Origin of the sequence: Candidatus Avedoeria danica (genome assembly GCA_016703025.1) — a bacterium.
Lineage (GTDB): Bacteria > Chloroflexota > Anaerolineae > Epilineales > Epilineaceae > Avedoeria > Avedoeria danica.
On sequence record JADJCV010000004.1, the window covers coordinates 1268775 to 1326445 of the forward strand.

A 57671-nucleotide genomic window follows, 5' to 3' on the forward strand; every position below is an offset into this window, starting at 1 on the left:
TACGTCGGTGCCGGCGAGGTTTCGCCCTCTGTGACGCGGCTCGGGACGGCGGACTGGGAGCGCGCCAAGGCACGCGCCCGTCGCGAGGTCGAGGACATCGCCGAAGAGCTGTTGGCGCTGTACGCACGCCGTGAAGTGGCCCATCGCGCCGCGTTCGCACCCGACACCGCGTGGCAGGCCGAAATGGAAGCATCGTTCCCGTTCCTCGAGACGGACGATCAGATGAAGGCGATCGACGACGTCAAGCGCGACATGGAGAGCGCACGACCGATGGATCGGCTGGTTGTGGGCGACGTCGGCTTCGGCAAGACCGAAGTGGCGCTCCGGGCGGCGTTCAAGGCCGTGATGGCAGGCTGCCAGGTGGCCATCCTTGCGCCGACGACGGTCCTCGCCCAACAGCACTTCGAGACGTTTCGCGAGCGCCTCTCGGCCTTTCCGGTGCGGATCGACGTCCTGTCGCGCTTCCGACGCCGCAAGGACCTCGCCGAAGCGATCGAGCGCCTCGGCCGGGGCGAGATCGACATCATCATCGGCACGCACCGCCTGCTCGGCCAGGACGTGAAGTTCAAGCGCCTCGGGCTGTTGGTCGTCGACGAGGAGCATCGGTTCGGGGTCAAGCACAAGGAGCGGCTGCGCCAGATCGCCGAGGGCGTCGACACGCTCACGCTGACGGCAACGCCGATCCCGCGGACGATGCACCTCGCCCTGACCGGGCTGCGAGACCTGACGACGATCGACACGCCGCCCGCCGAGCGCCTGCCGGTATCCACCCACGTCGGCCCGTACGAGGCGCAGCAGGTGCGGCACGCGATCCAGCGCGAGCTGTCCCGCGGCGGGCAGGTGTTCTACGTCTACAACCGCGTGCGCGGCATCGACGGCGTCGTCGAAAGCGTCCGACGGCTCGTGCCCGAGGCGCGCGTGACGGTGGCCCACGGCCAGATGCCCGAGGACCAGCTGGCCGGCGCGATGCTCGACTTCGTCGGCCACCTCGTCGATGTCCTGGTCTGCACGAGCATCATCGAGAGCGGTCTCGACATCCCGAACGCCAACACGCTGATCGTCGAACGGGCCGATCGCTTCGGGATTGCCCAGCTTCACCAACTGCGGGGCCGCGTCGGTCGGTCTGAGGTGCGGGCGTACGCCTACCTCCTCCTCCCGCCGGGCGGCGAGGCCTCCGAGGACGCGCGCGAGCGGCTGCAGGCGCTGGCGGACTACGCCGACCTCGGTGCCGGCTTCCGCCTGGCGATGCGCGACCTCGAGATCCGCGGTGCCGGCGAGATCCTCGGCGCTCGCCAGCACGGCCACGTGGCGTCCATCGGCCTCGACCTGTACACCAAGCTGTTGGCCGCCGCGATCAAACGCGTGCGGGCCGACGATCGCGATCCGGTCGAGGTGCCCGTCACCGTGGCCGCCGAGCTTGATGCGATCGATCCGGGGACGCTGCCGACCGTCGACCTGCCCGTGGACGCCTACCTTCCGGAGACGTACGTCGCCGAGACGGCGGAGCGGACGCGGCTCTACCGCCAGATGGCGGCGGCCGATACGCTGCCGGCCGTTGGCGAGATCGAGCACGAGCTCATCGACCGCTTCGGCCGGCCGCCGACCGAGGTGCGCCACCTCTTGGTCGTGCTCCGGTTGCGCGTGCTGGCCCACCAGGCCGGCGCGCAGAGCGTCGGCCTCGAGGGCGAGGACGTGGCGATTCGGTTCGCGCCCCATCATCACCTCGACCGGGCTCGCCTCGCCGCGGCGCTGCCGGCCGAAGCGCGCATCGGCCACCACCGGGTCGGGCTGCCCGTCAGCGGCGCCACCGCGATGTGGTTGGCGCGCGCCCTGTGGCTGGTGCAGACCGTTGCGGACATCGAGGGGACGTCGGCGGCGGCGTGAGCCACCGGCGACTGTAACCCCGCGGCGTCTGCCCGATCGTGGCCACCCACTCCCTTCTCCAGGATGCACAGGCGATCTCGCCGCGCCGCAGCGCTGCGCGCGACGCGGCGGATCACCCCACCGCCGGCCGCGACACGGACGGCGCCGCCGACTCCGACGAGTCCCTCGTTCGGCGTGCGCAATCCGGCGATCGCGACGCGATCGTGGCCGTCTATCGTCGTTATGTCAATGAGATTTTCGGCTACGCCTACCATCAGCTCGGCAACGCCCAGGACGCCGAGGATGTAACGAGCGAGACGTTCCTCCGGCTCGTGAGCGCACTCGACGGCTTCGACCACCGCGCTTCGTTCCGGACGTGGCTGTACACCGTCGCCCGCAACCAGCTGCGCGACCGCTGGCGACAGCGCGGCCGGCAGCCGGCGATCACGGACTGGGACGAGGCCGATAACGCAGATCGATCCGTCGCGGCCGACGACGCACGCCGCTCCGACGCCGCGGCGCTGAGTGAGGGCGACCACGCGCCGGGCCACTCACCGTGGGCCGAGCTGGGCCGCCAGGTGATGGCCGCACTGCCCGAAAGCTACCGCACCGTGCTCACGCTCCGCGTCGCCGACGGTCGTTCCATCCGCGACGTGGCCGAGGCGATGAACACGACACCCGGCAACGTCAAGGTGCTCCAGCACCGCGCCCTCAAGCGCGCCGCCGCCGTGGCGGCCGCCCTCGAGGCTTCCGGCGCGCCCGTACGCGCGCCCGCACGGAGGTGACGATGCACCCGCCCACCGTCCGCCCGGACCGCCGGCCGAGCGCTTTCACGCACGCCGCGTTGTTGGCCGACGGCGACCGGGTCGACGGCCGTGCCGAGGCGCTGGATATGGCGATGGCGGCGCGCGCCGCCGACGTTCCGGACGACGTCGTCGCGGCCGCGTTCGGCCTTGAAGCGGCCCATCTTGCCCGCTTTGCCGCCGCGCTCGACGGCCTCGCTCCGCCGCCTCCGGCGCCGGCTGCGCCGTTCGTCGCCGACCTGGAGTCGCGTCTCGAGCGCGCGTTCGACTCGCGGCCGATCGCGTCGCACCGTGCGATCCAGCGGCGCGGGCCATCCGTCCACCATCTCGGCCTGATCGCTCGGCTGCCCGGCGTCTCGGAGCTCGTGATGGCCGCCGCCGTGGTCCTCGCGCTCGGATCCGCGACCGTACATGACGGCTGGCGCCCGGCGCCCGCGCGGTCCGCAACGCCGACGACGACGGTCCATCGCACCCAAACGCCCCTCGGCCCGACCGGCACAGCCACGGGCGGCGCACCGGCGGCGAGGGCGACGGTGGAGCCGGTGGCGATGGCGGGGGGCGCCGGGCGGGTCGGCTGGTAGGGTCGGACGGCTGCGATCGGCGGTCGGCCTTTCGACGTCGACAGCCCATCGACTACGGCCGCGGCGCGTCCCGGTCCGTGATCGGCGTGCCGAGCGCGTCAAGCCAGGCCTCCCGGGCATCGGCGGCCACGAAGATCGAGCCCGTGGCGACCGCCACCCCGCCGGGTCCGGCCGCGGCGATCGCGGCCTCCAGCGCCTGGCCCATCGTTGCGCACGGTGTCACCGAGCGATCGTCCAGCCGCGACCCCGCCCCGATCGCCGCCTGCGCCCGCGCCAGCACGCGCGCCGCGACGGCATCGGCCGCCAGCGCCTTGGGATGATCCGCGCGCACCGTGAAGACCGCCGCGGCGCACGGCACGAGGACGTCCAGCATCCCGTCGACGTCCTTGCCGCCGCCGAAGCCGAGGACGAACGCGTAGCCGTCGGACGGGTCGTCGTGACGGAGGGCCGCGATCAGCGCCGCGGCCCCGTGCGGGTTGTGGGCGCCGTCGACGACGAGCGTTGCGCCGCTCGCCAACGACCAACGGTCATAGCGGCCGGGCCAGGTGGTGCGCGAGAGGCCGTCGCCGATGTGCGCCGCTGTGATCGCCCAGCCCGCCTGCCGCAGCACGGCCAGCGCGGTGGCGGCGACGGCGGCATTCACGTGCTGGTGCGGTCCGGCCAGACGGAGTTCGGCGGCGATGTGAAGCGGTTCGCTTGCGGGCCCACCGTCATCGGCGACGGCCGAGATCGGCGGTACGGGGTCGGTCGAGGGGTCGCGCCGGGATGCGTCGCCGGACGGCGGGTGGACGACGAAGTCGAGCGTCGGCGGACGGCTGTCCCGGACGGTCCACGTCGTGTCGCGGCCGACGAGCGAGAGCGGGCAGCCGAGGCGATGGGCTTCAGCGGTGATGACCGCCAGTGCCTCCGGCGCCTGCGGTGCGCTGACGACGGGCACGCCCGGTCTGAGGATGCCCACCTTGTCGGATGCGATCTGGCGGAGCGTGTCGCCGAGGATCTCGCGGTGGTCTAGGCCGATCGGGGTCAGGACGCTGACGACGCTCCGGACGACGCGCGTCGTGTCCAGCCGGCCGCCGAGGCCAACCTCGATGACGGCGATGTCAACGCCGGCGCGGGCGAAGTGATCGAAAGCGAGCGCGGTCAACACTTCGAACGTCGTGAGTCCGGTCAGGCTGTCCAACAGGGCGGCGTGCTCGTCCAGCCAAGCGATGACCTCGGTCTCGGCGATCAGCGTCCGGCCGACGCGGATTCGCTCCCGGACGGTGTGCATGTGCGGCGACGTGTACAGCCCGACCCGATACCCTGCGCAGCCCAGCGTCTCGGCCACGAACGCGCTCGTCGATCCCTTGCCGTTCGTCCCGCCGATGTGGACCGCCGGCCAGCTGTGGTGCGGTCGGCCGAGGGCGTCGAGGAGTCGCTCGATCCGGTCGAGGGCAAACTCGTGGGGCGTGCCCGGCGGGCGGGTCTCCCAGTTGGCGAAGCCGTACAGCCGGTCGAGGGCCGCCTGCCAATCGTCGGACATGTGCGCGTTCATCACGGGCGATTGTACCGCCTCAGAGCGGTTTGCTACACTCGCGGCCATGCTCCGCCGGCCAGCACTCGACGTGCGCTCGACAAACCGCAGCGGCATGGCGGCGGCGCTCGTCGCGCTGTCGCTTGCCGGCTGCGCCGGCGCTCCGCTCGTGGAACTCGTTTCGTTCGAACCGACGACGATCACGCCGGACCGGGACGGCCACGACGACGTCGCCCGTATGACGTACCGCATCGGACGGCAAGCGCACGTCACGGTCACGCTCACCGCGGCGGACGGCGCCGTGCACGTCGTCCGCGCCGACGCCCTCCGCCAGCCGACCCGCGAGGCGTACGAGCTCCTGTTCGGCGGCGTGATCGACGGTCGGATGCTCGCGGACGGCCGGTACCGGCTCGGTATCGAGGCCGTTGGGTCGGATGGCGGCGCGGCGATCACCGTCGACGGCGGCGAGCTGACCGTGACGAACGCCGACGCGCGGCCGCCGCAGGTCCGCGGCCTGACCGTCCTGCCGCCGCGCTTCACGCCCAACCAGGACGGCATCGACGACCGAGTGGCGATCAGCTACGCCTTGGACGAGCCGGCCGAAGTGCGACTCCGGATCGAGACGGCCGATGGCGCTTACGTCACGGATATCCTGGCGGACACGGACACCGCCAACTCACCCGGCGACGCCGGCCCGCACGTCTACGACTACGACGCCGGTGTCGACGCCGATGCGCCGCCGCCGCCGAACGGCCGGTATCAGGTCGTCGTCGAGGCCCGCGACCCCTCGGGCAACACGATCGTCGAGCGCCGGCCCTTCGAGATCGCACAAGCGGGCCTGCCGAACGCCGCCTTCATCGACGACGTCCGCTGGAGCGCGACGCGTCTCAGCCTGGGTCAGACGCTCGTCTTCACGGCGACCGTCAGGAACATGGGCGGCACGCCCATCCGCACGCGCGGTCCGGCGCCGGGCTATGTGTACGACAACACCCGCACGTTCAACCAGTTGGCGGACCGCGCCTTCGTCCTGCTGGCGCGCAAGGGGCCGCTGCGCGGTTCGGCGCGCGTGTCAGCCGACACGCCCCCCGATGTCGACATCCAGTTGGCGACGGAAGCGCCGCTCATCGACCCGCCGATCACGGGGGCCGAGGTCGGCCCGGCAACGCTGGACACGGCCGCCGGCGACGGCCGCGCCGTGCAACCGGTCCAGGTCTGCGGCACCGTCCGCGGCCCGGACGATGCGCCGTTGGCCGAGGCGGACGTGTACGCATTCGAGGCGGACGGCGACAATGGGCGCCATGTCGCCAGCGGCGCCGACGGTCGATTCTGTTTCGACGACCTCGTCCTTTCGCCCGACTACGAGCGCACGTTCGCCCGCAGCCCCGGCGCGCTGCGGGTCGGGTTCACGTACGATGACCGCCGCTCCGACCTGGACTACCCGTTCCGGTTCCAGGTCGGTTCGACCGCGGCACTCGACGCATGCCCGACCGGCCCGGACGGCGACCTCTACTACCTGTGCCTCATGCCGAACGAGACGGTGCGCGTTCAGGGCGCCGTGCGCTTCGTCGAGGCGCCGTACCGCCGCGACACGAACGGCTACCTGGCGCTCCTGCACGAGGATGTCGGGGTCATGCACGGTCCTTACGGCGTCCAGTCCATCCACGTCGAATACGACACGCCGCGCGAATAGCGCCGGCGCCGGATGATCTCGACGAAGTGGATGCGACCGTGAGCCCATCGGCAAAGCCGCCGCGCCTGGGTGTCGTGATCGTCAGCTTCAACACCGCGGCCCTCCTGGATGCCTGCCTGACGTCCGTTCGCGCCGCAGTGGACGAGGTCGGATGGCGGGACGCAGCGGACGTCGTCGTCGTCGACAACGGCTCGGTGGACGAGACGGTCGCGTTCGTGACGCAGCATCATCCGTGGGTGCGGCTCATCGCCGAAGGGCGCAACCGCGGCTTCACGGCGGCGAACAACGTCGCGCTCGCCCCGTGGTCGGCCCGTGACGCCGATGCTCCCTCGTTCATCCTGCTGCTCAACCCGGACGCCGCGCTCACCCCTGGCGCGCTGCCGACGATGGTGGCCGCGCTCGAAGCCGACGAACGCGCCGCTGTCGTCGGGCCGTCGTTGATCTATCCCGACGGAAGGTTCCAGCACGCGGCGTTCCGGTTTCCGGGACTCGTGCAGACCGCACTCGATCTCTGGCCGGTCCCCCGCCTGGCCGATACGCCGTTGAACGGTCGTTACGCGCGCCGCCGCTACCGGGCGGGCCGCCCTTTCGCCGTCGACGCCGTCCTCGGGGCATGCATGCTGGTCCGCGGCACGGCGCTGCAAGCCGTCGGGCCGCTCGATCCCGGCTTCTTCATGTACTGCGAGGAACTCGACTGGTGCCGCCGGTTCCGCAACGCGGGCTGGCGCGTGCTGTGCGCACCGGCCGCCATCGTCATCCACCACGGTGGGGCGAGCGCGGGCCAGTTTCGTTTTGCGGCATTCGTCCAGTTGTGGCGCAGCCGGCTGCGGTACTTCCGGCTGCACGCGCGGTTCTGCAGCCCAGTGTTGAATCTCCTCATTCGCACCGGCTTTGCCTGCCACGAGCAGGCCGACGCCGCCGCGGTGCGCCGCGGACGGATGTCCGCCGCCACGCACCATGCTCGGCGCGACGCGCGTGCCGCCGTCTTCGCCGCGCCGACCGGCAGCGAGACCATCGGATGACGGATGCGGCCGCACGCGGGTCCGGGATCGACGCGGCCGTCACGGCCATCGTCCTGACGCTCGACGAGGAAGCACACCTGCCGGACTGCCTCCGGTCGCTGCGCTGGGCCGATCGGGTCGTCGTCGTCGATTCCGGCAGCCGGGACGGCACGGTCGCGATCGCACGGGCGGCCGGCGCGGACGTCGTGCACCACCCATTCGTGAACTACGCCCGGCAGCGCCAGTTCGCCCTCGGCCTGGCGGACACGCGCTGGGTGCTCTTCGTCGACGCCGACGAGCGGGTGTCCGAGGCACTGGCGGCCGAGGTGCGCGCCGCCCTGTCCGAGGCGGCGCACGGCGCGTTGAGCGATCACGCCGCGGCGCCGTTTGCCGGGCCGCCCCGGTCGATGTCGCCGGCCGGCTTCTGGATCCCGCGGGCGAACGAGTTCTGGGGCCGCACGCTGCGCGGCGGCGGATGGTGGCCCGATCGGCAACTGCGGCTCCTCGACGCACGTCGGGCCCGCTACGACCCCGACCACGGTGTGCATGAGGTCGCGGATCTCGACGGACCCGCCGGCGTGCTCGAGCACCCGCTGCGCCACCTGAACTATGCTTCGTGGTCGGAATTCGACGCCAAGCAGCGCGCGTACGCCCGCCTCGAGGTTGAGCGGCGGCGCGCGACGGCGTGGCGGTGGCGACCGCATCAGCTGATCACGCAGCCGGCACGGGCGATGTGGCGCCGTTATGTCACGCTGGGCGGGTGGCGAGACGGCTGGCTCGGCGCGCGGCTTGCCCTGCGCATGGCGTGGTACGAGGCCGTCACGGTCATTGGGCTGCGTGATCCGTAGCGGGTCCGGTCGGGCCTGGAACGGGAGACTCGTCGGGGCGGAGCTTCACCTCACCGCCCGCCGACGGCGGCCGGCCCCGCCATGCCCCGTCGACGAGGATGGCCAGCTCGTCCGCCGTTCGCCGATAGTCCGACAACTCACCGCCGAGCGGGTCGGCGACGTCGCCGCGGCGGCCGGCGGCCTCGCTGAGCAGCCGAACCTCGACGCCCGCTGCGTCAGGCCATCGACGGGCGATCGTCGTTCGGTGGCGGGCGGTCATGACCCAGACGTCGGTCGCCCAGGCCAGCAGCGCTGCGTCGAGGCGCGCGGCACGATGGGGGGCAACGTCGAGTCCGCGCGCAGCCATGACGGTCAGCGCATGGGGCGACGCCGGGGCGCCTCGACGGGCGTTCGTTCCGGCAGTCCGAACCTCGACAGGCGTCCCGTCCTCGGCCGCCCGAGCGACGAGCAGCGCCGCGGCGATGGGCGAGCGGCACGTGTTGCCGCCGCACACGACGAGGACATGCCGCACGGCCGGCGACCGCGCGGCGGCCGGGGGCTCGTTCAGCACGCCGCTCCTGGCGTCCACACCGGGCGCACGATCAGGCCAGGAACGTCTCGAGAAGGCCGAGGTCGCCGCCCTTGCGGTGGTAGAGCACGTTCACTTCGCCGGAACGGGCATTGCGAAACACGAAGAAGGCATGGCCGAGGAGCTCGATCTGCTCTGCGGCCTCGTCCTCGGTCATGCTGTAGAGTTCGAACATCTTCCGGCGACTGATCCGCGGCAGCCGCGGGATGTCCGCGTCGTCGGCGTCCGCTGCTTCGATCCGTGTCTCGTCCACGGACGGGCCGGACTTTCGCTGGCCATGCCAGCGGTCGACGCGGCGGTCTTTGAAGCGCCGCATCTGCCGGTGCATCTTGTCGGCCGCCAAGTCGATCGCTGCAAACAGGTCGGCGTGCATCTCTTCCGCGCGGAGAACCCGCTTGTCCACCCACGACGTGATCTGGGCGGTGAACACCTCGCCCTGGTTGTGGCTGACGCCGTGCGACAGTTCGACGCGCATCGAGTGGATGTCCTGAAGGAACCGCTGCAGCTTGGCCATCCGCTTCTGGACGTGATCGCGAACCCCATCGGTCAGGTCGACGCTGCGGGCCAGCAACTCCAGCTCCACGTGATTCGTCCTCCATTCGGGGTGTGCGGTGGATGACGGCCGGCGAGCGCGGCACCCAAGGTTGGCCACCGATTATACCGGCGCCGGGTCGCGCGCGCGAAGCGCACCTGCGCACCACCACCGGACACGCCCGGGGCGCCACCAGAGTGCGGAACCCGGCGATTCTGCCGGGTTGGTGTACCGGGGCTCCGCGACGCGTCAGGATGCAGCGCTGATCGCGGCGCGGTCACGCGTGCCCACCGCGCGTCGACCGGGCCAGCGTCACGACGACGACGCGCTGGGCACCGGCCGCTTTCAGCGCTCGCGCGCACGCCTCGCCCGTCGCACCCGTCGTCAGGACGTCGTCGACGACGACCACGTGCTCGACGCACACGGGCCGGCGCGCCTCGATTGCGTCCAGCAAGTTGGCGAGCCGCGCGGCGCGCGACGAACTGACTTGGGGCGGTGTCGCACGAACGCGCTCGAGCGCATCGACGTCGGCGGGCACCCCGAGCGACGCCGCCACCACCGCTGCCAGCCGCGCCGGCACGTCGATTCCACGTTCTGCGCGCCGCGCGGCATGGGTCGGGACCGGGACGACGACCGTCCGATCGAGGTCCGGGCCGAGGTGCGGTCGCACGACAGCGGCGGCGTATTGACCCGCCAAGTCGGCGACGCGGCGGCGGCGATCGTACTTGAGGGCATGGATCCAGTGCGTGACCGGCGGCGCATGCAGCCAGGGCGCCACGGCGAGATCGAAGGCAGGCGGGCGGACAAGGCAGCGCCGGCAACGAGGCGAAGCGCTGCCGGCGCATGCACGGGCGGCCAGGACGGCATCGCCGCAGATCGCGCAGCGGCGGTCAGGCAAAGGCGGTGCGCCGGCCAGGCACGGCGCACACACCCACGCCCCGCGGCGCGAACAGCCCGGCGACAGGCAGCGCGGCGGGAAGAGACAGTCGAGCCCGATCTCGGCAAGCGCGCGCACGTGGACGGCCATGAGTCGCTCCATGGCAGCCGGCGCAAGGGTCGAGGAAGCGTAGCACGCCGCACGGGCGTCGGCGATCGACCGGCTACGGGTTGGCGCCGCTGCGACTCCTGGGATCCGCGTCGCCGGCGGCATGTCGCGCCGCATCGGCCACCATCCCGTCGATCGGACGCAGCGCGGCGATGAGGCCGAGGACGATCCGGACGGCGGTTGGGGTCATTCCTCGCGCAGCCTCCGCCAGTCGGCGGGCGGCCGGATCGTGCAGCAGCGCCGCAACGAGCGCAGCATCGCGCTGGGCGTCCTCGGCGTCGTTGTCCAGGCTGAAGAAGAATTCAGGCGGCACATGGAAGAATTCGGCCAGCGCCTCGATCACGTCTAGGCTTGGGTTCTGGCTCCGGCCGTTGCGCAGCTTCCAGACATAGGACCGCGACACCCGGCCGTGCGTCCCGCGCTCGATCTCATCGTACGTGTATTCGCGCCCATCCGGTCGACGCACGGTATTGAACAGGTACTCGATCTTGGCAGCGATCGCATCCGCGGCGCGCGTCACGAACGGTCTCGATTCATCGTGTCGTCTCGTCTTCGTGTCGCGTTGCCCAGACGGATCGCGCAGCGCTCAGCGCCAATCATGCCATGACACAGCCGCGGCCGGTCGTCCACAACCCGACACAGATGCGACGACCCCGGTCGGCCGGACCGCCTCGAAGCGGCACTGCATTGCCAACCTTAAGACGCGCCGATACAATCCGACCCCTGCCGCCACGGAGCCACGGAGCCACGGACGCGCAACCGCCATGTCTCGAACGAAGCCATTGCACGACCTACAGGTGCTCGACCAACAGCGCGACACCGCGCTCGACCGACTGACGCGCATCGAGCACGCCATGGGCCGTGCGCCGGCCGTGGTGGCGGCGCAGACCGCGCTGGCCGCGTGCGAGGCGGCGCTGGCACGCGTCGAGGAGTCGCTGGCGGCGTGCCAGGCACGGCGTCAGACGTTGAAGGCGCGCCTGGCCGCCGAGGAGGCGCAGCTCTACGGCGGCCGAACGGCCAGCGCGCGTGAGATCGAAGGCCAGAAGGCGAACCTGGACGCGCACCAGCGACAGCTGTCCGATCTGGACGATGCGGCCCTGGCGCTCATGCTCGAGCGGGATGCGGCGGCGGACGCGGCGGCTGGGGCACGGCGCTCCGTCGACGAGGCCATGGCCGCCGCCGAGGGCACCGACGCGCAGCTGCGTGCCGCGCGCACGCGCCTGACCGATGGGCTCGCGGTCCTTGGCCCGCGCCTCGAGCAGGCACGGTCCCAAGTGGCGGCGGCCGACCTGGCGCTCTATGACCGGCTCAGGGCCGATACGAAGCGCGGCGGCGTGTCCGTTGCCAAGGTGACGGGTGAGGCGTGCGGCGGCTGCGGGCGGGCGCTCACGTCGGCCGAGACGCAGCGGGCGGCCGCCGCGTTGACGCAGTGTCCGGCGTGCGGCCGCATCCTACACGCATAGCGACAGCTCGGAACCCGTCGTGGCCAGCGATGCCAAGTCGTACGTCCTCCGATCAGGCGACCTCGTGCTCGACGTCGGCGCGCGGACGCTTCTCCGACTCGGCCACCTCCACCACCTCACCCCCAAAGAGTGCCGGCTGCTCGAGACGTTTCTGACCCATCAGGGCCAGGTGCTGACCCGCCAGTTCCTCATGCGCGAGGTCTGGCAGACCGACTTCGTCGACGACACGCGCACGCTCGAGGTGCACGTCCATTGGCTGCGGCGCAAGATCGAGGACCCGTCGCCCGGCCCGGCGCCCGGCCGCATCCACACCGTGCGCGGCGTCGGTTATCTCTACCAACCCGTCATCACGGATCGTACGCCCACCCGCTAACGTCCTTCGCCCGCCAACTGGGCGGCGCCGACAGGTCGGACGAGCGACTGGAACTCGGATCGCGGATCGACCAAGGGCACGACGTTGGTCACGCCTGCCCGCCGCAGCACCGTCGCCGCGATGTATGCGCGGTAGCCGGTCTGACACTGGAGGATCGTCCGCTCCGTGCGCGGTATCTCGCCGAGCCGGCCGGCGACCTCGCCGAGCGGGATGTGCACGGCGCCCGGCAAGTGCCCGGCCTGCCATTCGGACAGCCCGCGCACATCGACGATGCTGGCCGTGCCCGCTTGGAGCATGGCAGCAAGCTCGGCCACCTCGATCGTCGGCAGCGCCGGATCGTCGTCCCGCAACACGTCAGGACCGGCGAAGCCGCGCACGTCGTCGACGCCGATCGCGCGCAAAGCCGTCAGGTGCTCCGGCAACGACGGCGGGTCCGCGACGATGAGGTGGACCGGGCGGTTGTAGTCCGTCACCCAGCCAACGTACGTCGTGAAGTTCGCCCGCGTCGCCGGGACGCTGAGCGCACCGGGGATGTGGTGACGGGTGTGCTCGGCCTGGGGCCGCAGGTCGAGCACCTGGGCTCCGTCGGCCAAGAGCGCATCGATCGCGGCCCGGTCGAGCCGCTGGGGCGAAGGGAGATCGGCGATCAGGGCCGGGCCGTCACGGTTGACGGCCTTCATCCGTCCGAAGTAGCGCGGCGGCTCGGGCTGACCGTTCAGCAGCCACCGGACGAATGCCCCCTCGTCGGCCATCTGGAATGCCGGGTTGAACCGCCGCTCGTAGCCGAGCGTGGTGGATGGAATCGCGCCGAGCGCCTTGCCGCACGCGCTGCCGGCGCCGTGGCCGGGCCAGAGCTGCAGGTAGTCGGGCAGCCGACCGAGGCGGGCGATGGACGCGAATTGCTGCCGTGCACCGATCTCTTTGCTCCCGGCGACCCCGGCTGCGGTCTCGAGCAGGTCGGGCCGGCCGACATCGCCGACGAAGACGCAATCGCCGGTGAAGATGCCGATCGGTGCGTCGGCAGCGGCGGTGTCGGTGACGATGAACACGATGTGCTCCGGCGTGTGGCCGGGCGTGGCCAGCACCTCGAACCGGATTCGGCCGAGCGTGAAGACGTCGCCGTCGCGCAGAAGCGTCGCACCAGCGGCTTCGGCGAAGCGGTAGCGCCAGTCCGGGGCGCCCTCGTCCGACAACAGGAGCTTGGCGCCGGTCGCAGCCGCCAACTCGCGCGCGCCGCTCACGAAGTCGGCGTGGATGTGCGTCTCCGTGACGTGCGTCACGCGAAGCCCATTGCGTGCCGCGGCGTCGAGATACGGGGCGATATCGCGCATCGGATCGACGACGCACGCAACCCCGCGCGCCTGGCAGCCGACGAGGTACGAGGCTTGGGCCAGCGCCTCGTCGTAGAAGTACTTGATGAGCATCCTGCGCTCCCGAGGTGGCGTTCGGTCCGGCGGACGTTCAAGTCGATGCTCGCACGGCCGCTGGCGAAGGGCTGAAGTGTAGCGTCGAGCGGGTTGGGGCGAAAGCCCATGGCCGGTCGGACCCGTCAGCGGCTCGGCCCCACCATCGCCGCCAGCACCTCGGCCTCTCGTTCGGGCGACAACCCGGCCGCGAGCGCTCCGCCCACGGGCCGCGCGCGGTGCCACGCCAGCGTGTCCGCAACGGTGACGCCGAGCGAGCGGAACGTCAACCCGGCGCCGATGGCGCGCGCGTTGCTGCTCCGCATGAGCGCGCGCTCGCCGGGCGGCAGCCACAGCGGCAGGTCGGCCCACGGCCGGACGCCGTGCGCCGCCAGCGTCGGCGGATCGAGCCAGATCGGCAGCGCCGCGCCGCCGACCGCCTCGGCGCACGCGGCGAACAGGTCCCCGAACGTCGCCGCCGGCGTCGGGCCGACGGCGTTGTACGTCCCGCCGGTCCCACGCTCGATCGCCCGCACGATCCACTCGCCAAGGTCGCGCGCATCGATGTACTGCAGCGGCGCGTTCGGGCCCTCCGGGGCGATGAAGGCGCCGCCCTGGTCGATGCGGGCCGGCCAGTACGTGAAGCGGTCCGTCGGATCGTGCGGCCCGACGATCACGCCGGGCCGCACGACAAGCGCTGCGGCACCGAATCCGGCGACGACCGCCCGTTCGCACAGCGCCTTCAGCGGCCCGTACGTCGCGCCGTCGACGGTCTCGACGGACGGATCGTCCAACACGCCGACCGGCGCCGACTCATCGGGACCTGCGGTGTCCGCCGGGTTCGCCCCGTCCGCGTAGACCGAAATCGTCGAGATGAAGACGTAGCGCTCCACCCGGCCGGCGAGTGCCGCCACGGACGCCCCGACGATCCGCGGGACGTAGCCGCACGTGTCGATGACGGCGTCCCATTCGGCGCCGTCCAGCGCGGCGAGTCCGCCGTCGCGGTCGCCGATCCGGTGCTCGACGTCGCCGAACAACCCAGGGTTCGTCCGACCCCGTGTGAACAGCGTGACGTCGTGGTCGCGTGCCCGCAGCGCGTCGACGAGATGGCGGCCGACGAAACGGGTACCACCGATGATCAATACGCGCATGGTTGATCCCTCCATCATCTTCGGGCAACGCCGTGGCGGTTCGTGAAACGTTGTTGCGACACCGGAAGCGCAGCTGCCGCCGAGTCGGTCCGCCGAAATGGGACGTCCGGGCGGGGCACGACGTGACTGTGCTAGCATCGGCCGATCATCCGTCGCCTCGTGGAGTCCGATCGAAGCATGCACGAACGCGTCGCCCGCCTGCCGCGCGCCGTTGTCGATGCGGGCGCAACGTCGCGACGCAAGCGCGCGGCGTGTGCCTTGGCGATGGCCGTTGGCGCTCTCGCCGCACCGCTCCTCAGCGGTCTGTCGCTCGTCGACCGGCCGACACGGCTGATGGGACAGCGCCAGCGGCACGGCCGAACGATATCAGCCGCCGCGCTGCGCCAACCCGGCTGGTTGGTCGATGACGGCCCGCCCGTCGGAATCGCCTATCGCCCCGAGACCGCCTCGGCCTATGCGGCGCTGCAGCCACGACTCGGCACGGCATATGCGGCGCTCGTCGACGCGTTCGGCGCTTCCTTGCCCGCGCCGTTCACGGTCCGGTTGTACGCCTCGGACGACGCCTACGGCGCGGATCACCCCCTCGCCCGCAAGGTGGGCGGCAATTGGGTCGAGGAGCACCGGCCACGCCGCGAGGCTTCGGTCGTCGCACCGACCACCGCCGACGGCAGCGTGGACGTGAACGCGCTCGAGGCGTCGGTGCGCTATGCGCTGGCGCATCAACTGCTGGCACATGCGTCGAACGGGCGGCTGCCGAGCGGACTCCAGGAGGGGATGGCCCGGCTCATGACACCGCCCTCGGGTGAAACCCAGACGGGCGTCGCGGCGCTGCGATCGGCGATGGACACGGGCGCGCTCATCGGCTGGACGGCGCTGATCGGCCCAGGTTCGGCCTACATCCAGCCGGAGGTCGGCGGTCCGGAGAGCCTCTCGATCGCCGTCTTCCTGGTGCAGGACCGCGGCTTTGGCTGCATCCGGGACGTCGCGCACGCCGCTGCCGGCGATGTGCCGTTCCGCACCGTGTTCCGGGCCGCATGCGGCGTGTCGTTCGCCGATGCGGAGGCGGCCTGGCTGACCTGGCTGCCGCGCTACGTGGACGGCGGCTGGCGCGACAGCCCGCTGTTCAGCCCCGACCTCGGACCCGCCAGGCAGCTCTTGGCTGAGGGCGAGGAAGCGGTCGTCGTCGCGCTCTTGCGCGCCGTCGTCGCGGCCAACAGCGGCGGACCTCTGGCACTGGATGCCCAGGCCATGCTTGCCCGGGCGGAGGCCGGCGCCGCGGCACAGGTGGCGCTGGCCACCGCGCAGGCGGCGCTTGCGGCGGGCGACTACGCCTCCGCCCGGCGCAGTGCGGCCGAGGCAGCCGACCGTGCTGCGCCCGTAGGCGCCAGTGGCGCGCTCGAACGGGCGGCAGCGCTCGACGCGCGCGGCGCCGAGGGATTGGCTGCGGCCCGCGAGCTGGACCGTGCGACCCGCCTGCCCCCGTGGCAATTGTTCGCCGCCCGCCGCGCCGCTCACCGCGCCGCGATCCTGTACGCGCGACTTGGCAACGACCTGGCGGCGCAGCGCGCGGTGGCCGTCCGCACGAAGCTCGATCGGCGGGCAGCGCCCTTTGCCTGGCTCGCGGTGCTCGCCGGTCTCGGCGTCCTCGCGCATGCCGGGCGACGCCGCATGCGGTTCGCCCGCGCGGCCGTCGTCCAAGGAGTCGCCGGACAGCCACGCAAGCGACACGGCCCGTCAGAGGCCCGGCGCACCGCTGTCCTCCCGCGCGCGGCGGCCCGGCCGCCGCGATCGGCCGGGCCGCATTGATCCAGTTTCGCGTCCGGTACGGCCAGCTGCGGGGCGAGATCGACCGTGCCCGCCGGCGCCTGGCGGCGGCGCGCGCGCTGTGGCTGGCATTGTGCGTGCCCCTGGCAGCGCTCGCGTTGCGCCTGGCCGGCGGCCCCTCGATCGGGACGCGATGGGTGGCCGTCGCCGGCGGGCTCGTGTTCGCCGGCACCGCGCTCGGCCCGCTGGCCCGTCGCCGCGGCGACGAAGCGCGGACGCTGGACCGGCGGTTCAACCTCGACGAGCTCCTCGTCACCGCCGTCGAGGTTGACGCGCGCGGCCCGCGGACGGCGCTGGAGGACCGCCTGTTGGATGACGCAGCGGGTCGGCTGGCGATCATCCGCCAAGCCGAGACGGCCGAGCCGGAGCGATTCTGGGTCGAGATCGAGACAGCGGCGGCGCTGGCGTTGCTCTTGGCGGGCGGGTCGATTCTGGCCGACAGCGTCCGCAGCCCGTCGTTGCCGGCCGCGCGCGATGCCACCGGCGTGTCGGCCGGCGCCGCCAGGTCGGCAACCATCCCGGAGTCGGCGGGCGGCCGGTCGCCCGGCGCTGCCGACCGCGCCATGGCCGGGGCCCTGCGGGACGAATCGATGGCGCAGTCCGTGGTGGCCGCGCTCGCGGACGGCGACCGCCGGACGGCCGTGCTCGCGCTGCGCACGCTGGCCGACCAGACGCGGGACCTCTCGCCGGCCGGCCGACGCGACCTGTCCGAGGCGCTCAAGGATGCCGGCACAGCGCTGGCGCCGATCGATCCGGATCTGGCCGCCGCGGCGTCGCTGGCGGCCGATGGCCTTCGCCGGGCCACACCGCCCGCCGATTCGCAGGCGCTCCAGTCGCTGGCCGACGCATTGGCGTCGAGCGCCGAGCGCGCGCCGAGGGCGGGGACGGCCGCGCTGCCGGCCGGAACGCAGGCGTCGCGAATCCAGGCGGCGGCGACGACGCGCGGATTCGCGTCCGGCCGGCCGGGCAGCATCGGCGCGCCCCCATCGGGCCTTGAGACGATCCGGGGCGAGCGGCTCGTCGATCCGGCGGCGGTCCGCGGCGGTGCGGCCGCCGGATCGGGCTCCGCCGCGGCGGCCGGCGCCGGATCGGTGCCGCTCGCGGAACAGGAGACCGTGCGGCGCTACTTTGCGCGCACGGGTGACGGCGGAACGGTGGAGCGCGCGCCATGAACGGCCAGCCGCTCCAGCCGGCGCACGACGCCGCGCGGGAAGCGCTGCTCTTCGACGACGCGTTCGTGCGCCGGCTGGAGCGACTGGCGCTGCGCGTGCGGCAGGTCGCGCCGGCCGTGGGCAGCCGGAGTGGCCAGCGCCGGACGCCGGCGGCGGACTTCGTCGACCACCGCGCCTACTCGCCCGGCGACGACCTGCGGCACATCGACTGGCCGGCGCTGGCGCGGCACGATGCCGTGTTCGTGAAGCTCGGACGGGTGGCGCAGGCGGCCGAGGTCCGGATCCTCTTGGACGTCAGCCCGTCGATGGCGGCGACGGGCGACAAGTGGCGGCTGGCGCTCGAGCTTGCCGCGGCGCTCGGCTGGCTGGGGCTCTCCCGGGGCGACCGCGTCGTGGTTGCCCCGTGGCCGCGGGGCGGGGCGGCACCGTGGGGGCCGGCCAGCGGTGCCGCGCGGGGCGCGTCGCTCCTGGCCTGGCTGCGCGCGCTCGGGCCTTCATTCACGCCGTCGGCTCCCCCGCCCGGCATCGCCGACGCTGTCCGCTCGGTGGTGAGCGATGCGGCCGGCGGCGCGCTCCTGGTCATCAGCGACCTGTGGCGCGTGGACGACCTCGATCGGGCGCTGACGCTGGCGCCGCGCGCACGTTGGGACCGCGTCGTCCTTCAGATCCTCGATCCACGCGAGATCCGGCCCGTCGCGACCGGGGCCGAGACGCTGCTCGACAGCGAGACGGGCGAGCGGCTGACGCTGCAGATCGACGAAGCGCTGTGCGACGCCTACATCGCGGCACTGCGCACGCGCCTGGACAGCGTGGCCACGCGCTGCGCTGCCGCCGGCGCCGCGTGGGCGCTGCTGCCCGCCGACTGGCCGCTCGAACAGGCGGTCGTGCCTTACCTGCAGCACCGGGGCATGATCGAGTGATCCGGCGATGAGCCTGCAGTTCCCGTACGCGCTGGCGCTCCTGGGCGCCGTGCCGGTCATCCTCTGGCTGCATCGCCTGCGCCGCCGCGTGCCCGAGCGCGGCGTGCCGTCCCTCGTGCCGTGGCTCGTCCTGCGCTCGGCCGAGCCGATGCGTCGCCGCAGCGTGCCGCCGAGCGTGCTCCTCGCCCTGCACGTGCTGTCCGGCGTCCTGCTGGCGCTGGCCGCTGCGGGTCCGCTGCGGCGCGGCGCCGCGGCCCCGAGCGGCGACGTCGCGCTGATCGTCGACACGACGCTGAGCATGCGCGCCGGGGACCGTTGGCCGGCGGCACGCGCTGCGGCAGCCGAGATCCTGGCGTCGGCCGCTGGCCGCGTGACCGTCATCGAGCTCGGCCCGCGGCCGGCGGTCCGCGTGGCGCGCACGCTCGACCGGGCGGCCGCCGCGGCGGCGGTGGAAGGGCTGGCGCCCGGCGCGGTCGGGGCGGATGTGGCGGGCGCCTTCGCGCAAGCGGCGGCGGTTGCCGGCGCAGGGGCGCGGATCGACGTCGTCACGGACGGCGCGCTGGCTCCCGCCGCCGACAGACGGCCGGCCGCAGCCCTTTCATCGGGGTCGACGAAGGTGCCAGCCGGTGACATGCCGGTGCGGTGGCATGTCGTCGGACGTGAAGGGGCTCTGCAGAACGTGGCCGTCGTCGGGATCGCCGCGGCGGACGATGCTTCGGGGGGCGTGCGCGTCGTCGCACGGATCGCGAACTTCGGGCCGGCCGCATCGACGGCGCGATTGCAGCTGTCCGTCGGCGGCCGTGTGCTCGATGAGACGAACATCGACCTCGCACCCGATGCCACCACTCCGGCCGCATGGAGCGTCGCGGCGCGAGGTGGCCTCGCGGAAGTCCGTGCGGTGCGGCTCGGTGCCGTCGGCGAGGTCACCGGCGACGCGCTGCCGGATGACGACGTCGCCGTCGTGCCCCTTGCGCCGCGCACTTGGTACGTGCAGTTCGCGGCGCACGGCAGCGCGCTGCGCCGTGCGCTCGAGGCCCTGCCGCACGTCCGCCTGGCCGAGGTCGGCGTCGGCACGCTGTCCGACGACGGGTCGGTGGATGTCACCGTTCTGGGCGGCGCGTCGGCGGCGGGGCTGCCGCCGGGCGGCCTTCCGTCGGGCGGTGCGCTCCTCGTCGACCCGCACGACGGACCATGGCTCGCGGCGGCGGCGGACGCGATCACGGGCACGTGGCAGAGCGCCGCCCCCCACCCGATCACCGCCGGACTCGACCTCGCGGACGCGCGGATCGCGGGCGTGCGCGCCGGCGGCGCGCCGGCGTGGGCCACCGTGCTGGCCGTCGTCGACGGGCGGCCTGCGGCATGGGCTGGAACGATCGGCGGGCAGCGGGTCGTCGTGCTCGGCTTCGATCCGGACGGTGGTACGCTGGCCGAGCGCGACGCGTTCCCGCGGCTCATCGGGCGTGCGATCGCCTGGGCGGCGCCGGACATGCCTCCCCCGTCGCTGCCCGTCGGCGCGCCGTTCGCCCTGCCGCCGTGGCCCGTGGCGATCGCCCATCCGGACGGCCGGCGATCGTTGGCCGCGCTGCGGTTCAACGCGCCGGCCGTGCCGGGCGTGTACACGATCCGACGCCGGCGCGTGCCGCGCGCCGGCGTCGTGGAGCCGGGCGTCAGCGTTGCGGTGCGGGCGGGCGACCCGGACGAATCAGGGCTGGCGGCCCTGACCGCCGCCGAGCTGTCCACGGTGTTTGCGCCGCGCACGCCCGGACCGGAAGGCGGCACGGACGCCGGCAATTCTCCGCTCCAGCGGCCGGCGAGCCCGGTGCAGCGTTGGCCGCTCGTTGCCGTGCTGTGCGTGCTGGCGCTCGAGGCCGCGTGGCGCGCCGCACCGGCCCGACGACCGACGGTCCGCGTGGCCGGCGTGCGGTGATGGACGCGACCGGTCGGCTCGTCGTCCTCCACCCTCTGTCCGGCCTCGCCGCCGCCGCGGGGGCGCTGTGCATCGTGTGGCTCGTGCGTCGGGCGGGCGCTGGGCGGCGTGCGCTCGGGCTGCGGACCGTGATCGGCCTGGCGGTGGCCGCGGCCATCGCCGACCCGCGGTGGGTCGTCGGCGCGAACGCAGCCCGGATGTTCGTCGTCGACGTGTCGGCCAGCATCGCCCCCGAGGCGCAGGCGACGGCCGGTGCCCTCGGCGGCGGCGGCGACGGCAGCGGAGGCACGGAGGCAGCGATGCGGCTCGCCTTCGGCGATGAAAGCGCGTCGGCGCTTGGTCCGGCGATCGACCTGGCCGCGCGCGCGCTGCCGGACGGCGGGCGGATCGTCGTGGCCAGCGACGGGGCGGCGACGGACGGCGACGCGGGCGTCGCATCCGCGGCGCTGGCAGCTGCCGGCGGCGTGCAGGTGGACGCCGTGCGGTTGGCAGGGCGGACGCGCGCCGATGCCGCCGTGCTGCAGCTGTTGGCACCCACAACGTGGCGCAGCGGGGACTTCGGCCGTGTCGATGTCGTCGTGGTGGCGAGCCAGCCGCTCTCGGGGACGGTCAGCCTGGCCGTCGACGGCCGCGTCGTACAGGCGCACGACGTCGGGATCGGGACGACACCGTCGCGGGTCGCGTTCACGGTGGCGGTGCCGGACGGCACGGCGCCGATGCAGCTCGAGGCCGCGGTGCAGGCCGGCGGCGACCGCGAGCCGACGAACGATCGTCGGGCGTGGGCCGTTCAGCGGGCGGCGGCGCCGCGGGTGCTGGTGGTGGGCGACTCCGCCGAAGCGGTCGGCCTGGCGGACGCGCTGGCGGCCGAGGGAATCGTGTCATCCGTGCTCGGGCCCGGACGGCTCGGCGGGCGGCTCTCGGCGCTGGACGGCTGGGACGCGTGCGTGCTCGTCGACACCCCGGCGGATGCGCTCGGGGTCGATCAGATCGCCACGTTGGAGGGCATCGTCGCCGAGCGGGGCCAGGGCCTGGTGCTGACGGGCGGTCGGCAGAGCTTTCTGCAGGGCGGCTGGCGGGGCACGGGCCTGGCGCGCCTGTCGCCGCTGGCGCTCGAGGCGCCGCCGCACGGCGACCGCGAGGCGGTGGCCTTGCTCCTCCTCATCGACCGCAGCGCCTCGATGGCCGGCGGCGACGCCGCCACGCGGCTGACGAAGCTCGATCTGGCGCGCGAGGCGGCGGTGCTGGCGGCCGAAGTGCTGCAGCCGGGCGACATGCTCGGGGTGATGGCGTACGACACAACGACGGAGTGGATCCTGCCGCTGGCGCCGATCGGTTCGGGCGGCGACCGCGTGGCCGTCGAGGGGCGGCTGCGGACGCTGTCGGCCGGCGGCGGCACGCTGATCGGCCGCGCGCTGGCCGACGGCCTGCCGGCGTTGGCCGCCGCGCAGGCGCCGACCCGGCACGCGATCCTGCTCAGCGACGGGCGGGATGCCGGCGAGTCGGACGAGCCGCTGCTCGCGGCCGTTCAAACGGCGAGATCGTTGGGCGTGACGTTCTCGACGCTCGGCATCGGGCTGGACGCCGATCCCGATCTGCTCGGCCGGCTCGCCCAACTGGGCCGCGGCCGCGCGTACCGAGCGGTTGAGGCCGCCGACCTGCCGCGCCTGACCGTCGAAGAGAGTGAGATCGTGCGGGCGCGGGCCGAGCGGACCGGTGAGTTCCGCGCGCAGCTGGCCGGCGACGAACCGTCCGCGCTCGTCGCCGGGGTCGACGTCGGCCTCCTGCCCGAGCTGACGGGCTACCTGGCGCTGCGGCCGCGACCGGGCGTCGACATCGCGCTCCGCACCCCGACCGGCGACCCGTTGCTGGCCGGTTGGCAGGTCGGCCTCGGCCGAGTGGCAGCCTGGACGAGCGACGTCGGTGCCGAGTGGGCCGCGGCATGGCCGGGCGACGCGGCGGCGCGCGCGGCGCTGGCCCGCGCGGTGCGCTGGACGGCGCGCAAGCCGAACGCCGGCGGCCTCGAGGCGACCGCCGTGACGGACGACGCGACGGGGGTGACGGCGGTCACCGTCGACGCCGTCGCGGCGGACGGCAGTCCGCTCGACCTGGCGGCGGCGACGCTCGTCATCTCGGACACCGAGGGCAGCAGCACGACGCGGCTGGCCGCCGTCGGGCCGGGACGCTACGCCGGGGCCGTGACCCTCGCCCGCACGGGCGCGTGGCCCGCCGCCGTCGTCGTCGAGCACGGGGGCGGTCGGTCGGCCGCGGCGTTGACCGTGGCCCGCGGCTACGCGCCGGAACTCGTGCCTGACGCGGGCGGTGCCGCCCGGCTCGGCGCGGTCGCGGCGGCGGGGGGCGGGCGGGTGTTGGACGCCGACGCGGCGTTGGAGCCGTCGGGCGAGGGACGGACATGGCCGTTGTGGCCGGCGTTCGCGGTGTTGGCCGGGCTGTTGTGGCCGGTGGACGTGGCGTGGCAGTTGGCCGGGAAGCGCAAGGCGATGGCCTAGGGCGATCGCCTTCGATTCCCGCCTTGGACGACAAGCAACGACGCGCCGACGCATAATCGGCAGCCGATCCTCCGAGGAGCCTGACGATGACGCAACCGCAGACAGCACCAGCATTGCGACCGGCGGCGCTGCCCGCGATGGACCCCGAGACCTTCCGCGCCCGCTTCGCGGCGATCGAGCGCGAGGTCGGGCGGGTGATCGTGGGGCACGAGGAGCTGATCCGGCTGACGGTGACGGCGCTGGTGGCGGGCGGGCACGCGCTGGTGGAAGGGGTGCCGGGCCTCGGGAAGACGCTCCTCATGCGGACGCTGGCCGAGGTGATCGACGGCGTCTTCAGCCGGATCCAGTTCACGCCCGACCTCATGCCGGCCGACATCGTCGGCACACAGGTGCTGTACGAGGACCCGGCGGGGGGGCGGCAGTTCCGGTTCGAACCGGGGCCGATCTTCGCGAACTTCGTCCTGGCGGACGAGATCAACCGGGCGACGCCGAAGACGCAGTCGGCGATGCTCGAGGCGATGCAGGAGCAGACCGTCACCGTCGGCAAGCAGACGTATCGACTGCCGCAGCCGTTCTTCGTGCTGGCCACGCAGAACCCGATCGAGATGGAGGGCACGTTCCCGCTGCCCGAGGCGCAGCTCGACCGCTTCTTGTTCAAGCTCGACGTGTCGTTCCCGTCCATCGCCGAGCTCGTGACGATCGCCGAGCGCACGACCGGCGCCGAAACGCCGCGTCCGCTGCGCGTGGCCGGCGTCGACACGGTGCTGGCGATGGGCCGCCTGGCGCGCGACGTCCCGGTGGCGGCCGAGGTGATCGACTATGCTGCCCGCCTGATCCGCGCCACGCACCCCCAGGACCCGACCGCACCACCGCTGGTGCGCGACGCGGTGCGCTACGGCGCAAGCCCGCGGGCGCTGCAGGCGATCCTGTTGGGCGCGAAGATCCAGGCCGTGATGAACGGCCGCCTGCACGTGGCGCGCGCGGACATCCGGGCGGTGACGCCGCATGCGATCCGGCACCGGATCATCCTGAGCTTCGCGGGGCAGGCGGAAGGCGTGGAGGTGGATCGGGTGGTGGGTGAGGTGGTGCGGGGGGTCGGCGAGTAGCCTCGGCGTTGAAACCCGGTGATGCGGTGCGAAGTTGCGGTGATTCGGCGCGAATTCAGGGTGATTCGCCCACCCGTTGACCGTGATGTGCCGGCCGTCTCACCGTGGCCTGCAGTCGCGGGCGCATCCGCGGGCTATCAACGCACCGCATCCGCGGCGGCGTCCTCCGCGGTGCGCACGCCGAGCCGCACTTCCTCCCGCCGCATCGCCTCCGCCCCCGCCTCGTCCGCATCGTCGTGCCCGAGCAGGTGCAGCAGCCCGTGCACCACCAGCAGCCGCAGCTCGTCGACGACCGGCGCACGTCGCGCCGCAGCGCTCCGCCCCGCATACGGCAGAGAGATGACGATGTCGCCGAGGATCGCCCCGCTGCCCGGCCAGCCGTCGACGTCCGCCTCCGCCCGAAAGCTGAGCACGTCCGTCGGCTTGTCGTACCCGCGGTAGGCCAGATTCAGCCGATGCACGTAGTCGTCGTCGGCGATGACGATGGACACCTCGGCCTCGGGCGCGACGGCGAGCGCATCCATCGCCCGAGCCAGCGCATCGATGGCGGCATCGACCTGCGCGTCGACCACAGCGTCCGCGTCAACGAGCACGTGCCGATGGATCGCCCGCCCGGTCACGACGATGCCGGCGTCCCCGGCGCCCCCGGCGTCCCCCCCGCCCGACTCCGCCGCCGCACCGGCTCGCCGTCGACGGCCTTCGGATAGCGGACGCGGGGGTGGTACATGGCCTTCAGCGTGGCGACGAAGCTGTCGGCGATCCGTTGGAGGTCGCGCAGCGTCAGGTCGCAGTCGTCCAGCTCGCCGTCGGACAAGCGGCGGTCGACGACGCCGTGGACGATCTGCTCGATCTCCTCGTCGGACTGTGGGGCGGCCGCGCGGACGCTGGCCTCGGCGCTGTCCGCCAGCATGACGAGGGCGATCTCGCGGCTCTGCGGGCGCGGGCCGGGGTAGCGGAACGCGGCGTCGTCGATGCCGTCGATGCCCAGTTCGGCGACGGCTTGGCGATAGAAGTACTCGACCCGTGTCGTGCCGTGGTGCTGCCGGATGAAGTCGATCACGCTGTCCGGCAGCCCGGCAAGGCGCGCCATCTCCGCGCCGGCGGTGACGTGCTCCACGATGATCCGTGCGCTGGCCGTCGGCTCGAGGTCGTGGTGCGGGTTCGGCGTGCCCGGCACCTGGTTCTCGACGAAGAAATAGGGCCGCCGGACCTTGCCGATGTCATGGTAGTACGTCCCGACGCGAACGAGGATCGGGTCGGCGCCGATCAGGTCGGCCGCCCGCTCGGCGAGGTTCGACAGCACCACGGAGTGCTGGTACGTCCCCGGCGCCTCCATCTGCAGCCGGCGAAGGAGCGCGTTGTCCGGCCGCGCCAGCTCCAGGAGCTGGAGCGGCGTCGCCAACTGCAAGAGGATGCCGGCGGCGATGACGTTCAGCGCCGTCAGCGCGCTGGACAGCGTGGCGTTCGCCACCGTCGCCCCGCCAAGCTCGACGATGCCCCGCACGTCGATCGACGCGTCCGGCAGCCGAAACAGGATGAGCACGGCCACGTTGGCCGCCAGGACCGCCACGGTGGCCACGAGGAAGGACTTCACCTTCTCGGCCCGGCCGATGCTCACCGCGCCGGCGAGGCTGGCCACGGCCACGTAGAGCGCCACCTCGAGCGGATCGCCCGTCGCGCCGGTCATGATCGCCACGACCGCCGCCATCAGGATGCCGGACAGCACACCGGTCTCGATGCCGGCCACAATCGACAAGGTCATCGCCACCGCCGCCGTCGGAAACGCCAGCGACAGGACCCGCTGGCCGACGAAGAACCGCGCGCCGACGGCGTACGCCAAGATGACGACGACCGCCACGAGGACGTGGCGCGGCCGAAGCAGCGCCTTCGGCGCAAGCCGCCACAGCGTGCCGGCGGTCGTCGCCACGAGCGTCAGGATGCCGATGAAGAGCGCCAGCACGTCGAGCCAGTTCGTCGCCTGTCCGACGACGCCGAGCGCCTGCAACACCTCGTAGTCGTTCTCGTCGATGATCTCGCCCTCGGCCATGATGGCCTGGCCGCGCGCGATCGCGACCTCGACGGGCGCCACCTCCTCGCGCGCCCGCGTGCGCGCCGCCGCGGTGGCCGCCTCGTCCAGCAGGCTGTTGGGCACGACGAATCGGCCGGCGAGGTCGGCGATCAGCTCGGTGTTCGCTTGGCCGATCTCGCGCTTGACGTTGGCGATCGTGCTGCCGCGGGCGGCGGAGAGGCTGTCGGCGCGGACAGGCACCCGCAGCGTGGCGTTCACCACCGCCGGTACCTCCGCCCGCACCTCGTCGAACGCGACGTCATCCAGGCCGAGCAGGGCGTCGCCCAAGTCGGACGGGCCGGCGCCGGGCGCTTGCAGCTCGGGCACCTCCGCCAACGCGAGGAGGGCGGCGGCACGCGTGACATCCGTTGCGACGCGCAGCGCGGCCACCTGGTCGAGGACGGCCCGGGCACGGCCCACCTGGGCGGCAGTGATGAGCATGTCCTTGGGTTTGTAGACCGGCGCGACGGCCGCCTCGGCATCCGCCCGCCTGCGCTCGGTCTGCAGCCGGCTGCTGAAGCGGAGGTCGCGGGACGCGAGGATGGTGCGTGGGCTCGGTCCGCCGGCGATCAGGCCCGTGTCGGCCACCGCGAGCGGCAGCGCGAGCACGGCCGTCAAGCCGGTGACGAGCGCAACGCCGAGCGCGAGGACGAAACGGCGCGGTCGGCGTTTCACCCAGGCGCGGAGCCGCGCCGCCGACTCGGCCAAGCCGGGACGGAACGCGAAATCCGCCGGGGACGGGGCGGTGGGGGGCATCGTTGGGGGCGCGTGGGGCGTGCGCCGGCCGGGCTAGCCGGCCAACAGCCGCCGTACGATCTCGTTGACCCGGCGGCCGTCGGCGCGGCCCTGCAGCGCCTTCATCAGCGGGCCCATGAACTTGGCGATGTCGGCGGCCGTCGTCGCACCGGCGGCGGCGATGTGTTCACGGGCGATGGCCTCGATGTCCGCATCGCTCAGCTGGATCGGCAGGTAGCCCTCGATGATCGCCAGCTCGGCCGACTCAGAGGCCACGAGGTCGCTCCGGCCGCCCTGCTCGAACAGGGCGATGCTGTCGCGGCGCTGCTTGGCCTGCGCCTGGAGCACGCGCAGCACGCCGCCGTCGTCCAGCGGGCCGCGCGCCTCGATCTCGGCGTTCTTGATCGCGGCGCGGAGCAGCCGCAGCGTGTTGCGGCGCACCTCGTCGCCGGCACGCATCGCGGTCATGTAGTCGTCGTTCAGGCGCTCGGCAAGGGCCATCTCAATGCACTCCGAAGGCAGTTCGTTGGGCCACCAGTGCCCCGCCACCGGACACTCCTGGCGTGCCCGGCTGAGTACGGAGGCCGGAGACGCTGCAGTGGCGGGGTCCTAGTAGCATGCGCCGAGGCTGCATGGGTTGACGTGCTGGCCGTTGAACATCACCTCGAGGTGCAGATGGGGTCCGGTGCAACGACCGCCGCGGCCGCGCGTGCAGCCGATCGTGCCGATGATCTGACCGCGCTGAACCTGCTGGCCCTGGCTCACGGCAATGGAGTTCATGTGCGCATACAGCGAGACGTAGCCGTTGCCGTGGTCGATGAACACGGCGTTGCCCGCCCACGACCACCAGCCGGCCAGCGTCACGGTGCCGCTGTCGATCGCGTAGATCGGCGTGCCGGTGCGGTTCGCGAGATCGGCGGCCCAGTGACCGCGATGGTAGCCGTTCGTCATGCGCCCGAAGGCGGCGATGTGGAACGACCCCGTGCCCTGCAACGACCCGGGCGGCGCCGAGGCCCAGCCGGCCGAGGCCGTCTCGTCCATCTGCGCCTGCTGGAAGTACGACGGAACCTCGATCTCCATCTGGCCGCCCGGCACGACGACGCGGCTGCCGGCGGCCACCGCATCGCCCGCCTTGAGCGCGTTGCCGTCGAAGGCGAGGATCGCATCCGGGCCCACCTTGTAGGATTCGGCGATCGAATCGATCGTATCGCCCTCTTTGGCCACGTGCACGACGCCGTCGAACGGGAGCACCGTCAGCTCGGTGCCGATCGGCACGTTGTGCGGGTCCTTGCGGATCTCGGGGTTGAACAGGAGCAGGCGCACGATGTCGATGCCGAAGGCGGCGGCGATACCGGAGATCGTCTCGCCGTTCTGAAGGACGTGCGTCTGCGTGGTGTCCCACGGCAGCAAGTTGGGATCGGCCTCGGCGACGACGCCGGGGGCCATGAAGCCGAACTCGGATGCCTCGACCCGGGCGGGCGCGCTCGAAGTGGTGACGGTGTCCGGCATGAAGCCCGGCGTGATCCACCACTGCCGCGCCTCGTCGCTGATGAGGGATGCCCAGCCGACCTCGCCGGCTTCCGCTTGCGGCAAGACCTCGGCGGCGCTTGCCGCCACCTGCGACCACCGGCTGGAGACGAAGATGCCGGTGGACAGCACGAGGACCGCGAAGTGGGACACCATCCGCCAGCGGGTCGGGGCGTCGATGCGCATGAGCCGCATGCTGGCGCGCCAGCGGCGGCGAAGCTGATGGGCTGTGTCCTGCGCGCGCGATCGAAGTCGGGTCATCCACATACCTGGCGTACTGCGCTGGCCGGTAGGCACTTCCGCGCGCCCGTCGCCCGCGGCCGCTTCAGCGGCGGCGCGGCGTCGGCCATCTGGCAGATCCGCAAACAAAGGTCTTCTCGCTGTGCATGCCCAGGGGCGCGCAACCGGGGAGCGATGACGAGAGCGGCGCGGGCCAAAGGGAGGAACCGGCGCGATCCACAACCGCGGCGCCGGGGCGACCGAAGTCCGGTCGTCCGAGCGGTCGGAAGCTCGTAGGCAGCGACCCGACCGGGCCGAAGGGTATCGGCCCGACACGGGCAAGTCAAGTGAATTGGGGCCGAAATCCGGTGCTTTCACCGCCGCGCAACCGTCGATCTGGCCGACGGTTTCCTTAACAAACCGTCGCGTCAGGCCAAGTCCTGGTGGATCGTGCTGAGGAATTCCTCGTTCGATTTCGTGCGCTGCAGCCGATCGATGATCGCCTCGGCGCCCTCGTTGCCGCCGCCGATCATGTCGATCATCCGGCGCATCAGCCAGACGCGGGCCAGCGTGTCGGCGGGCAGGAGGAGCTCCTCGCGCCGCGTGCTCGAGCGCTCGATGTCCAACGCCGGGTAGATCCGCCGCTCGGCCAGCCGGCGCGACAGGACGAGCTCCATGTTGCCCGTGCCCTTGAATTCCTCGTAGATCGAATCGTCCATCCGGCTGCCGGTGTCCACGAGGCACGTGGCGATGATCGTCAGGCTGCCGCCTTCCTCGGTGTTGCGCGCGGCGCCGAAGAAGCGCTTGGGCGGGTAGAGCGCGGCCGGGTCGAGGCCGCCGGAGAGCGTACGCCCGCTCTGCGGCACGACGAGGTTGTACGCCCGCGCCAGGCGGGTGATGGAGTCGAGGAGGATGACGACGGACTTGCCGTGCTCGACCAGGCGCTTGCCGCGCTGGAGGGACATCTCGGCGACGCGCACGTGATCCGTCACGGGCTCGTCGAACGTCGAGCTGTAGACCTCGGCATCGACGGAGCGGTCCATGTCCGTCACCTCTTCGGGCCGCTCGCCGATCAGGACGACCATGAGCGACACGTCGGGGTGGTTGGCGCTCACGCCGTTCGCGATCTGCTTGAGGATCGTCGTCTTGCCGGTCTTGGCCGGCGAGACGATCAGCCCGCGCTGCCCGCGGCCGATCGGGGACAGCAGGTCGATCAGGCGCGTGGCGGTGATGTTCGGCGTGGTCTCGAGGCCAAGTCGCACGGTCGGGAAGATGGCCGTGAGCTCCTCGAAGCGAGGTCGATCCAGCGCCTTCGCGGGCGGCTCGCCGTTGATCGCGTCCACCCGGAGCAAGCCCTGGAACTTCTCATTGTCCTTCGGCGCCCGCACCTCGCCGATGACGAGGTCACCCGTCCGGAGACCGAACCGGCGGATCTGGGTCTGCGAGACGTACACGTCCTCCGGCCCGGGCTTCAGATTGTGAGCCCGCAGGAAGCCGATCCCGTCCTGGACGATCTCGAGGATACCGCCGCCGAAGAGCTGGCCGCGGCTCTCCGTCTCGGCCTTGAGGATGCCGAAGATGAGGTCGGTCTTCTTGAGGTGCTCCGCGCCGTGCACTTCGTGCTCGCGTGCGACGGCGCGCAGCGCATCAACGGTCATCCCATCCAGTTCGGCGATCTCCACGCGGCGGTGCTCCGGTGCGGCGACGCGGGGGCGGTCCCCGTCGCGGTGGTGGGCCGCACCCACGTCGGTGGGCCCGGCTCGATGCGCTCGCTTGGCTCAGCGCATCGCGCTGTTCGTGCCGTCGTAGTCCACCTGGCTGATGACCATCAGCTTGTCCCAGCGGTGCTGGCTCTCGATCCGCCGAACCGTCCCCGACAGGCTGCGCATGACCACGGAGTACGTGGCGGCGCCATGCCCGAAGAGCTGGACGCCCTTCAGCAGCTCGCCGTCCGTGATTCCGGTGGCAGCGAAGAAGACGTTGTCGCCGGCCACGAGGTCGTCCGTCGTCAGGACGCGGTCAACGTCCATTCCGGCGGCGACGGCGCGCGCCCGTTCCGCGTCGTCGCGCGGGATCATCCGGCCCTGGATGGCGCCGCCGATGCACTTCAGGGCGCACGCGGCGATGATCCCCTCCGGCGTGCCCCCGACGCCCATGAGCACGTCGACGCCCGTCCCGTCCACCGCCGCCATGATCGCGCCCGCCACGTCGCCGTCCGTGATGAACCGGATCCGGGCGCCCGTGGCGCGGATCCGGGCGACGAGGTCGGCGTGACGCGGCCGGTCCAGGACGACGACCGTCAGGTCGTCGAGGTCCTTGCGGTACGCGCGGGCGATGGCGCGCAGGTTCTTTTCCACGGACGCCGTGATGTCGATCGCGCCGGCGGCTGCGGGGCCGACGGCGATCTTGTCCATATAGACGATCGGACCCGGGTTGTACATCGCGCCCCGCTCGCTCACGGCGACGACGGACAGCGCGTTCGAGCGCCCCATGGCCAACAGCCGCGTGCCGTCCACCGGGTCGACGGCGACGTCCACCTGCGGTCCGCTGCCCGTGCCGACGGACTCGCCGTTGTAGAGCATCGGCGCCTCGTCCTTCTCGCCCTCACCGATCACGACGACGCCATCCATCTGAATCGTGCGCAGCAGCAGGCGCATCGCGTCGACGGCGGCCTGGTCGCCGGCCTCCTTGTCGCCCCGCCCCATGTGCCGCGAGGCGGCAAGGGCGGCCGCCTCGGTCACGCGGACGAGGTCGAGGGCGAGGTTGCGGTCGGGTTCGTTCGACACGGATGGCACTCCATATCGGGCAGCGGGCGGGGGACGAGTATATCAGGGAGGGTCGGGGGCGCGGCAAGTCGGACGGCGAAGCCGCGCAGGAGGGGACATCGATGGCATGGTGTCCGCCGGCCGTCCGGAGGCGAAATCACCGGCGGCGGTCGTCCACACCGAGCATGCCCCTACAGCCATGACCTTACAGCCGGCCGCTCAACTCCCCCGCCATGTCCGACCCGTTCTTCAACAACCGAGTCGGCACGTTCATCGCCGCCAGCTCGGCCACGATGCCGAGGCTCGAGCCCGCCGCGCCGAACGTGCTCGGCTCGACGAGCACGGCCAGCGTGCGCACGCCGCGCATCGCCAGCGTGCGGGCGTTCTCGGTCCAGCGCAGCGTCATCGCGGGCGTGATCACGACGACGGTCGTGTGGCGCGTGAACTCGGCGTTCTCGGTGGACAGGACCTGCGAGAGACCGGTTCGGCCCGTCGCGCGCAGCACGGCCAGGCTCGAGAGAATCTTGTGGAGCTGCCGCTCGCCGCGGTCCGGGCGGTGGACCACCCGCCGTTGGCCGTACGCCACGAGCCCGACGGACCGGCCGCCGTCCAGGAAGTGGCGGGCAAGGCTGGCGGCGGCCGAGACGGCGTACTCCTCCGTCGTCGGCGGAAGGAGTTCGTCGCGCAGAACCCAATCGGCCAGGTCCGGACCGTCGGACGGCACATCGCCCACGTGGACGTCGCGGTCGAGGTCGAGGACGATCCAGAAATCGGCGATCGGATCGAGCTCGAACTCCTTCGTGAAGAGTTGGTTGCGGCGCGCCGTCGTGGGCCAATGGATGCGGCTGAGCGCGTCGCCGGGCTGGTAGGCGCGCACGGACCGCACGTTGGTGGTGGCGAACTGGGCGCGGCGCCGGATCACCTGGCCGCCGGTCAGGTAGCCGGTCGGGAGGTCGACGGCGTCCAGCGGGACAGTGCGCGGGTAGACGGTGAAGCTCTGCGTGGCGTCCAGGTGCCGCACCGCCTGGAACAGCCCGAGCGGGTCGCCCCCGATGAGCGTCACCGGGCCGAGCGTGAACTGCCCGCGGCGCACGCACATCGTGCGGACCGTCCAGGTGCGCATGACGCCCGGCGGCAGCGTGCTCACGACGCGGCTGGCACGGTGGCCGGGCAGATCGCTCTCGTCCCGCACCTCGATCCAGAGTTTCGGCAGCCAGCCTCGGTTCGTCAGCCGGAAGACCTCTTCACAGTAGCCGCCGACCTCGGCCCGGCGGGCGCGCGTGGTCCGGCTGATGCCGATCCATCGCACGCTGCCCCACGTGATGAACCGCGCCACGCCGACGGCCGCGAGCAGGATGTAGCACACCCGCATGAGCAGCGGGCTGCCGGTCGCGATGCCGATCAGGCCGACGACGAGGCCGAGGCCGAGCAGCGCATAGCCGAGCACGCAGCGCCGCCTAGGCGCGAGCGCGGACGGCGGCGCCCGGCACCGTCGCCGCGCCGACGATCTCGGCGACGATCGCCTCGGCCTCGACGTGGCGAATGCGGGCGGACGGGCTGACGATGATCCGATGCCCGAGCACGGCCGCGCTCATCGCCTTCACGTCGTCCGGCACGACGAACGCGCGCCCGAGGATGGCGGCGGTGGCCTGGCTGGTGCGCATGAGCGCCAGCGTGCCGCGCGGGCTCGCGCCGAGGTAGATGTCCGGGTGCGCGCGGGTGGCGGTGACGAGGTCGAGGACGTACTGCTTGATGAGCGGGTCGACGTAGACGTCCTGCAGCGCCTTCTGCGCCGCGATCAGCTCGGCCGTCGAAACGACCTGCGCCAGCTGCTCGATCGGATGGCCGCCGCGCTGGCTCTCGACCATCGCGAGCTCGGCCGTCGCGTCCGGATAGCCGAGCCGCAGCCGGAGGAGGAAGCGGTCGAGCTGCGCCTCCGGCAAGGGGAAGGTGCCCTCGTATTCGATCGGGTTCTGTGTGGCCAGGACGATGAACGGCTCGGGCAGCGCCCGCGTCACGCCGTCGACCGTCACCTGCCGCTCCTCCATCGCTTCGAGCAGCGCCGACTGCGTCTTGGGCGTGGCGCGGTTGATCTCGTCGGCCAGCACGATCTGCGCGACGATGGGCCCGGCGCGGTACTCGAACGTGCTGGACTGCTGGTTGAAGATCGAGATGCCGGTGATGTCGCTCGGCAGGAGGTCCGGCGTGCACTGGATGCGGCTGAAGCTGCACCCGAGGCTGCGCGCCACGCCTTTGGCCAGCGTCGTCTTGCCGACGCCCGGCACGTCCTCGATGAGCACGTGGCCGCGGCACAGGACGGCCACGAGCAGCCGCTCGACCTCCGGCCGCTTGCCCATGATCACGTGCTCGACGTTGTCCGCCACGCGGGCGGCGAGGGTGGCGATGTCCATTCGTTGCTCCATCTCTCTCGTCGGCGGTGGGGGCCGTCGGCGTCTGGGTTGCGTTGTCGCGATGCTGTAACCGGGTTGCGACGAACATCGTTCAGTGGGGGTCCAGCGGTCGGTCGGGCAACTATACCATCCGGGATTCGGCGGCGGATGAACGGCTGGTGAGGGGCGGCGGCGCGGGCCGATTGGCACATGGACTACGATGGCGAGACCGCGCCGAACGATCCGCCGGCCCCCTGTCGCGGGGCGTCGCCCGTTGCGGCGGCGCGTCGACGCGCCTACCATCTCGCAAGATGCTTCCCCGATCCCCTTCGTCGATGTCCGGACTCCGCCGAGTGCGTACCCGGCCGAACATCGCCCCCGCGCGTTTCCGACGGGTTGTCGCCGCGCTCACGCTGGCCGGCACGCTGCTGACGCTCGCCGTCGTCGGCCCGCGCGCCGTCCACCCCTCAAGCCAAACCCCCGTTGCGGCCGCCGTGGCCCAGTCAGGCGACTTCGCCGACGCCGACGCCGCCGTGGCCGCCGCCGTCCCGCCCACGATGACCGTTTTCGTCGGCACACCGCACGCCTACGTCTCGCTCGATCACCCGCTGCGGTGCGGGAGCGACACCGTTCAGAGCGCCGAGTTGCGCGATGCATCCGGCATCAAGGCGCTCGCCGTGGTCGAGTGCTTCTACGGCAGCAGCCTGTTCGTTCACTTCGTCCTCCGCCCCGACGGCCGACCGGTCGACCCTGCCGCCGCCGACTTTCCGCGCATCGTCGCCGGCGACACGATCGTCGTGCGGTCAGGCGACACCGTGTTCACGGGTGTGGCCCCAGTCCTCGACGGTGAGGTCTCGCCGGATGGCGAGCGTGTGTTCGGGCTCTTGACGCCGGGAACTGTAACCTCCCTCGCCGTGATCCGCGGATCGCTCACCGGCGTCGATGCGCTCTGGCCGTACGCCGACCGCGAAGACTACTGGTGGGAGCGCTTCCGCAGTGCCACTGAACGCTTCGCGGTCACGGCGGATGCGAACGGCACCTGGTCCGTCGACCTTGGCGCAACAGCGACCGCCCTCCGGCCTGGCGACAGCGCGGTCATCGAGCAACGGGACGCGTTCGGCAATCGTTATGTCATGGGCGTAGCCCCGCCCACGATCATCGTCGGCCGCGTGCTCGGCCGATCTCTCGTCGCAGTCCAGGCGACGAACGGGACCCGGCTGGCTGTAGAGGTCGCCGTGCCGGGCGAACCGCCGCTGCGCTTCACGAGGCACAGCGACGTTTGGGGCTGGTCGCTGCTCGCGTTCGACGAGCGCGGCGGCGCGATCCTGCCCGGGTTCGCGCCGCGGATGAGCACGATCGGCGCGTTCGAGCGGGTGCCGCCGGGGACGGTAGTCTCGTTCACGCCGCTTGCCCCGCAATCCGACGATCCGGTCGCTGCGGCACAACGGTTCGTCGCCGGCGACGTCGACCTCGCGTTCGACGCTGCGCCGGTCAACGGACCCGTTCGTGGCCGCGCCGGCCCGGGAAGGGACGTCGACGTGCGTGTTGCCGGTCCGCTCGGCCTGCAGCACGTCGCAGCCACCGCTGCCGACGCGAACGGCGTCTTCACGGCCACGCTGCCGGCCCCACTCGACCCCGGCTGGCGGGCGCTCGTCGTCGAGCGCGAGGGGCCGATCAGCGTGGCGCACTTCCTCACGCGGCGGCACGTCCGCGTGGCCGTTGGCTCGCCGTTCGTCATGGGGCTTGGACAGGATTACTACGGCAGCGACATCACGGTGACGCTGCGCGCCGGTAACGGCATCCTCCTCGGCACCGGGCGCGTCGACGCGCTCGGCGGCAGCGCCTGGATCGCGCAGCTCGACGGCGTGGCGGACGCCGCTGGCAATCCCGGTCCGCCCGTCGTCGCCGCGCCGGGCACGCGAGTCGAGGTGGCGTTCGACGACGGCGACCCCGTGGTCGTTCCGGTCGACGACATCAGCGTGGCCGTGGCGATCAGCGGCGACGGATTGACGGGGACGGCGCCGCCGGGCGCCCGCGTGTTGCTGTCCGGCACGGACGGGCGCGACATCGCCCTCGGCTGGGAGGACAATGGCGCCTGGATCGACGGGCTGACCGTGAACGTCGGCACGACGGCCGTCGCCGGCTTCGACGGCCGCTGGGAGGCCGGTGCGGAGTCCCTTGGGCTCGGGCGTCCGCTCGCGGCCGGCGATTACGGCAGCGCCACCGTCGTGTTGGCGAGCGGACACGCGTTGACCGCCGGCTGGGCGCCAATTCGGGTGGACTACGACCTGGACAGCGGGGCCGCGGAGGGCGTCGGACCGCCCTGGTCCAGACCGGACGTGGCGCTGCTGGATGCCGCCGGTCAGCGCGTCGGGCGTCGCGCCGACCGCGTCGCCGAGCCGTGGGCGTGGTTTAGCGGCTGGTCGGCCGAGCCCAACTGGCAGGCCGTCGTCGGCGACGAGCAGCGCGCGGGCGTCCAGCCGATCGACGGCGACCAGTTGCGGGTCACGTTCCGTAGCGACGGCGTCACGGTGCCGATTCCGCCTCTGGGCGGCGTGATCCACGCTGCGGACGGCATCATCGTCGGGCGATCGCGCCCAGGGTCGAGCGTCATCTGCACGCTGGCGGACGACCGGTGGCCGGTGGGTAGCGCGATGACGGCGACGGTCGATGCCAAGGGCGTCTGGCTGCTCGACGCGCGCGCCAGCGCCGGCACCGCCGTCAGCGCCACCCGCGGCGCCGCCTGTTTCGCGGCGGTACCGCCGCACCGGTTCCATCGCGCCATCGCCGCGCCGGGCCTGACGCTTGACCTCGACCGCGGTCGGGTCGAGGGCCGTGTCTCGGCCGGTGTCGCCGTGACGGTCAGCCGCGCGCACGCCGGCCGCGTCCACACGACGGTTGGGCGATCCGATCCGGAAGGCGCGTTCAGCGCGCGGGTGCCGGGTGGCGCGGCCGAGCCGGCGGATGCCCCGGCGAACCCGCTCGCGGCCGGCGACGGCGTGACGGTGGCGGTGCCCGACCCGCGCGGCGGAGTATTTGCACAGGAGATCGTAGTTCCGCAGCTTGATCTGCAGCTGGATGTGACCGCCAACCGCATCACCGCCACGACGCTGCCATCGACTCGCCTCGAGCTGTCGATGGGCAGCACTGAAGTGCACGTCATCGGCCAACGGTACATCGGTGCGTCACGAGCGATGTCCGTCGTCGTACCGTCCGACGGGCGATTGGAGGTCGATGCCACACCTGTTGGCACGTTGGCCGGCGGCCGGAGCGTTGTGGCCGCCCTCTGGCTCGCATCGGGCCACCGCATACTGCGGCGTCGGATCGTTCCCCGCTTCGAAGTGCCGATCAACGGCCACCGGGTCTGCGTGCTGGGCGATTCCGCGGCGCCTGTGACCGCTGCGCTCGAGCGCGACGGAAGCGTCGTGGCCGTGGGCACCGCCAGGATCAGCGCAGCCGGCGGTGTGGCAGTGGACCTCGTTCGCGCGGACGGCCGACCCGACGCCACACGGCCTGGGGACGTCGTAACGATACGCAACGGTCACGCGGCTGCGGTTGTCGCGACGTCCCTCGAAATTCCACCGCTCACCTGGACGATGGACTGGGCCGACCAGATCGTTGAAGGTGACACAGTGCCGGACTCCGTCGTCGCGGTCGCGTTCTCGTCGCGTGCCGAATGTCAGCCGGCGCCCATCGACTTCTGGCTCGCCCACGGCGTTCAGAATACTGCCGCCAACACAAACGGCCACTTCCGATGGCAGCACGGCGGTGAGATGACCGCCGGCTTTTGGGCGCTTGAAGAAGCCGAACTCAACCTCACGCTCCCGCTTCCCGGCGGCCACGCCGCCATCGCCCGCGGCCGCGAGCTGCGCGCCGACGCGCACGTCGACACGCCGTGGCTGGCAGGCGAGGCGGACGCCGAGGCAGTCGTGACGGCGGGCGTGACGGACGCCGCCGGGCGCCCGCGCGGCGCGGGAGAGGTGCGCGCGGACGCGGGTGGGCGGTGGCGGATGGAGATCGGCAGCGGTGCGGGCACGCCGACGCTGCGGCCCGGAGATCGCGTCACGCTCGTATCCGGTGCCCAGTCCACGTTGCTGACCGTCCAGCCGTTCGGCTTCGACGTCGGGCGCGGCGGCGACATCGCCGGCACAGCGCCGCCGGACGCCACCGTCACCGCCGTCGTCGACCTCGATCCCGACCTCGGCTGGCACCAGCCATCCCGCACGTTGTCCATCACGGCCGACGCGAGCGGTGCGTGGGCCATCCCGGCAACAGCGGGCCGCCGCGGCTGGTCGCTCGCCGAAGCCGTCGCGCTCACGGCGAGTGTGGCGGCCGAGGGGCGGCACCGGACGGTGGCGGTGTGGCGGCGGCCGGTCGACCTCGGGAGCCCGGTGGTCCGGTTGGCGTTGCCGTGGTTGGGGCGTGGGCGGTAGCGTCCGCCTATAATCGCCCCATGCCCCGCCCCACCCGCCCGACGCACTCCGACGTTGCCCCCGCGCCCGCCCCACCCTCCGTCGCGCCCACCACCGACCCGCGGATCGACGTCTACGACCTGGCCCCCGCCGACCTCACCGACCTCGTCGCCCGCCTCGGTGCCCCGCCCTACCGTGCCCGGCAGATCCGCCGCTGGCTCTACCGCGGCCTCGCGACATCGTTCGAGTCGATGACCGACCTGCCGGCCGAGCTGCGGTCGCAGCTCGACGACGTCGCCCGGATCGGCGTTCTGGAGACCGTGGCGCAGACCACGAGCGAGGACGGGATGGCCGACAAGTTCCTGTTTCGGCTGAGCGACGGCCAGCTGATCGAGACCGTCCTCATGCATTATGTCGACCCGGCCGATGACGCGGAGCCGGATTCGTCGGTGGATTCGTCCGAGGTCGCGAGCGAGCCCGCGACCGCACCGTCCCCCACCCGCGCCCTGCCTCCCGGCCGCCACACCGTCTGCCTCTCCACCCAGGCCGGCTGCGCCATGGGCTGCGTCTTCTGCGCCACCGGCCAGATGGGCCTCATGCGCAACCTCACCCGCGGCGAGTGCGTGGCGCAGGTCATCCACTGCGCGCGGCTGGCGGCGGCCGACGGCGAGCGGATCGGCAACATCGTCTTCATGGGCATGGGCGAGCCGCTGGCGAACTGGGAGGCCACATGGGGCGCCGTCCAGACGTTCGTCGATCCGGAGGGCCTCGGCCTGAGCCCGCGCCGGCTGACGATCTCGACGGTCGGCATCGTCCCCGGCATCCTGCGCTTGGCCGCCGAGCGACTGCCGGTTCGCCTGGCGGTCTCCATCCACGCCGCCGACGATGCGCTGCGCGGCCGCCTCGTCGCGGTCAACGAGACGTACCCGCTTCAAGCTATCCTCGACGCCTGCCGCACCTACCAAGCCGCCGGCCATCGCCGGATCACGTTCGAGGTCGTGCTCATCCACGGCGTGAACGACGCGTCCGCCGATGCGGCGCTCCTGGCCCTGAAGCTGAAGGGCCTGCGCGGCCACGTCAACCTCATCCCGCTGAACCCGACGCCCGGCAGCGACCTCCAGCCGAGCCGCTACGACGACGCCGTCCGCTTCCAAAACGTCCTGCAGGACGCCGGCATCCCGACGACGCTCCGGATGCGGCGCGGCATCGAGATCAGCGCCGGCTGCGGCCAGCTCCGCTCGCGCGCCGCCGAGGGCCAGATGGGCCGCACGATCCCGCGTCCGTCGGTCGTCGAGGCAAGCGCGCTGTGAGCCAGTCGCGCGCGCTCGATGATGCCGCTGCCCGGGCCGCCGTCGCCCCCGACGCCGTCGAGATCCTGCCCTCGATCCTCTCCGCCGACTTCGCGCACCTCGCCGACGACATCGACGCCGTGCGCGCCGCCGGCATTCGGACCGTCCAGGTGGACGTGATGGACGGCGTCTTCGTGCCGAACATCTCGGTCGGCCTGCCGGTCGTCGCCGCCCTGAAGGCGCTCGGGACGATCCGACTGGACGTCCACCTGATGATCACCGCGCCCGAACGCTATATCGATGCCTTCGTGGACGCCGGCGCCGACGTCCTGACCGTCCACACCGAGGCGACGCCCCACCTCCATCGGGCACTGGAAGCGATCCGCGCCCGCGGCGCGCTCGCCGGCGCCGCCGTCAACCCGGCCACGCCGACCGCGGCGATCGAGGACGTCCTCGAGATCGTCGACGTCGCGCTCGTCATGACGGTGAATCCCGGGTTCGGCGGGCAGCGGTTCATCCGACTGTGCCTGCCCAAGATCGCGCGCCTGCACCGGCTCGCCCGAGAGCGCGGCCTGGCGACGGTGGTGCAGGTCGACGGCGGGATCGACGCGACTACGATCGGCGCCGCCGTGGCCGCCGGGGCGCGGCAGTGCGTCGCCGGATCGGCCGTCTACAGCGCGGGCGTGCCGGTGGCCGAAGCGATCGCCCGCTTGCGGCGCGCCGCCGCCGCAGGGCTCGACCAGGCGGTGTGACGCGCGTCGTCCCAGCCGATCGAGGTTCGTCGCGCGCCGTCCTCGCACGTCACCGCCCCAGTCGACGCGCACGCCGCGACGCTGCACGTCCTGGAGTTCGTCCCGCAGCACGGCGGCAGCGGCCCGCTCTCCTTCCGCCACAACGGCCAGCGCATCCACACGACCGAAGAGATCGAGATGCGCCACGTTCGGGCGGATGATGATCTCGGGCTGATCGAGCGTCAGTCGGCTTTCCAGCAGGGCGCGATGGCTGATGTCGGCCGCCCGGACGAAGACCTCGAACGCGCGCACGAAGCGGAGTCGCCGGAACAGGCGCGCCGCGGGCAGGCCGTCGAGGCGGGCAGCCGCGGGGTGCCGCGCGGTGCCGGCCGGGCGGGGCGTCAGCACGACGGCCACGACGGGCAGGCCCGGCGCGAGCCGGCGCGCGGCGCGCACCGGCACCGGATCGATCGCGCCGCCGTCGATCAGCCGCTTGCCGTGCAGCGTCTCGGGCGGAAAGAGCCCCGGGATGGCGATCGCGGCCCGCAGCGCCGGCGCGACGGCGCCCGCGTGCAGGACGTGCCGCGCGCCGGAATCGAGGTCGACCGTGGTCAGCGCCAGCGGCACGTCCAGCTCCGCGAACGTCCGCAAGCCGACGAGCGTGTGAATCACGTGGTGCGCGGCGCGCGCATCCAGCAGGGCCTCGCCGCGCCGGGCGCGCCGGAAGCGGGCGGACAGCTGCGTCGCCGCCAATTCCTCGATCAGGCGCGGCACGCCGTGGCCGGCCGCGAACCCGGCGCCGACCAGCCCGCCGGCGCTCGTGGCCGCCACCGCCCGCACGCGCAGGCCGGCGCGCTCGAACGCCTGCAGCGCGCCGAGCTGCGCGAAACACTTCACCCCACCACCCCCGAGGGCCAACACGACGTCCACAGCATCCTCCCGGTGCCGGCGCTATCATACCGGACCGCCCCGCCCCGAATCGCCCCGAACCACCGGCCATGCACCCCGCCGCGCTCCAGTTGACCCGCATCCTCGCCCTCGAGGCGGCCCAGGGCTGCCGCGATCACGCCGTGATCGGCGGGCTCGAGGCGTACGTCGAACATTGGCGATCGGCGGCCGCGCCCGCGCTGCCGACGGAAACGCTGGCGACCGTCGTCGCAACGCTCGGCGGCTACGCCCATCTCACACCTTCCGACCGCGCTGCACGGATCGAGCGCGTCCAGGCTGTCTTCGGAGACGCGCCACCGGCCGTACCGCCGCCGACGCCGGCGACGCAGCATTCACCGGCAGCGACGGTCCGCCGCCCATCCTTCGCGCCGCACCCCGATGACGACCCGCGCCTGGACGAGCCCGTCACGGCTCTCGCCGGGGTCGGCCCCAAGCTGGCCCGCGACCTGGCGCGGCTCGAGCTGCGGACGGTGCGCGACGTGCTGTTCCACGCGCCGCTGCGCCACCAGGACTTCAGCGTGCGCGTGCCCATCGCCCGCGTCCGGCCGGGCGACGACGTGACGGTCGCCGGCCGGGTCGTCGAGGTGCGGCGCGCGCCCGGGAAGGCGGTCCGCGACATCCTGACGGTGGTGATCGCCGACGACAGCGGCCGGATCGGGCTGACGTTCTTCAACCAGCCTTACCTGGCCAAGACGCTGGCCGTCGGCCGGGCGATCGTGGCCAGCGGGCAGGCCGCGGCCATCGGCGGCCGGGTCGGGCTCACGAGCCCGGAGTGGGAGCCGCTGGCCGGCGCCGGCACACACACCGGGCGGCTCGTGCCCATCTACCCACTCGTCGCCGGCCTCGGCCAGCGCACACTGCGCCGCGTGATCGCCGACGCCGCCGACACGTTCGCGCCGGGCGTCGGCGATGCGCTGCCGGAAGAGGTGCGCGCCGCGGAGGGCCTGATGGGCCGGGCGGAGGCCGTCTGGAACCTTCACCGGGCGGCCGACCGAGGCGCGTACGAACGCGCCCGCGCCCGCTTGGCCTTCGACGAGCTCCTGACGCTGCAGCTGTGGGCGCGTCGGCGCCGGTTGGAACGCTCGAAGCTGCCCGGTGTCGACCTTTCGGGCGGTCGGGACTTGCTGCAGCGCTTCGTGGCGGCGCTGTCGTTCACGTTGACCGAGGCGCAGGCGCGCTGTGTGGCCGAGATCACGGGCGACCTCTGCCGCCCGACGCCGATGAACCGCCTCCTGCAAGGCGACGTCGGCAGCGGCAAGACCGCAGTCGCGGGCGCCGCAGTGGCCCTTTGCGCCGGCGCCGGCCTCCAGGCGGCGGTGATGGCGCCGACCGAGATTCTGGCCGATCAGCACCACCGCGGCCTCGGGCGCCTGCTCGAGGCGATCGGGTTCGCCCCGTTCGACCCGACCTCCGGCGAAACACCGTCGGGCGCCGCGCCGAAGCGCTACGCGCGGCTCGTCGGCGGCATGAAGCCGGCGGAGAAGGCGGCCGTTGCCGCCGGGCTGGCCGACGGGTCGATCGACGTCGTGTTCGGCACGCACGCGCTGATCCAGGCAACCGTGCAGTTCGCGCGGCTCGGCTTGTCCGTGATCGACGAGCAGCACCGGTTCGGGGTGCTCCAGCGGTCGACGCTGGCCGCGGCACCCGGTGGGCCCGCGCCGCACGTGCTGATCATGACCGCCACCCCGATCCCGCGCACGCTGGCCCACGTCCTGAACGCCGACCTGGAACAGAGCGTGATCGATACCCTGCCGCCGGGCCGGCAGCCGATACGGACGCTCTGGCTCAAGCCGGACGAGCGGGCCAGGGCGTACGGCTTCCTCCGCCAGCGCGTCGAGCTCGGCGAGCAGGCGTTCGTCGTCTGCCCGCTCGTCGAGGAGAGCGAGACGATCGACTCCCCGGCGGCGACGACGCTGTTCGAACGGCTGCAGGGCGGCGTGTTCCATGATGTGGCGCTCGGGCTCCTGCACGGGCGGATGCGGCCGGCCGAGAAGGACGCCGTCATGCGCGCGTTCCACGCCGGCGAGATCCGCATCCTGGTGGCCACCACCGTCATCGAGGTCGGCATCGACGTGCCGAACGCGACGGTCATGCTGATCGACGGCGCCGACCGGTTCGGGCTGGCGCAGCTGCACCAGCTGCGCGGGCGCGTCGGCCGCGGCCAAGCCGAGAGCTTCTGCCTGCTGCTGGCCGCCGACCCGTCGCGCGGTGCGGCGGAGCGGCTGCAGGCCGTCGCCGCCACATCGGACGGCCTTGCCTTGGCGGAGCGCGACCTGCAGCTCCGCGGCCCGGGGGACTACTTTGGGACGCAGCAGGCCGGCATCGTCGACCGGTTCCGTTTCGCCCGCCTCGTCGGCGACCCGGCGCCGCTGGCGCAGGCGGCCCGTGTGTCCGAAGCGATCATCGCCCGCGACCCGGCGCTCGGCGAACGTGCGCACGCCGCGCTGTCGAAGGCGGTGGCGGCGTTCACTGCGGGGGCCGACCGTGCATAATGCGGTTCCAATGCCCTTGTGGGCGTGGGCGCCTTTCGCTGGAAACACGTGTGCCGACGGAGGTCCCGATGAGCCCGACAACCGGTGAGCACAGCCCAGATGACCGGCGCACCGACTACAGCGCCGCGGTCTTCCCGGCGACGTTCGATCCCGTCACCCGCGGCCACGTCGCGATCGCCGAGCGGGCGGCGCGGGTGTTCCCGCGGCTCGTGCTCGGCGTGTACGCCCATCCGGACGGCAGCGCCAAGTCGCCGCTGTTCACGACCGCCGAGCGGGTCGCGCTCGTGCGGGAGGCGGTGGGGCACATCCCCGGCGCCGAGGTGACGTCCTTCGCCGGGCTGTCCATCGAGTTCGCGCGCGGCCAGGGGGCCGGCGTGATCGTCCGCGGGCTGCGCGTGGCGGACGACTTCGAGTTCGAGCGCAAGATGGCGATGATGAACCGGCACCTGGCGCCGTCCATCGAGACGATGCTTCTGATCAGCGATCCGGCTCATGCCTATGTGAGCGCCTCGATCGTGCGCGAGGTGGCGCGGATGGGCGGCGACGTCAGCAGCCTCGTCCCGCCGGGCGTCCAGGCGGCGCTGATGGCCAAGCGAAACGCGGGCCTGCTTGCCGTCGAGGCGGGGGACGGGTATGCTGCCCGGTGATGCCGTGCGCCGGCCCGCTCGACGGGTCGTGACGCGCCGGCCCAGCGGTGAAGGAGGTGCACGATCGACATCGACTACCTGATCGACCGGCTCGAGGAATTGCTCGACCGCTCGGCGCGCATCCCTTACACCTCACGGGTGATCATCGATGAGGGCGAGTACCTGCGACTCGTCGATCAGATGCGGATCAGCGTGCCGCAAGAGATCAAGAACGCCCGCCAGATCGAGGCCGAGCGCGAGGCTCGGCTCGGCGCGGCGCAGGGACAGGTCGAGGCGATGATCCAGGCGGCCGGTGAGAAGGCGGACACGCTGACGGCCGAGCATGCCGTCCGGCTCAAGGCGCAGGCGCAGGCCGAGGAGATCATCGCTTCGGCCATCGAGGAAGCGAGCGCGATCCGATCCGATGCCGACGCTTATGCGCTCGAAGTGCTGCAACGCATCGCCACACAGCTCGAAGGCTTCGGACGCACCGTGCAAAACGGGATCCGCCATCTGCAGGTCGGCGGCCGTGTCGAGCCCGGTCCCGATGGCCTGCGTCCGCCCGAGCCGGTCGTCGTCCCTTCCGAGGCGAGCGGCTGAACGGAGTCGGGGCCACGCACCGCACCGGCGCCGGCGCCGGCGCGCGATATCTTGACTGCCCTCCTGCCCCGGGTTAGACTCCGGCGGTTGTGAATCCAGGGTCACCTGGAAAGGTCTTGACATGCGGTACATCGTGGCCGATCTGCTCATGCGGCCGACGGGCGCGTCCCGATTCGTCGATTTGGCCGAGCCGTTCGAACTGTCCGACGCCTCCGCGACGCTCGTTGCGCCGGTTTCGGGCCGGCTTCGATTCGTGCGCGACCACGCCGGCGTCCTCGTTCAGGGACACCTGTCGACCAAGGTGGAGATGGAGTGCGCCCGTTGCCTCGCGCCGACAACGGTGGCCGTCGACTTCGAGCTCGTTGAGCACTTTCGGCCGACGATCCAGCTGCCGGAGGGGCCGCCGATCCTCACGGATCCGGACGAGGAGGACGAGCCGGCCACGGAGATCGATGCACATCACGTGTTGGACCTGTCCGCGGTGATCGAACAGAACATGCTGCTGAACATCCCGCTCCATCCACTGTGTCGCGCCGACTGTCTTGGCCTTTGCCCGACATGCGGACACGATCAGAACGAGGGGCGCTGTAGCTGCGAGGCACCCACCGACCCACGATGGGACGCCTTGCGTGCTATGCTCGCATCACCGAACGGTGCGGGTGAAACGAACCGTTGAAGGAGTCAGACGATGGGCGCCGCTCCAAAGAGCCGTATCGGACCGCGCCGCCGGCGCTTGCGCCGAACGCACTACAAGCTCTTCAAGCTCAACCTCGTCCCGTGCGAGACATGCGACGCGTTGATGATGCCGCACGTGGTCTGCCAGACCTGCGGCAGCTTCCGCGGCGTGCGGTACATCGGCGCGGTCGAAGAGGCATAAGGCCGATCCGCGGGCCCGTTCGCGCGCCGGATCGGCGATGAGCACCGCCTGGCTGTTTCCCGGGCAGGGATCCCACTACGTCGGCATGGGCCAGGCATGGGCGGCCCGGTCGCCGTTGGCGCGCGCTGCGCTGGACGAGGCGTCGGACGTGCTCGGCGCGGATCTGCTCAGCCTCATGGCCGAGGGTCCGATCGATCAGCTCGAAGAGACATCGCGACAGCAGCCCGCCCTGCTCGTCGCGTCCGTCGCAGCGCTGCGTGCCGTGGCCGACGACCTCGCGCCGCCGGCGTTCGTGGCCGGCCACAGCGTGGGCGAGTACGCAGCGCTCGTGGCAGCCGGTGCGCTGCGCTTTGCGGACGCGCTGTCGTTGGTGGGCGCACGGTCGGCGCTCATGCGCGATGCGGGGACGACCCACCCGGGCGGGATGGCGGCCATCCTCGGACTCGAGGACGCGATCGTCGAAGCTGCCTGCGCGGCGATCGAAGGCGTGATGGTCGGCAACTACAATGCGCCGGGTCAGGTCGTCATCTCCGGCACGGTCGATGGTGTCGAAGCGGCTTGTGCGGCACTGACCCAGGCCGGCGCCAAGCGGATCGTCCCGATCCGGATCACCGTCGCAGCGCACTCGCATCTGATGGCCGAAGCCGCATCCGCGTTCGGCGCCCTGGTCGATGCCGTGCCCGTCGCCGATGCCGACGTTCCGGTGATGGCGAACGTCTCGTCGCGCCCGATCACTGCGAGCGCCGAGGTGCGTGCGGAGATGCGGGACCAGTTGACGCACGCCGTGCGATGGACCGCGGGCATCGAGGCGATGCTGGTCGCCGGCGTCACGACCTTCTATGAGATCGGCCCCGGCACCGTGCTCGGCGGGCTTGTGAAACGAACGGCGCGCGGCTTTCCCGACGCCGCCATAACCGTGCACGCGCTCGGCGAGCCGCCGACCGCGTAGTCGGCCGTGCGGTGCACGGCCAACAGGAGTCCTCCGCATGACTGCTCTCTCGGGGCGCGTCGCGCTCGTCACCGGCAGCTCGCGCGGCATCGGCCGCGCCGTGGCCCAGCGCTTGGCGCGCGACGGCGCGGCGGTGGCCGTCCACTACCGCACCCGCGTCGACGAAGCCGCCGCGGTCGTCGAGCACATTGCCGCGGCCGGCGGCACGGCGCGCGCCTTCGGCGGCGACGTGGCGGACCGGGCAGCCGCCGCCGGGCTCGTCGAGGCCGTCAGCGAGGCGTTCGGGCGATTGGACATCCTGGTCTTGAACGCCGGCATCACGCGCGACGGTTTGCTCATGCGGATGAAGGACGATGACTGGGACGCCGTGATCGCCACGAACCTGACGAGCGCGTTCGCCCTTGCCCGCGCTGCAATCAAGCCGATGATGCGCCAGCGCTCGGGTCGGATCATCGGCATGACTTCGATCTCGGGCCTCGACGGCAACGCCGGGCAGACGAACTACGCGGCCGCCAAGGCCGGCCTCGTCGGCTTCATCAAGAGCTTGGCCAAGGAGGTCGGCAGCCGCGGGATCACCGCCAACGCCGTGGCGCCCGGGTTCATCCCAACCGACCTGACGGCCGATCTGCCCGAGTCGGCGCTGACACAAGCCGTCGCCCACACGTCGCTCGGCCGGCTCGGCACCGTGGACGACGTTGCCGGCGCGGTCGCGTTCCTGGCGTCGGACGACGCGGCGTTCATGACCGGCCAAGTGCTGCGCGTCGACGGCGGCATGTCGCTGTGAAGCCGATCGATTGCCCGATGCCCGCTGCCATGACGTGCCCCGCCCGACGGCGCGTCCCCATGCGCACGTCGTGAAGGGCCGCCGCCGCGCCCGACGGCTGGCGCTGGAGTGTCTGTACGAGCTCGATCAGAGCACACACCCACTCGACCTCGTCGTCCAGCACCGGGCGCTGGCCGTGCTCGAGGACGTGCTCGGCACGCTGGGCGACCGCGTCCCGAAGTCCCTCGTCGCCGCGCTTGCCCACCCGGCCGCGCGTGCAAGCCTGGCCGAGGCCGCCGGGGCAGCGTCGGACTTTGGTGACCCGCCGGACGGCTGGTCGGACACGTTGTCCGACGCAACCGCCAGCGCCTTGGCGTCCACGACCGGAACGAGCGTCGAAACCGTGGCCGAGGCGCATGCCAAGCTCGTCGGGTTCCGACAACAGGTCGTGTACGGTGCGCGCATCGTGTACGGCGTCGGCCGCGCGCTGGGCAGGATCGACGGGGTGATCGCCCAGATCGCGCCCGAGTGGCCGGTGCCGCAGATGGCGCCGATCGACCGCAACGTGTTGCGGATCGCACTCTGGGAGCTCGGGACGGGCTCGGCCCCGCTGCGCGTCGTCATCAACGAGGCCGTCGAGCTGGCGCGTGAGTACGTCGGCGAGAGCTCGCGGCGGATGGTGAACGGGGCGCTCGGGACCTATGCCGCCGGCGCGCACTCCCTCCAACTGGATCCGAGCCCGTGACCACGGCCGACGGCATCGGCGCCCCGCGCATCGCCGACCGCGTTGCCGACCGCGTTGCCGACCGCGTCGCCGCGGCGCGCGCCCGGATCGCCGCGGCCGCGGCGCGCGCCGGGCGCGATCCGGATTCCGTGTCGTTGCTGGCCGTGACAAAGACGGCCAGCGCCGCGCAGATCGTCGTGGCGCTGGCGGCCGGGGTGGCGGACTTCGGCGAGAACCGGGTCGCGGATGCCGAAGCGCGGATCGCCGACGTTGCTGCGCTTCGCGCCGCCGACGACGCGCCGGCGGCCCGTCCGTGCTGGCACTTCATCGGCCATCTGCAATCGAACAAGGCGCGGCGCGCCGTGGCGGTGTTCGACCGCGTCGACACGATCCACTCGGTGCCGCTCGCCGATCGACTGAGCGCACTCGCCGGCGAGGCCGGACGAACGCTGCCGGTGCTCCTCGAGGTGAACATCGCCCGCGATCCGGCACGCAGCGGCTTCGCGCCCGAGGCGGTGGCCGAGGCTGCCGGGGCGGTATTCGCATTGCCCCATCTGCGCGTCGACGGGCTGATGGGCATCGCACCGCTGACGCGCGACGAGGCCGAGCAGCGCAGGGCGTTCGCGCTGCTGCGGACGTTGCGTCAGGCGGTGTCGGAGCGTTATCCTACGCAGCCGCTGCCGACGCTGTCCATGGGCATGAGCGACGACTTCGAGGCGGCGATCGGCGAGGGCTCGACGGAGGTGCGCCTCGGGCGCGCCCTCTTTGCCGCGGAGGGATAGGCCAGCGTGGACATTTGGTGCCCCATCGCCAACGCCGTTCAGGCCGTCGGCTCGCTGATGACGCTGGCCATCCTGGTGCGCGTGCTGTACGGCTGGGTCGACCCCACACCGTTCCCGACAAACGCGTTCAAGGGTCTCCTTTGGCAGTTGACCGACCCCATCCTCGAGCCCATCCGCCGCCTGCTGCCGGCGGCCGGCCCGCTCGACCTCTCGCCGATCGTGGCGACCGTTGTCATCCAGCTCGTCGCCCGGGCCGTGGCGGTCGGAATCGGCGGCGACTTCTGCGGGCCGGTGTGACGGACAACGGGCCGGCAGCCGCACCGACATCGAAGAAGGGCCGCCCCGATTTCACGGGGCGGCCCTTCTTGTTTCATGCGCTGCGGGCAAGGCGCCGCCGCCGCGCGCGGCGCCCCGGCGTTACGGCGCCGCGGTCGGCGCCCGCGGCTCCCCGGTCGGCGACGGCGGCCCCGGCTCTACCGAGGGCTGTGAAGTGGGATGCGACGGGTCCGCGGTCGGGACTTCGGTCGGCGGGGCGTCGGACGTCGGCTCGGGGGTGGCCGTCGGCACGTCGTGCCCCTCGAGCACGTGCAGGCTGCTGACGTACGGCAGGTAGATCGCCGATGAGTCGGCCACGATCCGAACCTCACGCGTCTGCCATCCCGCGTGATCGGGCTTGTTGGCGCGGTAGACCGAGAGGAGCCCGGTGTCGATGGCGCCTTCGAGGTCCGTGCAGACGTTCTTGAGCTGGGTCTTCGCGACGGCGTTCGGCGGGAAGTTCAAGCCGGCCGTTGGCGCGAAGAGGTCGGCGGTCCCGGTGACGGCCTCCTCCATGACGAGGCAGCCGTCCGTCGCCAGATCGAACGTGTAGCCATCGCCGTCGACCAGCGTGTCCGGCGCCATGTCGTCGCCGAGGAAGCTCGAAGTCTGGGCGAAGTCCTCGAACGGGTCGCTGACGGCCGCCGCGTAGCGGAAGCTCAGCGTTCCGGCCGCCACGTCGCTGCCGGGGAACACGTCCGCCGCCGGCACCGCCAGCATCGTGACGGACTCTCCGATGTCATACGACTGCAGGAACGCGGCCGTCACCTGTGCGAAGTTCGGCTCGAGGGTCGCTTGGTCCACGTTCGCCCAAGCCACGAGGTGACGTCCTGCCGGCACGCCGGCCGCGAAGGCGCCCTCCGGGAACGGGAAGATCACGCGATCCCACGTGCCGTCCATGTCGCCATCGATATAGATCTTGTAGCCGACCGGCGCCGGCGAGCGCCGAGCGCCGTAAGTCGTCAGGCTGAACTGCACGATCGGAACATCGCGCATCCCACCCATCCCGTCGCCCACCTGGACGACACCGGTGCTCACGCCGAGCGCGCCGATGTCGATCGGCGACGGCATGCCGCTGCCTTCAACGGCCGACTCCTGCGCGTCGACGCCGCCGAGGTGGGCAACGCTGAGCGGGCCGGGCTGCTGGCACGGGTGCTGGTAGAGATGATCGACGGGCTGACCATCGGCCGGCACCTCGACGGCATCGTTCGTCGTCGACTGGACACAGCTGCGCCGGTGGGGCAGCGCGTGGAACGGCACATGGAGGACCTCGCCGTCCGCGACGGGCTCGCCTGACGCGTTCGTCTCGGTGAGGATCACGTAGCCGTCGATCTCATGCGCACGGAAGATCGGCTCCTTGGCCGCGGCCATCCCATCCAGTCCGAACAGCTCCCAAGCGCGGATCTTGGCCGGCGTCAGGTCAAAGTGAACGCTGACGGTCTGCTCGTCCCGACTGTGAAGCGTGATCAACTCATCCGGGAACGAGACCGCGAGGCCTTTGTCGGCATCCTCCTCGGGGAACGCCAGCATGCTGGAGAGCTTGTAGTGCTTCGAAGTCTCGGTGAGGTTGCGCACCGTCAGCTCGCGCTCGATCGACGCGGCCTCGCCGACCTCGCCGGTCAGGTTGAGGTCGTTGAGGCTGAACTCCGCCAGCCCGCGGTCCGAGCGGACGAGGACGCTGCCCGTCGCCGAGTCGAAAGCGTTCGCGCGCCCGGCACCCTGACGGGTCACGCCCACCTGCGGTCCGGTGTCGTTGCGGCCCAGTCGGATCACGGGCTGCGCGTAGTTCATCGCCAACGCCGCCAGGTCCGGCGCCGACAAGCCAAGCTCCTGTTCACGGTTCCGCTGCGCCAGAAGCGCCACGATGCCGGCAACGGCCGGGCCGGACATCGAGGTTCCGCTGAAGCTGATGCCGTTCGTCCCCGAGCCTGCCAGCGCGCTGAACGTGTTCTCGCCGGGCGCCGTGATGTTCGGCTTGATCCCGCCCGAAGCGCGGCTGGGCCCGCGGCTGCTCGAATTCGAGATCGTGTCCGTCAGCCACGGCAGCTGGACGAACTTCGTCGGGTCGATCGTGGCCTTGACCGGCGTGCCGTTCTGGAGGAGGTCGCGGATCTGGAGGCCCTTGTCCCGGTCGATCATCACGGCCGGGATCGTCGGGTACGGACCGGGGGGCGTCGGGCCCATCGGCACCTTGGCCGTCGGGCCGGTGAAGACGACGACACCGATCGCGCCCTTGGCCTGCGCGTTCTTGACCTTCTCGGTGAACGAGCACGTACCGCGCTCGATCAGGGCGAACTTCTCGTTTACGTCCTGGAAAGGCTCCGTGGCGATGTTGTTGCAGGCCGAGCCGAAGAACGCGAGCGGCTTGTCAGCCAGCACGGTGGTAATCGGGGGAAGCCAGCCGCTGTCGCCCACGTATCCGGTCTCGAACATCATGGCCTGCCCGCCCTCGGTCCAGTTCGCGCGGAACAACTGCTCGGTCTCGCCGTTGGCGTAGGAATTGGCGACGGACAGAATCATCTCGGTCGCTGCGGGCGAGCCGGCGATGTAGTGCACGTTGCCGTTGTTGCCGGCAGATGCCACGACGGTGACGCCGGCCTGATGCAAGGCGGCCGTCATCTCGGCGTACTCGGCCGTGCCGGGGCCGTACTCCGAGCCGAGGCTCAGGTTCACGACATCGATCACGACGGCCGGCCGGTGGCCGGGGACATCCGCATCCGGGTCGTCCAGGTTCGTGTTGTGGTTGAAGATCCACTCGAGGGCCTCGAGCGCGAGGTTCGTCGTGTTGGCGGCGCCGACCGGTGAGCCGAACACCTTGATCGCCACGAGGTTGGCGCCGGGCGCCATGCCGGGCGCCACCTTGTCCGTGCCGATGCCGGCGGCTGTTCCGGCGACGTGCGTGCCGTGATTCGCACCGCTGCCCTTGTCGAGCGGGTCGTCGTCGGGCACCGGCGAGCGCGAGCACGTCGGCGTGTCCTGCTGGCAGCCCGGGCTGTAGAACTCGCCTGCCAGGTCGACGCCCCCGATGACCTTCTCGGTCGGGAACGAGACCTTCCCCTGCCACATATCGTCGGTCGTGTTCGGGTCATTCGCGGTGAACTCGGCCGTATCGCCCGAGCCGCCGAAGTCCTTGTGCGTGTAGTCGATCCCGGTGTCGATGACCGCGACCGTCACGTCTTTGCCGTCCCAGCCGAGCTCCTGTACGACGCGCGACGCGCCCGTCCACGGTCCGACGTCCTTGTTGTCCACGGAGTGGACCGGCGCCTTGCTGACGGAGACCACGCCTGAGAGCGCCACGATCTGCTTCAGCTCGGCCGCCGTGCAGTCCACATGCAGCGCGTTCATGCCCCCCGTGAAGCGCCCGATCACACGCCCGCCGATCGCCTCGACGGCGCGCACGAGCGGGGCCTGTCGGCGGGCAAGGTCGCGCCGCGCCGCGCGCACGCGGTCCTTGGAGACCGGCCGACCGCTCTTGGCCGCCGCATCCACGACGCGCCAGACGGGATCGCCCTTCAAGTGGACGATGACGCTGAGCTGGCCGGGCGCCAGCCCGGCGCTCGACCAGGCATCCGGGCTGATCGTCACCGTCGTGCCTGCCCCGACGACGGCCTGCGGTGCGGGCGGCTGCGCGGCCGCGGCCGGGTTCGCCCCAGCGGTCACGGCACACGTGGCGATGAGCACTGCAAACACGGCCAGGGCATTGAGCGGTCGCTTCATGGATCGTTCCTCCGTCAAGTAGTTCAGCGTGTAACGACCAGAGAAGCGACAACGTGACCCCTGGCTGGGGACCCGTGATCGCTTCTCCGGCGGATGGCTGGAAAGGGCGGAACCCGGAGACTCTGCCGTGGTGGTGTACTAGTTGCTGCGGCTCGGGCCATCGTAGCGCGGGCGATCGCCGCCTCGGTCACCGCCGCCCCCGCCGTAGCGCGGACGGTCGCCGCCGCGATCCCCACCGCGATCGCCGCCGTAGCCGCCGCCGCGCGGCGGGCCGCCTCGACCGCCGCCGCCGCCCCGGCTTCCGCCGCCGGCATCGTTCGCCCGAGCCTCCTCGAGCGTCCAGCCCTCGATGACCGCGCGCCGCGAGAGGCGCACCTTGCCGTCGGCGATGTCGGTGACCATGACGGTGACCTCGTCGCCGAGCTGGACCTCGTCGGCCACCGTCGCCACGCGCTCGTTGGAGAGCTGCGAGATGTGGACCATCCCGTCGACGCCCGGCATGAGCTCGACGAAGCAGCCGAAGTCCGTGATCCGGTTCACCGAGCCGGTGTACACCGCCCCGAGCTGCGGTCCGGCCGTCAGCCCCTCGATGATCCCGCGCGCCTTCTCGGCCGCCGCGCCGTCCGTCGAGGCCACATACACCGTGCCGTCGTTCTGGATGTCCACCTTGACGCCGGTCTGCTCCTCGATCATCCGGACGTTCTTGCCGCCCGGCCCGATCAGCTTGCCGATCGAGTCGGCCGGGATCTTGAGGGTCATGATCCGCGGCGCGTACGGGGACATCTCGGACCGCGGCGCGGGCAGCGTGTCCGTCATGAGGCCGAGGATGAGGAGGCGCGCCTCGCGGGCCTGCGCCAGCGCCTGCGTCAGCACCGCGTCCGGGATCCCGCCGATCTTGATGTCCATCTGCAGCGCCGTGATCCCGGCGGCCGTGCCGGCCACCTTGAAGTCCATGTCGCCGAGGTGGTCCTCCATCCCCTGGATGTCCGTCAGGACGACGTGCCGCCCGGCGCCCGGATCGCTGATCAGGCCCATCGCGATGCCGGCGACGGGCGCCTTGATCGGCACGCCGGCGTCCATGAGCGCCAGCGACGAAGCACAGATCGACGCCTGCGACGTCGAGCCGTTGGACGCGAGGCACTCGCTGACGACGCGGATCGTGTACGGGAACACGTCGTCGGCGGGCAGGACGTACTTCAGCGCCGTCTCGACGAGCGCGCCGTGCCCGATCTCGCGCCGGCGCGGGCCGCGCATGGGCCACGTCTCGCCGGTCGAGAACGGCGGGAAGTTGTAGTGGTGCATCCAGCGCTTGAGCGTCTCGGGCCGCAGCGAGTCCAGCTTCTGGCCCTCGCCGACCGTGCCGAGCGTCGCCAGCGACATGACCTGGGTCTCCCCGCGCTGGAACAACGCCGAACCGTGCGTCCGCGGCACGATCCCGACCTCGGCGCTCAGGCCGCGGATCTCGCGCGGGTGCCTGCCGTCCGGGCGGATGCCCTCGGCCAGGATCCGCTCGCGCACGGCCGCGGCGGTCACGTGCTTGGCGACGGCCTTGATGTGCTTGAGCATGTAGGGCTTGCCGTCCGCACCAAGCTTGGCCGGCGGCGCGCCGTCTTCACCCGGCAGGTACGCCGCCTGCCACTTCGCCAGCACCTCGTCGATGCGGGCGTTGCGCTCGTCCTTGAGCAACGTTGCGTCGGCGACGATGACATCGAGGGCGGCCCGACAGCTGGCCTGGGCGTCCGCCTCGAGCGCCTCGGGCGGCGCGTCGATGTGGACGTCGACCTTCGGCTTGCCGACCTCGGCGCGCATCCGGTTCTGGAGTTCGAACAGCGGCTGGATGGCGGCGTGGCCGGCGCGGATCGCGTCCAGCATCGTGGCCTCGTCCACCTCGGCGGCGCCGCACTCGACCATCAGGATGGCGCCGGCGGTGGCGGCCAGCCGGAGATCGAGCGTGCTCGTCTCCATGTCCGCGGTCGTCGGGTTCATGACGAGAGCGCCGTCGACCATGCCGACACGGACGCCGGCGATCGGCTCCGGGAAGGGCACGTCGCTAACCATCAGCGCCGCGGATGCGGCGTTCATGGCCGGGATGTCCAGGTAGTGCACGCCGTCGCTCGAGAGCGAGGAGGTGATGATCTGAACGTCGTTGCGCATGCCCTCGGGAAACAGCGGGCGCAGCGGGCGATCGATCAGCCGGGCGGTGAGGATCGCCGTCTCGCTCGGGCGCCCTTCGCGCTTGAAGAACGAGCCCGGGATCCGGCCGGCGGCATACATCTTCTCGTCGAACTCTACGGAGAGAGGCATGAAGTCGATGTCGCGCACACCCTTGCTCGTCGTCGCCGTCGCCAGGACGATCGAGTCGCCGAGCTGGCACGTGACGGCGCCGCCGGCCAGCAGCGCCAGCTTGCCGGTGCGGAACGTGAACGTTTTGCCGCCGACATCGCACGTGTAGACGCGCTCTTTGGACTCGATGCGGCGGAGGACGGGGGCTGGGCCGGCGAGATCGTCCGGCGACATCGGGAGACGGGGTTCAGACATGTTTCGGGATTCCTTCCCAATGACAGAGGGCGCCCGGGATCAGGAGCTGGGGGCTGCCCCGTCCGACGCCGGCGGAGCGGCGGGCGGAGCAGCCCCCAAGTCCTGAACGCGTGACGCCCTCGCGGTTCACAGACTGGTTGAAAGCAAAACGAGATCGCGGCCACCGGAGGGCAGGCAGCGACCGCACCTCCCGGTCCGGTGCGCGACCCAACGCCGTTCGCTCGCTCGAGCGGACGACTAACCGCGGATGCCGAGGCGGCCGATCAGCTCACGGTAGGCGGCGTGATCCGTGCGGTTCATGTAGCGCATCATCCGCTTGCGCTGGCCCACCAGGCGCAGCAGACCGCGCTTCGAGTGCTGGTCGTGCTTGTTCACCTTGGCGTGCTCGGTCAGGTTGCGGATGCGCTCGGTCATGATCGCGATCTGCACCGGCGGCGAGCCGACATCGTTCTCGTCTTTGCGGTAGTCCGCGATCAGCGACTGCTTCTTCTCTTGCGTGATCGACATGGCCTTGAATGGTCCTCCACCGAAACGTCGCCGGCGCGCGCCGGCTCTGATCGTGCGTCGTCTGGTCGGTTATCAATCTTGCGGAGTATACCACGGCTCGCCGGACGGGCCAATCCGCGTCGCAGCCAGGAGCGCCGCCGCCGCTTCGAGATCGCCGATGTCGATCACCTGGCCGGGTCGATGGGCGTGGCGCGTCGGGATGCTGACGGCGCCGGCCGGCACGCCCGCTCCGGTGAGCTGCAGCGCGGCGGCATCCGTCGTCCCGCCGGGCAGCACCTCCGGCTGGACGGGGATGTGCCCATCGCCGGCCAGCCGCTCGAGCCACGCGACGACGCCGCGGTGGCTGATCATCCCGCCGTCGCTGATCTTCACGGCCGCCCCGCCGCCGAGCGCCAGCGCGAGCGGCGCCGCCCCCGGCAGATCGCCCGCCCCCGTGATGTCCACGGCGATCGCGACATCGCACGGCACATCGAAGCCCGCCGTTCGCGCGCCGCGCAGGCCGATCTCTTCCTGCACCGTGAACACGCCCCACACCTCGGCCGAACCAGGCGACGCCGCGGCCCGCCGCAGCGCCTCGGCCAGCGCCGCGCACCCGGCCCGGTTGTCCATGTTGTGCGCCATCGCCCGCCGGCCGCCGTCCTGCGGCACCAGCCCGCCCGCGTACGCCGCCGCGTCGCCGACGCGCACCGGGCAGACCTCGCGGCTGGGCGCGCCGACGTCGATGTACAGCATGTCCAGCGTTGCCGCCTGGCCTGCGGCCGCCTTGCGCGCGATCGCTTCGGCGTCGATCACCCCTTCCAGGCCGCTCTCGAAGCGCACCCGGCAGCCGACGAGGTCGGCGATCGGCACGCCGCCGACGGCGCTGAACCGCACGAAGCCGTTGCCGTCGACGTGCGTGGCGATGACGCCGATCTCGTCCATGTGGGCGGCGATCAGGACGCGCGCCGGACGGCTGGACGCGGTTCGAGCGTCCGCCGCCGCGCCCGCCGTGGCGCTGCCGGCCGCGCCGACGCGCGTGAACAGGTTGCCCAGCGCATCGATCCGCACGATCTCGACGGTCGGCGCATGTTCGGCCAGCCAGGCGATGATCGCGTCGCGCACGCCGCCCTCGCGGCCGCTCGGGCCCCAGGCGGCGGTGAACGTCGCCAGCGCGTCGAGCAGCGGAGCGGATGGGGAGCTCGCGCCGGCGCTCGGAGATGTGGATGCCGTCTGCGGGTTCATGGGGCGACCTCTCGGTTCCTTGGGTACAGCGATCATCGGCGATCGAGCGCGATCGGCGCGACGATGTCGGGCGACCACGCTTCGAGCGCGGCGCGGACGAGGGCGACCAAGCCCGCGAGATCGTGCTTGGACACGAGCGCTTGCGGCCCATGCAGGTAGCGGCATGGCGCCGAGACGACGGCCGTC

Annotated in this window: 47 protein-coding genes and 1 pseudogene (2 of these 48 cut by a window edge); 27 read left to right on the top strand and 21 right to left on the bottom strand. The window is 72.1% G+C overall.

The window, feature by feature from the left end:
- The 3 genes in view from mfd to IPG72_08595 are tightly spaced (at most 38 nt apart) and all read left to right on the top strand, a layout consistent with a single transcriptional unit that may run on beyond the window.
- Window positions 1-1884: the 3' portion of a transcription-repair coupling factor gene (mfd, locus tag IPG72_08585; protein ID MBK6769051.1), read on the top strand. 1650 nt of this gene lie to the left of the window's left edge; 1884 of the gene's 3534 nt are visible here — the last part of the coding sequence; its start codon lies beyond the left edge, outside the window; it ends in the stop codon at window positions 1882-1884.
- A gap of 38 nt (window positions 1885-1922) precedes the next feature.
- Window positions 1923-2648: an RNA polymerase sigma factor gene (locus tag IPG72_08590; GenBank protein ID MBK6769052.1), complete on the top strand. Its 726-nt coding sequence runs from the start codon at window positions 1923-1925 to the stop codon at window positions 2646-2648.
- A 2-nt stretch (window positions 2649-2650) separates the two neighbouring features.
- Window positions 2651-3247, top strand: coding sequence for a hypothetical protein (locus IPG72_08595; GenBank protein ID MBK6769053.1), 597 nt, complete (start codon window positions 2651-2653; stop codon window positions 3245-3247).
- Window positions 3248-3299: 52 nt separating this feature from the next.
- On the opposite strand, the gene IPG72_08600 is transcribed toward IPG72_08595, so the two are convergent.
- Window positions 3300-4769 (bottom strand): bifunctional folylpolyglutamate synthase/dihydrofolate synthase, encoded by a 1470-nt coding sequence (locus IPG72_08600; GenBank protein ID MBK6769054.1) that lies wholly within the window; start codon window positions 4767-4769, stop codon window positions 3300-3302.
- 58 nt (window positions 4770-4827) lie between these two features.
- On the opposite strand from IPG72_08600, the gene IPG72_08605 reads away from it, so the two are divergent.
- The 3 genes from IPG72_08605 to IPG72_08615 are packed head-to-tail and all read left to right on the top strand — an operon-like array spanning window position 4828 to window position 8299.
- Window positions 4828-6450, top strand: coding sequence for a hypothetical protein (locus IPG72_08605; GenBank protein MBK6769055.1), 1623 nt, complete (start codon window positions 4828-4830; stop codon window positions 6448-6450).
- Window positions 6451-6488: 38 nt separating this feature from the next.
- On the top strand, window positions 6489-7472 hold the full coding sequence (locus IPG72_08610; GenBank protein MBK6769056.1) for a glycosyltransferase family 2 protein: 984 nt from the start codon (window positions 6489-6491) through the stop codon (window positions 7470-7472).
- Window positions 7469-8299 carry a glycosyltransferase family 2 protein gene (locus IPG72_08615; GenBank protein MBK6769057.1) on the top strand — a complete coding sequence of 277 codons (831 nt, stop codon included), beginning with the start codon at window positions 7469-7471 and terminating at the stop codon, window positions 8297-8299. Before IPG72_08610 ends, IPG72_08615 begins: the two co-directional genes overlap by 4 nt.
- Here the strand turns inward: IPG72_08615 and IPG72_08620 are convergent.
- The 4 genes from IPG72_08620 to IPG72_08635 form a co-directional block, all read right to left on the bottom strand.
- Window positions 8277-8849: a low molecular weight protein arginine phosphatase gene (locus IPG72_08620; protein ID MBK6769058.1), complete on the bottom strand. Its 573-nt coding sequence runs from the start codon at window positions 8847-8849 to the stop codon at window positions 8277-8279. The genes IPG72_08615 and IPG72_08620 overlap by 23 nt on opposite strands.
- A gap of 31 nt (window positions 8850-8880) precedes the next feature.
- The gene (gene raiA, locus IPG72_08625) at window positions 8881-9450 is read right to left on the bottom strand and encodes a ribosome-associated translation inhibitor RaiA (protein ID MBK6769059.1); all 570 of its coding nucleotides are present in this window, start codon (window positions 9448-9450) and stop codon (window positions 8881-8883) included.
- Window positions 9451-9676: 226 nt separating this feature from the next.
- A complete protein-coding gene (locus IPG72_08630) occupies window positions 9677-10426 on the bottom strand; it encodes a ComF family protein (protein MBK6769060.1) in 750 nt (249 codons plus the stop codon).
- A 73-nt stretch (window positions 10427-10499) separates the two neighbouring features.
- A complete protein-coding gene (locus IPG72_08635; GenBank protein MBK6769061.1) occupies window positions 10500-10964 on the bottom strand; it encodes a helix-turn-helix transcriptional regulator in 465 nt (154 codons plus the stop codon).
- A gap of 277 nt (window positions 10965-11241) precedes the next feature.
- Here IPG72_08635 and IPG72_08640 point away from each other — a divergent pair, with 277 nt between their 5' ends.
- Both IPG72_08640 and IPG72_08645 read left to right on the top strand, forming a co-directional pair.
- Window positions 11242-11907, top strand: a complete 666-nt coding sequence (locus tag IPG72_08640; protein ID MBK6769062.1) for a hypothetical protein — start codon at window positions 11242-11244, stop codon at window positions 11905-11907.
- 19 nt (window positions 11908-11926) lie between these two features.
- Entirely contained in the window at window positions 11927-12280 is a 354-nt protein-coding gene (locus IPG72_08645) for a response regulator transcription factor (GenBank protein ID MBK6769063.1), read from the top strand.
- Here the strand turns inward: IPG72_08645 and IPG72_08650 are convergent.
- Both IPG72_08650 and IPG72_08655 read right to left on the bottom strand, forming a co-directional pair.
- Window positions 12277-13704, bottom strand: coding sequence for an MBL fold metallo-hydrolase (locus tag IPG72_08650; GenBank protein ID MBK6769064.1), 1428 nt, complete (start codon window positions 13702-13704; stop codon window positions 12277-12279). The genes IPG72_08645 and IPG72_08650 overlap by 4 nt on opposite strands.
- Before the next feature lie 125 nt (window positions 13705-13829).
- Window positions 13830-14834, bottom strand: coding sequence for an NAD-dependent epimerase/dehydratase family protein (locus tag IPG72_08655; protein ID MBK6769065.1), 1005 nt, complete (start codon window positions 14832-14834; stop codon window positions 13830-13832).
- A 177-nt stretch (window positions 14835-15011) separates the two neighbouring features.
- Between IPG72_08655 and IPG72_08660 the strand changes: the two genes are divergently transcribed.
- The 6 genes from IPG72_08660 to IPG72_08685 all read left to right on the top strand — a co-directional run bounded on the left by IPG72_08660 (window position 15012) and on the right by IPG72_08685 (window position 24290).
- Window positions 15012-16640: a hypothetical protein gene (locus IPG72_08660; GenBank protein MBK6769066.1), complete on the top strand. Its 1629-nt coding sequence runs from the start codon at window positions 15012-15014 to the stop codon at window positions 16638-16640.
- Window positions 16637-17830 (top strand): hypothetical protein, encoded by a 1194-nt coding sequence (locus tag IPG72_08665; GenBank protein MBK6769067.1) that lies wholly within the window; start codon window positions 16637-16639, stop codon window positions 17828-17830. Before IPG72_08660 ends, IPG72_08665 begins: the two co-directional genes overlap by 4 nt.
- A complete protein-coding gene (locus IPG72_08670; GenBank protein MBK6769068.1) occupies window positions 17827-18750 on the top strand; it encodes a DUF58 domain-containing protein in 924 nt (307 codons plus the stop codon). The genes IPG72_08665 and IPG72_08670 overlap by 4 nt, the downstream gene beginning before the upstream one ends.
- Window positions 18751-18757: 7 nt before the next feature.
- Complete coding sequence (locus IPG72_08675) at window positions 18758-20677, top strand: VWA domain-containing protein (GenBank protein ID MBK6769069.1); 1920 nt, start codon at window positions 18758-18760, stop codon at window positions 20675-20677.
- The gene (locus tag IPG72_08680) at window positions 20623-23184 is read left to right on the top strand and encodes a VWA domain-containing protein (GenBank protein ID MBK6769070.1); all 2562 of its coding nucleotides are present in this window, start codon (window positions 20623-20625) and stop codon (window positions 23182-23184) included. Before IPG72_08675 ends, IPG72_08680 begins: the two co-directional genes overlap by 55 nt.
- A 137-nt stretch (window positions 23185-23321) precedes the next feature.
- Entirely contained in the window at window positions 23322-24290 is a 969-nt protein-coding gene (locus IPG72_08685; GenBank protein ID MBK6769071.1) for an AAA family ATPase, read from the top strand.
- A 137-nt stretch (window positions 24291-24427) separates the two neighbouring features.
- Here the strand turns inward: IPG72_08685 and ybeY are convergent, their stop codons facing one another.
- The 8 genes from ybeY to IPG72_08725 all read right to left on the bottom strand — a co-directional run bounded on the left by ybeY (window position 24428) and on the right by IPG72_08725 (window position 34015).
- Window positions 24428-24814 (bottom strand): rRNA maturation RNase YbeY, encoded by a 387-nt coding sequence (ybeY, locus tag IPG72_08690; GenBank protein ID MBK6769072.1) that lies wholly within the window; start codon window positions 24812-24814, stop codon window positions 24428-24430.
- A 92-nt stretch (window positions 24815-24906) separates the two neighbouring features.
- Window positions 24907-27114, bottom strand: coding sequence for an HDIG domain-containing protein (locus IPG72_08695; protein ID MBK6769073.1), 2208 nt, complete (start codon window positions 27112-27114; stop codon window positions 24907-24909).
- A gap of 33 nt (window positions 27115-27147) precedes the next feature.
- Complete coding sequence (locus tag IPG72_08700; protein MBK6769074.1) at window positions 27148-27594, bottom strand: GatB/YqeY domain-containing protein; 447 nt, start codon at window positions 27592-27594, stop codon at window positions 27148-27150.
- A gap of 108 nt (window positions 27595-27702) precedes the next feature.
- On the bottom strand, window positions 27703-28806 hold the full coding sequence (locus IPG72_08705) for a peptidoglycan DD-metalloendopeptidase family protein (GenBank protein ID MBK6769075.1): 1104 nt from the start codon (window positions 28804-28806) through the stop codon (window positions 27703-27705).
- 461 nt (window positions 28807-29267) lie between these two features.
- Complete coding sequence (gene rho / locus IPG72_08710) at window positions 29268-30521, bottom strand: transcription termination factor Rho (protein ID MBK6769076.1); 1254 nt, start codon at window positions 30519-30521, stop codon at window positions 29268-29270.
- A 96-nt stretch (window positions 30522-30617) separates the two neighbouring features.
- On the bottom strand, window positions 30618-31634 hold the full coding sequence (glpX, locus tag IPG72_08715; protein MBK6769077.1) for a class II fructose-bisphosphatase: 1017 nt from the start codon (window positions 31632-31634) through the stop codon (window positions 30618-30620).
- A gap of 175 nt (window positions 31635-31809) precedes the next feature.
- Entirely contained in the window at window positions 31810-33051 is a 1242-nt protein-coding gene (locus IPG72_08720) for a DUF58 domain-containing protein (protein ID MBK6769078.1), read from the bottom strand.
- A 10-nt stretch (window positions 33052-33061) separates the two neighbouring features.
- Window positions 33062-34015 (bottom strand): AAA family ATPase, encoded by a 954-nt coding sequence (locus tag IPG72_08725; protein MBK6769079.1) that lies wholly within the window; start codon window positions 34013-34015, stop codon window positions 33062-33064.
- A gap of 332 nt (window positions 34016-34347) precedes the next feature.
- Between IPG72_08725 and IPG72_08730 the strand changes: the two genes are divergently transcribed.
- The 3 genes from IPG72_08730 (at window position 34348) to rpe (ending at window position 40447) form a co-directional block, all read left to right on the top strand.
- Window positions 34348-38427 carry a hypothetical protein gene (locus tag IPG72_08730; protein ID MBK6769080.1) on the top strand — a complete coding sequence of 1360 codons (4080 nt, stop codon included), beginning with the start codon at window positions 34348-34350 and terminating at the stop codon, window positions 38425-38427.
- Between the two features lie 104 nt (window positions 38428-38531).
- Entirely contained in the window at window positions 38532-39716 is a 1185-nt protein-coding gene (gene rlmN, locus IPG72_08735; protein MBK6769081.1) for a 23S rRNA (adenine(2503)-C(2))-methyltransferase RlmN, read from the top strand.
- Window positions 39713-40447: a ribulose-phosphate 3-epimerase gene (gene rpe, locus IPG72_08740; GenBank protein ID MBK6769082.1), complete on the top strand. Its 735-nt coding sequence runs from the start codon at window positions 39713-39715 to the stop codon at window positions 40445-40447. The genes rlmN and rpe overlap by 4 nt, the downstream gene beginning before the upstream one ends.
- Before the next feature lie 423 nt (window positions 40448-40870).
- Here the strand turns inward: rpe and IPG72_08745 are convergent.
- Window positions 40871-41356: pseudogene (locus tag IPG72_08745) on the bottom strand (patatin-like phospholipase family protein).
- Window positions 41357-41424: 68 nt separating this feature from the next.
- On the opposite strand from IPG72_08745, the gene recG reads away from it, so the two are divergent.
- The 10 genes from recG (at window position 41425) to IPG72_08795 (ending at window position 49484) form a co-directional block, all read left to right on the top strand.
- Window positions 41425-43866, top strand: a complete 2442-nt coding sequence (recG, locus tag IPG72_08750; GenBank protein ID MBK6769083.1) for an ATP-dependent DNA helicase RecG — start codon at window positions 41425-41427, stop codon at window positions 43864-43866.
- Window positions 43867-43934: 68 nt separating this feature from the next.
- Window positions 43935-44513 carry a pantetheine-phosphate adenylyltransferase gene (gene coaD, locus IPG72_08755; protein MBK6769084.1) on the top strand — a complete coding sequence of 193 codons (579 nt, stop codon included), beginning with the start codon at window positions 43935-43937 and terminating at the stop codon, window positions 44511-44513.
- 99 nt (window positions 44514-44612) lie between these two features.
- Window positions 44613-45092: a hypothetical protein gene (locus IPG72_08760; protein ID MBK6769085.1), complete on the top strand. Its 480-nt coding sequence runs from the start codon at window positions 44613-44615 to the stop codon at window positions 45090-45092.
- A gap of 121 nt (window positions 45093-45213) precedes the next feature.
- On the top strand, window positions 45214-45768 hold the full coding sequence (locus IPG72_08765; GenBank protein ID MBK6769086.1) for a DUF177 domain-containing protein: 555 nt from the start codon (window positions 45214-45216) through the stop codon (window positions 45766-45768).
- A gap of 12 nt (window positions 45769-45780) precedes the next feature.
- The gene (rpmF, locus tag IPG72_08770) at window positions 45781-45969 is read left to right on the top strand and encodes a 50S ribosomal protein L32 (protein MBK6769087.1); all 189 of its coding nucleotides are present in this window, start codon (window positions 45781-45783) and stop codon (window positions 45967-45969) included.
- Between the two features lie 37 nt (window positions 45970-46006).
- The gene (fabD, locus tag IPG72_08775) at window positions 46007-46918 is read left to right on the top strand and encodes an ACP S-malonyltransferase (protein ID MBK6769088.1); all 912 of its coding nucleotides are present in this window, start codon (window positions 46007-46009) and stop codon (window positions 46916-46918) included.
- 37 nt (window positions 46919-46955) lie between these two features.
- Complete coding sequence (fabG, locus tag IPG72_08780; protein MBK6769089.1) at window positions 46956-47702, top strand: 3-oxoacyl-[acyl-carrier-protein] reductase; 747 nt, start codon at window positions 46956-46958, stop codon at window positions 47700-47702.
- 70 nt (window positions 47703-47772) lie between these two features.
- On the top strand, window positions 47773-48426 hold the full coding sequence (locus IPG72_08785) for a transcription antitermination protein NusB (protein ID MBK6769090.1): 654 nt from the start codon (window positions 47773-47775) through the stop codon (window positions 48424-48426).
- A gap of 29 nt (window positions 48427-48455) precedes the next feature.
- Window positions 48456-49187 carry a YggS family pyridoxal phosphate-dependent enzyme gene (locus tag IPG72_08790; GenBank protein MBK6769091.1) on the top strand — a complete coding sequence of 244 codons (732 nt, stop codon included), beginning with the start codon at window positions 48456-48458 and terminating at the stop codon, window positions 49185-49187.
- 6 nt (window positions 49188-49193) lie between these two features.
- Window positions 49194-49484, top strand: a complete 291-nt coding sequence (locus IPG72_08795) for a YggT family protein (GenBank protein ID MBK6769092.1) — start codon at window positions 49194-49196, stop codon at window positions 49482-49484.
- 120 nt (window positions 49485-49604) lie between these two features.
- On the opposite strand, the gene IPG72_08800 is transcribed toward IPG72_08795, so the two are convergent.
- The 5 genes from IPG72_08800 to IPG72_08820 all read right to left on the bottom strand — a co-directional run.
- Window positions 49605-53219, bottom strand: a complete 3615-nt coding sequence (locus tag IPG72_08800) for a S8 family serine peptidase (GenBank protein MBK6769093.1) — start codon at window positions 53217-53219, stop codon at window positions 49605-49607.
- A 138-nt stretch (window positions 53220-53357) separates the two neighbouring features.
- The gene (locus IPG72_08805; GenBank protein ID MBK6769094.1) at window positions 53358-55736 is read right to left on the bottom strand and encodes a polyribonucleotide nucleotidyltransferase; all 2379 of its coding nucleotides are present in this window, start codon (window positions 55734-55736) and stop codon (window positions 53358-53360) included.
- A gap of 258 nt (window positions 55737-55994) precedes the next feature.
- Complete coding sequence (rpsO, locus tag IPG72_08810) at window positions 55995-56264, bottom strand: 30S ribosomal protein S15 (GenBank protein MBK6769095.1); 270 nt, start codon at window positions 56262-56264, stop codon at window positions 55995-55997.
- Between the two features lie 72 nt (window positions 56265-56336).
- A complete protein-coding gene (locus tag IPG72_08815) occupies window positions 56337-57485 on the bottom strand; it encodes a M20/M25/M40 family metallo-hydrolase (GenBank protein ID MBK6769096.1) in 1149 nt (382 codons plus the stop codon).
- A 32-nt stretch (window positions 57486-57517) separates the two neighbouring features.
- On the bottom strand, window positions 57518-57671 hold the final stretch of the coding sequence (locus IPG72_08820; protein ID MBK6769097.1) for a M20/M25/M40 family metallo-hydrolase. 1067 nt of this gene lie beyond the right edge of the window; only the last 154 of its 1221 coding nucleotides appear in the window; the start codon falls outside the window, past its right edge; its stop codon occupies window positions 57518-57520.

Excerpts from the sequence above, each read along its gene's own strand:
- IPG72_08595 (MBK6769053.1), top strand. The coding sequence starts at position 2,651 with ATGCACCCGCCCACCGTCCGCCCGGACCGCCGGCCGAGCGCTTTCACG.
- IPG72_08600 (MBK6769054.1), bottom strand. The coding sequence starts at position 4,769 with ATGTCCGACGATTGGCAGGCGGCCCTCGACCGGCTGTACGGCTTCGCC.
- IPG72_08605 (MBK6769055.1), top strand. The coding sequence starts at position 4,828 with ATGCTCCGCCGGCCAGCACTCGACGTGCGCTCGACAAACCGCAGCGGC.
- IPG72_08615 (MBK6769057.1), top strand. The coding sequence starts at position 7,469 with ATGACGGATGCGGCCGCACGCGGGTCCGGGATCGACGCGGCCGTCACG.
- IPG72_08630 (MBK6769060.1), bottom strand. The coding sequence starts at position 10,426 with ATGGCCGTCCACGTGCGCGCGCTTGCCGAGATCGGGCTCGACTGTCTC.
- IPG72_08650 (MBK6769064.1), bottom strand. The coding sequence starts at position 13,704 with ATGCTCATCAAGTACTTCTACGACGAGGCGCTGGCCCAAGCCTCGTAC.
- IPG72_08655 (MBK6769065.1), bottom strand. The coding sequence starts at position 14,834 with ATGCGCGTATTGATCATCGGTGGTACCCGTTTCGTCGGCCGCCATCTC.
- IPG72_08660 (MBK6769066.1), top strand. The coding sequence starts at position 15,012 with ATGCACGAACGCGTCGCCCGCCTGCCGCGCGCCGTTGTCGATGCGGGC.
- IPG72_08670 (MBK6769068.1), top strand. The coding sequence starts at position 17,827 with ATGAACGGCCAGCCGCTCCAGCCGGCGCACGACGCCGCGCGGGAAGCG.
- IPG72_08675 (MBK6769069.1), top strand. The coding sequence starts at position 18,758 with ATGAGCCTGCAGTTCCCGTACGCGCTGGCGCTCCTGGGCGCCGTGCCG.
- IPG72_08685 (MBK6769071.1), top strand. The coding sequence starts at position 23,322 with ATGGACCCCGAGACCTTCCGCGCCCGCTTCGCGGCGATCGAGCGCGAG.
- ybeY (MBK6769072.1), bottom strand. The coding sequence starts at position 24,814 with ATGGATGCGCTCGCCGTCGCGCCCGAGGCCGAGGTGTCCATCGTCATC.
- IPG72_08695 (MBK6769073.1), bottom strand. The coding sequence starts at position 27,114 with ATGCCCCCCACCGCCCCGTCCCCGGCGGATTTCGCGTTCCGTCCCGGC.
- IPG72_08700 (MBK6769074.1), bottom strand. The coding sequence starts at position 27,594 with ATGGCCCTTGCCGAGCGCCTGAACGACGACTACATGACCGCGATGCGT.
- IPG72_08705 (MBK6769075.1), bottom strand. The coding sequence starts at position 28,806 with ATGCGCATCGACGCCCCGACCCGCTGGCGGATGGTGTCCCACTTCGCG.
- IPG72_08725 (MBK6769079.1), bottom strand. The coding sequence starts at position 34,015 with ATGGACATCGCCACCCTCGCCGCCCGCGTGGCGGACAACGTCGAGCAC.
- recG (MBK6769083.1), top strand. The coding sequence starts at position 41,425 with ATGCACCCCGCCGCGCTCCAGTTGACCCGCATCCTCGCCCTCGAGGCG.
- coaD (MBK6769084.1), top strand. The coding sequence starts at position 43,935 with ATGAGCCCGACAACCGGTGAGCACAGCCCAGATGACCGGCGCACCGAC.
- IPG72_08765 (MBK6769086.1), top strand. The coding sequence starts at position 45,214 with ATGCGGTACATCGTGGCCGATCTGCTCATGCGGCCGACGGGCGCGTCC.
- rpmF (MBK6769087.1), top strand. The coding sequence starts at position 45,781 with ATGGGCGCCGCTCCAAAGAGCCGTATCGGACCGCGCCGCCGGCGCTTG.
- fabD (MBK6769088.1), top strand. The coding sequence starts at position 46,007 with ATGAGCACCGCCTGGCTGTTTCCCGGGCAGGGATCCCACTACGTCGGC.
- fabG (MBK6769089.1), top strand. The coding sequence starts at position 46,956 with ATGACTGCTCTCTCGGGGCGCGTCGCGCTCGTCACCGGCAGCTCGCGC.
- IPG72_08800 (MBK6769093.1), bottom strand. The coding sequence starts at position 53,219 with ATGAAGCGACCGCTCAATGCCCTGGCCGTGTTTGCAGTGCTCATCGCC.
- IPG72_08805 (MBK6769094.1), bottom strand. The coding sequence starts at position 55,736 with ATGTCGCCGGACGATCTCGCCGGCCCAGCCCCCGTCCTCCGCCGCATC.
- rpsO (MBK6769095.1), bottom strand. The coding sequence starts at position 56,264 with ATGTCGATCACGCAAGAGAAGAAGCAGTCGCTGATCGCGGACTACCGC.
- IPG72_08815 (MBK6769096.1), bottom strand. The coding sequence starts at position 57,485 with ATGAACCCGCAGACGGCATCCACATCTCCGAGCGCCGGCGCGAGCTCC.